The organism is Kitasatospora sp. NPDC059827 (genome assembly GCF_042731675.1).
Lineage (GTDB): Bacteria > Actinomycetota > Actinomycetes > Streptomycetales > Streptomycetaceae > Kitasatospora.
Map to the genome: position 1 here is coordinate 1 of NZ_JBHWIV010000078.1, position 41,210 is coordinate 41,210.

Sequence of the window (41,210 nt, forward strand, 5' to 3'; positions counted from 1 at the left end):
TGGCACGCTGTTGAGTTCTCAAGGAACGGACGCTTCCTTCGGACCGCCTTCCAGCGGGCCCTCCGGGCGCTTCGTTCTTTCGTGTTTCAAGCTTATCAGATGTTTTCCGCTCCGCTTTCCGGGGCTTCGTCATCCAACTCGCTGGTGTCTTCTGCGGCTTGACGCCCCGTCCGACGTTTCAAACTCTAGCCGACCCCCGCTCCGAAAAGCGAATCCAGCCGCAATCCGATAAAACGCACATGCCACATAAGCACCGAGCCGAGACGCAAAGAAGCGAAACGGCAGGCGCGGACCTGACGCGGTGTTTCAAGGGATTGGCCGCCCCGGGACCGTCCGCGCCGATGCGTGTCCGGTGCTCCCTGCCGAGCGACTGGGAGACAGTACCCCCGTCCGGCCCCCGGGACAAACTCGGCTCGTCAGGCCCGGCCACCCGCCCGGCCGACCACCCGGGCCGGGCTGGGCCGGGCTGGGCCGACCAGGGGAATCCGGGGACCGCCGCCGCTTCGTGGCCCGTCGCCCAGGGCCTCGGCCGCTAGCTTTGTCGACGCTTGGTCAACTCCCCTCAGACACCCCAGGGACCAGCCATGTCCAAAGCCCTTCGGCGCACCTTCGTCGCCACCACCTCCCTGCTGGCGCTGCTCTGCAGCGCTTCGCCCGCCCTCCCCGCCCAGGGCGCCTTCCTGGCCCCGATCGCCGAGCACCACCACGACAGCTCACTCATGTACGGCACCAGCAGTAACTGGTCCGGCTACGCGGCCACCGGCGGCAAGTTCACCAGCGTCAGCGCCGAGTGGGTCCAGCCGACCGTCACCTGTACCGACACCACCAGCTATTCCGCCTTCTGGATCGGTCTCGACGGCGACGGCAGCAAGACGGTCGAACAGATCGGCACCGAGGCGGACTGCTCGCGTGGCACACCGGTCTACGGGTCCTGGTACGAGATGTACCCGGCCTACCCGGCCTATTTCAACAATGCCGTGCGCCCCGGCGACCACTTCACCGCGAGCGTCACCACGACCGGCAACGGTGTCTTCAACCTCACCCTCCGCAATGTGACGAGGAACTGGAGCCGCAGCATCGCCAAGTCGTTGAAGACCGCGACCCTGGCCTCCGCCGAGGTGATCGCCGAGGCCCCGTCGAGCGCGTCCGGTGTCCTTCCGCTGGCCGACTTCGGCACCGTCGGATTCACCAACGCCAAGGTGAACGGGAAGAACCTCGGCGCCTCGAACCCGTCGGTCATCGACATGGCCACGAAGGGCGGCGTCACCAAGGCGACCACCTCGGAGATCACCGACGGCACCAACTTCTCGGTGACCTGGCACCACAGCTGACCGCCTCCCGTCGGGGCCTGGCGGCAACGGCCGTCAGGCCCCGACGGTCAGTCGGCGCCCCTCGTCCAGGAAGTCCAGCAGCCCGCCGGCGCCACCGAGCCCGTGGACCGTCCGGGCGGCGCCGAACGGCGCGTTCCAGAACTCCCCCTGCCGCCGCTCGTGCGGGCCGACGTAGGCGTACGGCTCCGCGAGGAACGCGTCCCCGGGCGAGAGGCCGTAGTTCACCGCGTCGACGGTGATCCCCAGGTCGAAGTGCTCGGGCCAGATGACCGGCTCCTCCGTGGGGAACAGCTCCCGCAGCGCCGCCTCGCCGAGCGCGAAGCAGTGCGCGAGCCACCGGGCCGCGGCCGGGTCCACCTCGATCGGCCGGTCGGCTGCGACTCCCGGACCGTCCCGGTACACGCCCTCGGGGGCGCCGACGCCGAGCCCGAGGGCCGCGCCGAGCGCGACGCAGCTGGTCCGTTCGAGCGACACCGCCCGCCCGCGCCCCACCAGCTCCGCACCCACCACGCGCAGCCCCGGCTCGGCCACCGTCCCGAACCCGCCCGGGCAGGCCCGCAGCCGGATCGTCCCGCTCGCCCGGTACTGCGGCCCGGCCAGCACCAGCTCGGCCACCGCGTGCAGGGAGCGGCGGGTCCGTACGAGCGTCTCGGCGTCCATGGAGGCATGGTCTCCCGGGAAGCGGGTCCGCGCACGCTCCTCAGTGTCCCGACCACCACCCCCGACCACCACGCGACCCCCACCCCCGACCGCCGCCCCGGGCGCGGACGGCGAGGTCCACCGGGAGGTCCGCCACACGGTGCGGAGTTCTCATCGAACTACCTCTTGAAAGTGGGGGGTTGGTGAGGGAATCATGACAGCCCTCACACAACCGGGGAGTTGAGACCTCATGGGCGCCGTGGCGGCCGGCACCGGAACGGCACGGCGGACGGCGGCGGCGAGTCGCCGTCAGCTGGCGGTCCTCCTGACCGCCAAGACGATCTCGGACGTCGGCTACGCGCTCGACTTCATCTGCCTGTCCGTCTTCGTCTGGGAGCTCGACCACTCGGCCCTGGACACCGGGCTGGTCAGCGTGGCGCTGTACGCGGGCGCGATCGCGGGCGGGCGGCTCGGGCACCGCTACGGGGACCGCTGGGACCGCCGCCGGGTGATGATCGGCGCCGACCTCGCCCGGTCGCTCATGCTGGCGCTGCTGGCGGTGCTGCCGGCGGGCGCGCAGAACTGGTGGCTGTACCCGGCGGTCATGGTGATCGGCAGCGGGCGGTCGGTCTTCGAGGCCACGCTGTCCGCCGCCACGCCCGTGCTGGCCGGGCCGCGCACCCCGTCGGTGAACAGCGCGCTGGCCGGGCTCAAAGGGGTGGCCTTCATGGTCGGCATGGGCCTCGCCACCGTCCTGGTCCCCCTGGCCGGGTACCGCTGGGTGTTCGGGCTGGACGCGGCCAGCTACGCGCTCTCGGCCGCGGTGCTGCTCGCGCTGCGCCTGCGGATGAGGGAGCCGGACGGCCCTGCCGCCGGAGCCCGGGAGCGCGCCGGCGCCTGGCCGTTGCTGGTCGCCGCGGGCCTGGCCGGCCTGGTCGCGCTGCGCGGACTGGACGCCTTCGGCAGCGCCTCCCAGCACGTCGGACTGCCGCTGCTGGGCAGCGAACTGCGCCCGGACGAGCCCGCCGTGGTCTCCGGCGCGGTGTGGGGCAGTTGGGCGGCCGGGCTGCTGCTGGCCAGCTTCGTGCTGCGGCCCCTGGCCAAGCGCATCGTCGACCGCGCACCGGCCCCGGTGTACTGCGTGGCCACGATGGTGATGTCGCTGGGCTTCATCGGTGTGTTCTGGCTCGACGGCTGGTGGCCGCGGCTGCTGGCGGCGGCCGGGGCCGGTCTGGGCGACGCGCTGAGCGAGATCACCTACAAGCAGTCCCTCCAGCAGCTGCCCGACGGGCGCAGGGGGCGGGCGTTCGGGCTGTCCCAGATCACGGTCAACGCGGGCTTCATGTCCGGTCTGCTCGTCACGAGCCTGGTGCTGCAGCCGGCCTGGGTGGCGCAGTGGGTGCTGCTGCTGCACGGCGTGCCGCTGCTGGTGGCCGGCTGGATGGCGGTCACCGCGACGCGGGCCGTCCGCTCGGCCGGGGCGCTCTCGTGAGCGGGCCCCGCAGACCGGTCGGCACCGCCAACGGTGAGATCTACCTGGACTACGCCGGGCTCGGCCGGCTCCGGCCCGCCGCCGTCGCCGCGATGCGCACCGCCGTGGACGAGGTGCTCCCGTACGGCAGCGCCAGGGTCGGGCCCCTGTTCGGCGCGCGGAACGCCGCCCGGCGGTCCGTCGCCCGGCTGCTCGGCTGCACGCCCGACGAGGTCGCCTTCGTCCCCAACACCTCGACCGGCATCCACCTGGTGGCCGACGGCCTGGACTGGCGCCCGGGCGACCAGGTCGTGCTGTTCGACCGGGACTTCCCGGCCAACGTCCGGCCCTGGCTGCGGCTGCGCCGCTTCGGGGTCGAGCCGGTCTGGGTGCCGATGCGGGACGGCGGTCACCGGATCGAGGACGTGGCGGCGGCCGTCGGGCCGGCCACCCGTCTCGTGGCGGTGAGCCACGTCAACTTCGCGACCGGCTTCCGCTGCGACCTCGACCGGATCTGCGCGCTGGCCGCCGAGGTCGGGGCGCTGGTCTGCGTGGACGCCGTGCAGAGCTTCGGCGCGCTGCCGCTGTCGGTGGCCGACACCCCGGTGGACTTCCTGGCCGCGGGCGCGCACAAGTGGCTGTGCGGGCCGCCGGGCACCGGGGTGTTCTACTGCCGGGCCGACCGGCTGGAGCTGCTGCGCACCACGCCCACCGGCTGGTTCGGCCACCAGGGCGCCGCGGAGGTGTCCAAGGGGCCGGGGCACCTGCGCTACGACCTGCCCGAACGGGCCGGGGCGGCCAGGGTCGAGGGCGGGATGTACGACCTGGTCGGCATGGCCGGGCTCGCCGCCGCGCTGGCCGAGCTGGAGGAGACCGGCATCACTGCGGTCACCGGGCGGGTGCGCACCCTGGCCGACCGGCTGCGCGCCGGGATCGGCGAGCTCGGCTACGACCTGGCGCTCCCCCCGGACGGCACCGGGCACTCGGGCGTCGTGAGTTTCACCGGCCACCGGACGGAAGGGGTGGAGATCGTCCGGAAATTGGCGTCGGCCGGAATACACGTTTCCGTTCCGGACGGCTGGGTCCGGGTTTCCCCGCATTTCTGGACGACCGACGGAGAAGTGGCGGAGATCCTCTCCGAGCTTGCCGCGCAGAAGCCTTGACGACGCCGTTCCGGTTCCCGAAGAATATCGCTCAACCGCTTCGCCGGACCGGATATCCGGTCCGGCCCGTGAAAAGAGAGGGGTGGCGAAATGGCTTACGAGACCTGGGAGTCCCTGGAGGACGAGGTCGAGATCAGCACTGGTGCGGCGGACTGCTGGACCTGTCTGATCGACGACGCCGGCGTCTGATCCCGGCGCTCCACGCATGCCCCGCGAGGGAATTCCGGTCCGTCCGGATATTCCGTCGCGGGGCATGTCGCCGATCGCCCGGTGGCCGACTCCAGAAAAGCAGAGGAATGACCGCGTGAACCGTTGGGAATTCAGTCACGGAATCGTCGGGGTCAACGCGCCGAGTTGGCTCACCTTCGAGGTGCACCGCCCGTACTTCGACGGTGCCGAATCACCGGCCACCGCCGTCCAGGCACGGTCGGCGGTGCTGGCCGCCCGGCGTTTCGAGAATCCCGCTCCGGGCGCGCTGCGGTTCGGCATGACGATGCCCGCGAGCTACCGCCGGCTGCTGGTGCAGGAGTCCCGGCTGACCGCCTACCGGGCGGTGCTCCCGACCGACCTGCCCGACGAGCTGGCCTCCCCCGCCTGGCGGCGGATGACCGAGGCGTACCGGCGGCACGCCGAGCTGGACCAGGTGGACCGGTCCGGGCTCGCGCACTGGCTGGTCGCGGTCTGCCTCCCCGCCGCGGTCCTGGAGGTCGTCCCGGAGGACCTCGACCCGGCGGCCTGCCGCCACCAGGTGACGGCGGGCGTCCAGGCCGCCCGCGCGGCCGCCCTGTTCGGCTCCGAGGGCCTCTCCGAGCGGACCACCGCGGCCTACCGGGTGCTGGCCGAGAACCCCGCGCCCACGGTCGCCCACGTCCAGGCGGTGGCCGCCTGGGGCTACCTGCTCGCCCGGCACGCCGGGGACGACTCCGCCGCGCCGCTCCTCCTCGACCGTGCCCGGGAGCTGCTCAAGGAGGTCGCGGGCGAGCTCACCCCCTTCACCCACACCGTCCTGACCGCCCGGCTGGCGCTGCGCGAGGTGATGTACGCCGAGCGGCAGCGGGACTTCGGCGGCGCCCGGGCGCTGCTGGCCGACGTCCGGGCGGGCGTCGCCGAGCTGACCGCACCCGACCGGGACGACGCACTGGTCCTGCTGGAGACCCGCCGGCGACTGCTCGACCGGCACCTGGAGATCGCGGTGCGGATGGGCGACACCGAGGCCGAGCGCACCGCCGTCGAGGAGGGCCTGGCCCTCGATCCGTGGGACGTCAAGATCCGGATGCAGGCGGCGCAGGCCCACGAGCGCGCCGGCGCGCACGAGCAGGCGCTGGCCGGCTACCTGCACGCCGCCCGGCTCGGCCCGTTCGGCACCGGCTTCGCGCTACTGCGGGCCGCCCACTGCGCCCGCGAACTCGGGGACACCGAGTTCGCACGGGTGCTCAACGAACGGGCCTTCCGCGCCGCACCGCGCGCCGCCGCCACCCGGGACGCGCTGCTGGAGGCCTGCCGCGAGGACGGCGACCGGCCGCTGGAGGAGCTGACCGGACGCGCCGCCACCCGGGACCGGGAGCGGCCGTACACCAACAACTGGCACTACCGGATGTACGCCTCGTACTTCAACCTGGGCGAGTCCGAATCCCCCGGCCTGTACGCCCGACTGCCCAGCCTCGCCTACGAGTTCGCCGAGCGCGGCGGCGAACGGGCCGAGGTCAACTGGCAGCGCCTCATGCCGCCGGCCTTCCGGGGCAACCTGATCCGTGAGTCCGGGCTGACCGAGTTCGCGGTCGACCACCCGGCCGATCTGCCCGAGCACCTGCGCACACCGCGCTGGAACCGGCTGTGCGAATGGCTGGAGGACTTCGACCGCTGCGACCCCGAGCGGCGCCGGCAGGTCGCCATGGTGCTGTACCGGCTCGGGTTCACCAAGCTCGTCCTGGAGCTGATCCCGCCCGTACCGGTCGACCGGCTCCGGACCCCCGCCGAGCTGCGCCTGCACCACTGGCGCGACCTGGTGCGGTACGTCGCCTCGGTCGGCACCGAGGTGGCCACGCCGGAGACCTCCTTCGCCATCGCCGGACACCCGGCCTGCCCGACCCACCTGCGGTTCGTCATCGCCGTGGTGGCGGTGGTGTTCCACGCCCGCGAGACGCGTTCGCAGGAGGAGGCGGCGCGCTGGCGGGAGATCGGCGCCCGCGCCCTGGAGGAGCTGCTGGCGGACCCGGACCGCTCGGCGTTCGAGAAGACGATGATGGAGAGCCGGTTCTACCGCAGCGTCAGCTTCGTCCCGTTCATGGCCGGGGACCGCGCCTGGCTGGCCCGCGACATGGACCGCGCCGAGGAGCTGGCCCGGGCGGTGCCCGCCGAGGGGCCGTACCAGGAGTTCCTCAAGCGGGAGAACCTGCGGGCCTGCGTGGAGAGCCGCTCCAAGGAGTGCTACGCGTTCGGCGAGGACGACCGCGGTGACCTCCTGGTCGCGGAGGCGGTGGCCCTGGACCCGTACGAGCCCAAGACCCACATCGAGGTGGCGGAGGGCCTGCTGCGGCGCGACCGCCCCCGGGAGGCGGCCGACAGCTTCCTGCGGACCGCCCGGCTCGGCCCGGTCTCCACCGCGTTCGGCTACGCGGCCGCGGCCGAGTGCTTCCGGCGGGCCGGCCGGCCGGTCCTGGCCGAGGACTGCTACCTCCAGGCCCTCCGGGTGGACCCGTACGCGATCTCCGCGGCGCGCGGCTGGGCGGCCGTCGGCGCGGCCGACGGCATGGCCGAACTGGCCCGCGCCTACCTCGCCGACCTGGAGGCCTGGGGCGCGGCCCGGCGCGCCGCCCGACGGGAGCGGGCGTGAGCGTCACCTGGGAGCTGCGCCCCGAGCCCGGCCCGGGGGCGGAGGCCGTCGTGCGGCCGGTGCGGGTCGGCGAACTGCCCGCCGACCTGCCCGCCGCGTTCCTCACCGGCACCGGGTTCAGCGGCGAGGTGGGCGAGGTGCTGCAACTGCCCGGCACCCCCGTGACCGTGCTGCTCGGGATCGGGCCGCGGGCCCGGACCGACCGGGACGCGATCCGGGCCGCGGCGGCCGGACTGGCCCGAGCCGTCGGCGCCTACCGACGACTGGCCGTCCACCCGCCGGGCCCGGACCTCCGGCCGCTGGTCGAGGGGTACCTGCTCGGCGGGTACCGGTTCACCCGGTACCGGAGCGGCGCGGCCGCGCCGACCGACCAGCTCGTCGAGGTGCTCACCCCCGGGACACCGGACGCCGCCCGCGGCCTGTTCGAGGGCCGCAGGCTGGCCGAAGCCGTGCTCCTGGCCCGGGACCTGGTCAACGAACCGGGCGAGGCCCTCACCCCGACCGTGTTCGCCGACCGCGCGGCCGAGCTCGCCGCGGCGACCGGTCTGGAGTGCGAGGTCTGGGACGGCCGCCGGATCGCCGACGAGCGGCTGGGCGGACTGCTCGGGGTCAGCCGGGGCTCCCTGGAGCCGCCCAGGCTGGTCAAGCTGGGCTACCGGCCGGACGGCCGGGCCGAGGGTACGGCAGGGACCGCACGGATCGCGCTGGTCGGCAAGGGCGTCACCTTCGACGCCGGCGGCCTGTCCCTCAAGCCCAACGCGCAACTGGCCGGGATGAAGGCCGACATGGCCGGGGCGGCCGCCGTCCTCGGGGCGATGTCCGTCCTCGACGCGCTGGACTGCCCCGTCGCCGTGGACGCCTGGCTGCCGCTCACCGAGAACATGCCCAACGCCGACCCGATCCGGGTCGGCGACGTCCTGGTGATGCGCAACGGCACCACCGTCGAGATCTGCCACGCGGACGCCGAGGGACGGCTGATCATGGCCGACGCCCTGGTCCTGGCCGGCGAGACCGGGCCGCAGGCGATCATCGACATCGCCACCCTCACCGACGCCGCCGCGATCGCCCTGGGCCGCCGGGTCGCCGCGCTGATGGGCACCGACGACACCCTGGTGGAGCGCCTGCGCGCGGCCGGCACCCGGGCCGGGGAGCCGCTCTGGCCGCTGCCGCTGCCCGACGCGTACCGGCCCCAACTCCGCTCCCGGATCGCCGACCTGGTCAACTACACCCTCGGCACCCGGCACGGCACCGCACTGCTCGCCGGCCACTTCCTGCGCGAGTTCGTCCCGCCCGGCATCCCCTGGGCCCACCTCGACATCCAGGGCACCGCCCTCGCCGACGGGACCGACGCGGAATGGGTCGCCGGCGCCACCGGCTTCGGCGTCCGCACCCTGGCCGAGTTCCTCACCGGCCACCCCCACCCGCCCGTCTGACCGTCCGCCCTCGCGAAGCGGCCCGGGAGGGGGGCGGGAACGGCGCGCGGCGGCGTGGGGTCGCACGGAGTGGCGTGGATCACGCCGGGATCCGGCCGGAGGGCGAAATGCGGGGGCCGCCGCGGTGGTTGGCACCGGCGATCACCGCTGACCCGGCGCACCCCACCGCTACCCGCGAGGAAACCCCATGACCGTCACCGAGCCCTCCTCCTCCCGCGCGGCCGAGATCCTCTCCCGGCCCGTCACGATCAACGGGCTGACCGTGCCCAACCGCATCGCCATGGCACCGATGACGCGCCAGTTCTCCCCGGGCGGCGTCCCCGGCGAGAACGTGAGCTCCTACTACGCCCGCCGCGCCGCCGCGGGCGTCGGCCTGATCGTCACCGAGGGCACGTACGTCAACCACGAGTCCGCCGGGCAGAGCGACAGCATCCCGCGCTTCCACGGCGAGGAGCAGCTCGCCGGGTGGGCCCGCGTCGCCGCCGAGGTGCACGCGGCGGGCGGCACCATCGTGCCGCAGCTCTGGCACATCGGCATGGTGCGCAAGCAGGGCGAGCCGCCGGTCGCCGACGCCCCGGCCGTCGGCCCCTCCGGCATCCGGCTCGACGGCACCGAGGGCACCGGCCGGGCGATGACCCGGACCGACCTGGACGCCGTCATAGCCGCCTTCGCCGAGGCCGCCGCGGCCGCCGAGCGGATCGGCTTCGACGGCGTCGAGCTGCACGGCGCACACGGCTACCTGCTCGACCAGTTCCTGTGGGCCGGCACCAACCGCCGCACCGACGGCTACGGCGGCGACCCGGTCGCCCGGACGAAGTTCACCGCCGAACTCGTCGCGGCCGTACGCGCCGCCGTCTCCCCCGAGTTCCCGGTGATCTTCCGCTACTCGCAGTGGAAGTCGGAGAACTACGACGCCCGGCTCGCCGAGACCCCGCAGGAGCTGGAGTCGGTCCTCGCCCCGCTCGCCGAGGCCGGCGTGGACGCCTTCCACGCCTCGACCCGCCGCTACTGGGTCCCCGAGTTCGACGGCTCCGACCTCAACCTGGCCGGCTGGACCAAGAAGCTCACCGGCCGCCCCACCATCACCGTGGGCTCCGTCGGCCTGGCCGGCGACGTCATCGCCGCCTTCGCCGGCGAGGGCTCCGACACCCAGGGCATCGACAACCTCCTCGACCGCCTGGAGCGCGACGAGTTCGACCTCGTCGCGATCGGCCGCGCCCTGCTCCAGGACCCGCAGTGGGCCGCCAAGGTCCTCGGCGGACGCTTCTCCGAGCTCCGCCCCTACGACGCCGCCGCCGTCCGCACCCTGAGCTGACCGGCAGCGGCGACACCGGTAGCAGCGACACCGGCGGGGGGATCGGCCCGATCCCCCCGCCGGTGCCCGGCCGGGGTTCACGGCTGGAAGCGGATCCCGCCGTCGAAGCGGATCGTCTCGCCGTTCACGTAGTCGTTCTCGATCAGGAAGCGCACCAGGTGCGCGAACTCCGCCGCCCGGCCGGCCCGCTTGGGGAAGGGGACGGGCGCGACCAGCTTGGCCTTGAACGCCTCGGCGGCCTCGCCCTCGCCGTAGATCGGCGTGTCGATGATGCCCGGGCAGATCGTGTTGACCCGGACGCCGACCGCCGCCAGGTCGCGGGCCGCGGGCAGGGTCAGGCCGACGATGCCCGCCTTGGAGGCGGCGTAGGCGACCTGGCCCGTCTGGCCCTCCAGCGCCGCGACGGAGGCCGTGTTGACCACCACGCCGCGCAGGCCGTCGGCGTCGACGGGCGCCGTCCGGGCGATCCGCGCGGCGCCGATCCGCAGCAGGTTGAAGGTGCCGACCAGGTTGACCCGGACGACGTTCTCGAACTGGCCGAGGTCGTGCGGGGCGCCGTCCCGCCCGACCGTCCGGGAGGCCCAGGCGATACCGGCGCTGTTGACGATGACGCGCAGCGGGAGGCCGGTGTCGACGGCGGCCTGGACAGCGGCCTCCACCTGCGCCTCGTCGGTCACGTCCGTCCTGACGAAGAGGCCGCCGACCTCGTCGGCCAGCGCCTTGCCCGGCTGCTCGCCGAGGTCGGCGATCACCACCTTGACGCCGTGGGCGGCCAACTCCCGGACGGTGGCCGCGCCGAGTCCGCTCGCGCCGCCGGATACCACCGCGGAGATCCCGTTCGTGTCCATGGCTCGCAGTACCTTCTTCCAGGATCGGTTGGTCAGGGCAGGGCCGGTCGGTGCCGGTCAGGGCCGGTCGGTGCCGGTCAGGGCCGGTCGGTGCCGGGCGCGTCGCGCCGGGCGGCGACGAGCCGGATGAACGTGTCGGCGGTCGAGTTGCGGTAGAAGTCGCGGGGCGCGATCCTCGGCAGCCCCCGCTCCTGCAAGGACCTGAGCACCCGCAGCACGAGCAGCGAATTGCCGCCCAGCAGGAAGAAGTTGTCGGCCATGGACACCTCGGCCCTCAGGTGCTCGCTCCAGATGCCCAGCACCTCGGCGGCGAGGTCATCAGTCCCGGCCGGGCCCGGCGGGGTGCTGTCGGGGCTGCCGTCGGCCCGGCCGGCGGCGGCCGGTGGCGGGAGCCGGTCGAGGTCCGGTTTGCCGTTGGTGGTGAGCGGGACGGCGGGGATCCGGGTGAGCGTGGCGGGGACCATGTAGTCGGGCAGGATGCGGCGGGCGTTGTCGAGGATCCGCGCGGTGTCGGCCTCCCCGGCCTCCCCGGCCTCCCCGGCCTCATGCGCTTCTCCGGCCAGGACGACGTACGCGTCGATCCGGCTGCTCGCCGGATCGCCGGGAGCCGCCGCGGTGGCGACGACGACGGCCTCGCTCACCGCCGGGTCGGCCGCCAGTACGGCCCGGATCTCGCCCGGTTCGATCCGGTGCCCGCGGATCTTGACCTGCTGGTCCAGCCGTCCGAGGTGGTCGAGGCTGCCGTCGGGGCGCAGCCGCCCCTGGTCCCCGCTGCGGTAGAGGCGTTCGCCCGTCGCCTCGTCGGTGACGAACCGCTGGGCCGTGAGCTCCGGCCGGCCCAGGTAGCCCGCCGCGAGTCCGGCACCGCCCACGTGGATCTCGCCCGCCGCCCCCGGTGGCAGGACGCGTCCCCGCGCGTCCCGGACGGAGACCGACCAGCCGGGCAGGGCGCGTCCCACCGAGCGGGAACCGGCCACCAGCTCGGCCGGGGTGATCGTCTGGGCGGTCACGTGCACGGTGGTCTCGGTGATGCCGTACATGTTCACCACCCGGCACCGGGTCGGGGAGTGCCCGGCGAACCAGGGGGCGAGCAGCGCCACGTCGAGCGGTTCGCCGCCGAGCACCAGCAGGCGCACCGACAGTTCGGCCTTCGCGGCCCGGTCCGCGCGGACGAGTTGGGCGAAGGCCGACGGGGTCTGGTTGAGGACGGTGACCCGCTGCTCGACCAGGAGCCGGTGGAACTCCTCGGGGTCGCGCGCCGTCCAGTGCGGGACGACGACGAGGCGTCCGCCGCTGAGCAGGCAGCCCCAGGTCTCCCAGACCGAGAAGTCGAAGGCGGTGGAGTGGAACAGCGTCCAGACGTCGTCGTGGCGCAGCGCGAAGTCCGGACCGGTCGCCGCCAGCAGGGCGGTCACGTTGCGGTGCGGGACGACCACGCCCTTGGGGCGGCCGGTGGACCCGGACGTGTAGATCACGTAGGCGTCGTCGGCGGGGGTTCCCTGCCGTCGGTCGCCACCGCCGCCGGGCAGGCCACGGGCGCTCAGCTCGTCGAGGCCCACGACCCGGACGTCCGCGACGGCGGGGAAGGACTCCGCGTCGGCGACGACGAGGGGCAGTCGCGCGTCCTCGACGACGTACCGCAGCCGGTCCGCCGGGTAGCGGACGTCCATCGGGACGTAGGCGCACCCGGCTTTCAGGATGCCGAGCATCGCGACGACCACCGAGGCGTCGCGGTCCAGGCAGACACCGACCTTGCTCCCCGGGGCGACTCCGAAGGCGTGCAGGCCTGCCGCGACCCGGTCGGCGCGCTCGTCGAGCTGTCCGTACGTCAGCTCTCCGTGCTCGTCGGTCAGCGCCACCGCGTCGGGGCGTCGGCGTGCCGCCTCCTCGAAGCAGTCGTCGATCCGCCGGTCGGCGCCGGGGCCGGGGGCCCGGCCGGCGCCGCCCCGGCGCAGGACCCGGGCCGTCTCCTCCGGGGTCAGGGGCGGCAGCGTGGCCGGCACGGTCGCGCCGGAGTCGGCCGCGAACCGTGCGGCCAGCCGCTCGACCGAGGCGCAGAAGGTGTCGGCCACCTCCGGGGCGAGGACGCCCTCGTCGAACCAGCAGGACGCCTCGACCGCGCCGTCGGGGCGTTCCAGGAGGTGCACGGTGATCGGGAAGAGGGGCGTCAGGCAGGGCAGGTAGGTGCAGCCGTCCCAGGCCTCGGCGTGGACGACGCCGACCGCCGGGAGCTCCGGCCGGGGGCCCGAACCGGGTGCGGAGTCTGGTTCGGCTTCGGCTTCGGCATCGGCTTCGGCGAGTCGGTCGGCGACGCACTGCTCCTCGTCGATCTGCCGGACGCTCAGGCGCGCGGTCTCCGCCCGTCCGCGCGTCACGTCGAGGTTTCCGATCGCCACGGTCTCCGCTCCGGAGTACCGGGCGACGGTGAGGGCGAGGGCCTCCACGAGCAGCCGCGCGGTCCCCGGTCCCCGGCCGGCTCCGGGGCCGGGCACGGCGAGCGGGCGGGCGCTGACGGTACCGCCGCGGTGCCGGTCCCCCAGGCCCCAGTCGGCCGGGGCGGTCGGGGCAGCCGGGGCGGTAGCGGCCCACGGGGTGGACGGCGCGGACGGCGCGTCGGCGGACGGCGGCTCCACCGCCGCCCCGGTGAGCAGGGCCCCGGCCACCTGCTCCAGCAGGGCGCGCGGGACGAGGCGGCGCAGGGCGACGAGGACCAGGTCCGCGGTTCCGTCCGCGTACGTCAGCCGGACCGCACGGAGCGGGGAGCGTTCGTCGTGGACCGGGCGCAGCAGCTCCCGCCGGGCCCGCGCGGCGGCCCGCGGGTCGTCCCGGGTCGTCGGGACCCTGGTCTCCCAGAGCCGGGGCGAGCCGAGTTCCGGCAGGCGGCGGGCGGCCTGCTCCAGCCGTCGGCGGGTGTCGTCCGGGCCGGGTGTGCCGTCCGAGCCGGGGGTGCCGGGGGTGCCGGGCAGCCGGGCGATCACCCCGTGGCAGGCCCGCCCCTGCGCGGGCAGCCGCAGGCCGGACGGCAGCCCGGGGTGCGCCCGGTCGTGGCCGGCGCCGGTGGGTGGTCCGGCCACGGGTGGGGGCGGAGTCACTTCGGTCTGTGCAACCACGGTCGGCCTCCTGCCGAGCTCTGGGCGGTCCGGTGCCGTCACCGGGTGACGAAGCCGCCGTCGACGGTGAGGACCGTTCCGGTCACCCGGCGGGAGTCGTCCCCGGCCAGCCAGAGCGCCGCCCCGGCCACGTCGGCGGGTTCGACGAGCGCGTTCATGGGCTGGTCGCGGAGGAAGGCCTCCTCGTGGCCGTCGGCCGGCAGGTCGAGCGAGCGGGCGATCTCGGTGAGCATCCGGCCCTCGACCAGCGGGTCGTCGCGCACCGAGCCGGGGCAGAGCGCGTTGACCCGGATCCGGTGGGGCGCGTAGTCCAGGGCCGCGGCCTTGGTCAGGCCGATGAGTCCGTGCTTGGCGGCGACGTACCCCGCGAAGTAGCGGTAGCCGACCAGTCCGGCGGTCGAGGAGACGTTGATGATGCTCCCGGACCCCTGCTCGACCATGCCCGGCGCGACCGCCCTGATCATCCGCCAGGCGCCGGAGAGGTTGACGTCCAGCATGAGCGCCCAGTCGCGTTCGCTGGTCTCGTGCACCGGGCGGCCGGACGGCGCCGCGATGCCGGCGTTGTTGACCAGCACGTCGATCCGGTGGAAGCGCTCCAGCGCCCGGCCGACCGCCTCCTGCACGCCCGCCGGGTCGCGCAGGTCGACCGCGGCGGTGACGACCGCGCTGCCGTGCTCCTCGCACAGCTCTGCCGTGTGGTCCAGCTGGCTGCGGCTGCCCAGCGGATAGTCCACGCCGTCCAGGTCGCCGGCGAGGTCGAGGAGCACCAGGTCGGCGCCCTCGCGGGCGAAGCGGAGGGCGCACGCGCGGCCGAGCCCGCGGGCCGCTCCCGTGATCACGGCGGTCCGGTCCGTCAGCTGCATGTCCGCGCTTCCTCCGTCCCGTGCTCCGTCCCGCCCCGGGCGACGGCCCGCAGCAGGGCCTCGGGCGAGTCGACCAGGTACATGTGGCCGCCGGGCAGTTCGAGGTAGCGGAACTCCCCCTCGGTGACGTCCTGCCACTGCCGGGCCTGCGCGGCGGTGACCAGGTCGTCCTCGGCGCCTCGCAGCGAGGTGACCGGGACGCGCAGGGGCTCGGTCGTGCTCGGCGCGTAGTCCTCGTGCATGGCGACGTCGGCGCGGAGCACCGGCAGCAGGACCTCCCGCAGGTCCGGGTCGTCGAAGGCCTCGTGCCGGTAGCCGGCGAACTCCTGGACGCGGGCCAGGAATTCGGTGTCGTCCAGCCCGGTGGCGCGGGCCTCGCGCCCGTTCGACGGGCCGGGTGAGCCGCTGACGTACAGGTGCTCCGGGCCGCGGTCGCCCTGCCGGTCGAGGGCGAGCGCGATCTCGTAGCTGAGCACGGCGCCGAGGCTGTGGCCGAGGAGCGCGAACCGCCGACCGTCGGTGAGTTCGGCGATCCGGGGGGCGAGCAGGGCGACGGCCTGGGCCACCTCGGTGAGCGGATCGTCCAGGAACAGCTCCTCCCGCCCGGGCAGTTGGACCGGCAGCACCGTCAGGCCGGGCACCGCGAGGTCGGCCCAGGCGCGGTAGAAGCCGGCCCCGCTCCCGGCGAAGGGCAGGCACACCAGGGTGAGTCGCTCGGTCGGCATGGTCTCCTCGTTCTCTCCGGTGGTCAGCACGTGAGGAAGGTCCGGACGCCCCGGGACCGCTCGGGTGCCGGAAGGCCCCGCTTCTCCACGAACCTCTTGAGGTAGTTCGCGCCTTCGGTGCCGCCGGAGCCGGTGAGCTCGGGGGTCAGGTACCGGACGGCGAAGCCGTAGTGGCGCCCGCGCCAACGGCGGAGCACCCGTAGCAGTGCGTCGAGGTGGCGGTCCATCTCGCCGTCCCCGGCGGCCCGCACCCGGGCGCCCTGGGCCTGCCACTCCTCGGCGAGGATCCCGCGCAGCTCGGCCAGGTGCCCGTACTCCTCCAGGACCTTCTCCTTCTCCGGGTCCAGGCCGTAGAGCACGATCTCCATGGCGTGGTAGTTCATGGACTGCACGGCGCTGGCGTCACCGGTCTCCGCCCGGAACTCCATGAAGCGCTCGGGCGACATCGTCCACAGCGCGCTGAACACGCCGTTCAGCAGCTCGGCCGTCAGCACGGCCTGGCGGAGCCTGGTCCGGGCCTCCCGCCGGTCGCCCGCGCAGGTCTCGGCGGCCCGCAGCACGAGGGCGCGGACCAGGAAGAAGACCATCTCGCAGGCGTGCACGGAGCGCAGGAAGAGGTGCTCGTCGTGCTTGTCGGACTGCGGGAAGCCGGTGCACTCGGCCAGCACGAAGCGGTTCCAGCGCGCCCGCGGGTCGCTCTCCCGGGCGCGCAGCGCCTCCCCCAGCGGGACCGCCCCGGCCGGGTCGAAGGTCAGTTCCGCCACCCGGTCGAGCGGGGCCCGCAGCCGCTGCTGCCGCTCCGCCGAGGTCGCGGGGTCGATCGCCCCGGCCGGGGCGGCCCGCTCCACCGCGAGCAGGGCGGTCAGTGAGACCGTCAACGCCTCGGCGGCGCCGGTCAGTTGATCGTCCGGCCGCCGGCCCAGGAACCAGTCGAAGACGTGCAGGTTGGTGTAGCGGTAGTACCTCGGTATGTCCGTCGTCCGGCTGAACGGCCGGGTCAGCAGTCCGAGCAGTTCCGCCTCGCCGTCCGCCTCCCCGTCGGCGGGCGCCGGGGGCCGGTCGTGGTACCCGGCCAGCTCGTCGAGCCGTTCGGGCGTGAGCGCCGCGCGGCCGCGCTCCCGCTGGATCCTGACGATGTGTGCGCAGCGTTCCGGTAAGCGCGGTTCCACGGGGTCACCTCCGGTGGTTCGACTGGTTCGACTGGTTCGACGAGGGGTTGGGACAACGGGACAGATGAGCTAGGGCCCTAGGCCCGGCGGGCCGTCACGAGGTGCTTGTCGCCGTCGGAGCGGCGCACCTCGCAGGCGGTGAACCCGGCGGCCTCCAGCAGTTCGGCGTACTCCCGGGCCGAGCGATGCCGCCCCTGGGTCTCCACGTGCATCGACAGGTTCATCACGGCGGCGCCGAGCGGGCCGTCGCGGTCCTCGTCGAACAGCCGGTCCATCACCAGCACCCGGCCGCCGGGCGCGCAGGCCCGGTGGGCCGAGCGCAGCAGGTCGAGGCAGGTGGCGTCGGACCAGTCCGACAGGACGTAGCCGAAGGCGAAGCAGTCGCCGGGGGGCAGCTCGTCGCGGAAGAAGTCCCCGGCCCGGAAGTCCAGCCGGTCGTCGAGTCCGTGCTCGCTCCGCTTGGCCTTGAGGAACGGCTCGACCTCGGGCAGGTCGAACACGGTGGCCCGCAGGGCCGGGTGGCGGCGCAGCGCGGCGACGGCGAAGGGGCCGTTGGCCCCGCCGACGTCGACCAGCCTGGTCACCGTGCCCAGGTCGGCGAGTTCGGCCAGGCGGCCGGAGGCGTGGTGGCTCAGCTGCCACATGGCCGCCAGGAACCGCTCGGTCGACGCGCCGTCCCGGTGGATCCGGGCGAACGCGTCCGGGAGGTCCGCGTCCACGGCGTCCTTGCCGCGGGTCAGGTACGCGTCCAGCAGCTCCAGTTGGCGGGCGGCGTCGGTGACCAGGTGCTCGACGAAGCCGCCCAGGTAGCGGGCGCCGTCGGGGGCGAGGAAGTCGGCCGTCCCGGTGGGGAGTTCGTACCGGCCGCCACCGGCGTCGGCGAGCAGTCCGGAGACCTTGAGCAGCAGCATCAGCCGTTCCAGGGTCTCGGCGTCGAGCCCCAGTTCGGCGGCCGCGGCCGGTGCGGTGGCCGGGCCGTGGCGCAGCAGGTGGGTGAAGACGCCGTGCCGGTCGGCCAGCCGCAGGGCGTGGGTGGCGTGGATGCCGTAGAGCGCGTTCTCCAGGGGAGGCGGGATCATGTCGTCACTCCGATCGTCACGGCGAAGAAGTCGTCGACCTCGGCGGCGATCCGGTCCAGGGCCGGCTTGCGGAGCAGGCTGCCGTGGTTGCCCTCGACCCGCCGCAGGGTCAGTGCGGCGGGCAGGCCCCGCCAGCCGTTGTGCTCGTCGTCGAACAGCGCCGGGGCGACTTCGTCCCGGTCGGTGGGTTTGAACAGCAGGACGGGGAAGCCGGCCGCCGTCGCGCAGCTCGCCCGCAGCAGCCGGTCGCTCTCCCGGGCGTCCTTCTCCATGAAGCGGTCGACGTGCTGGCCGTTGCGGCGCTGGTGTTCCAGCACCTCGTCGATGTCCAGGGCGGCGAGCGCGGCGGCGCGCGGCCCCCAGTTGTGGGCGTCGAGGATCACGACTCCGGCGACCCGCTCCCCCGCTCGCTCCAGGACCCGGCCGATCTCGTAGGCGAGCGTTCCGCCGAAGGACCAGCCCAGCAGCCGGTACGGGCCGGCGGGTTGCCGGGCCCGCAGCAGCCGGGCGTACTCCTCGGCCATCTCGCGCAGCGTTCCGTAGCGGTGCTCCAGGTCGTCGAGGTGGGGGTGGTTGACGCCCACGCAGCGCGCGGAGCGGAGCAGTTCCGCCAGCGGCTGGTAGCAGTACGCGGTGCCGCCGGCCGGATGGATCGCGAAGACGGGCGGTTCGCCGTCGGCCGGTGCCGTGGCGGCGCCGCTGCCGAGGTCGGGCAGGTCGAGCAGGACGGGCAGCGGCGGCGGGGTGCCGCCGGCCCGGCCGACCAGTTCGGCGAGCCGCTCGACGGTGCGGCCGTGGAAGACGTCGGCCACCCGGACCTCCGTGCCGAACTCCCGCTGGATCTCCCGGGCCAGCCGGACGGCGAGCACCGACGTCCCGCCGGAGGCGAAGAAGTCGTCCCGCAGGCCCGGCGCGGCCCCGCCGAGGACGGTGCGCCAGAGCCGCCGCAGCGCGTACTGCACCGGGGTCATCATCACCGGGTCGTCCGGTCGGGCGGCGGTCGTCCGCTCGGCCGCCAGGGCGCGCAGCGCGGCGGTGTCCACCTTGCGGTTCGGGGTGAGCGGCAGCTCGGCGAGGACGAGGTACTGGGACGGCCGCAGGTACTCGGGCAGCTGCTCCTGCGCCCGGCGGCGGGCGGCCTCGGCCAGGCCGTCGGCGTCCAGTCCGTCCGCGTCCGGGCCGTCGGCGTCCGGGCCGGTCTGCTGGAGGAAGGCGACCAGCCGGGCGTGCGCCCCCGTGCCGACGGCGGTCACCACCGCCCGTTCCACACCGGCCAGTCGGGACAGCGTCGCCTCGACGTCGCCCGGTTCGATCCGGAAGCCCCGGATCTTCACCTGGGCGTCCTGGCGGCCGAGGAACTCCAGGGTGCCGTCGGCGCGCATCCTGGCCAGGTCGCCGGTCCGGTAGAGCCGCTCGCCGGTCTCCGGGTCGGTGCCGAAGGCCGCCGCGTCCAGGTCGGGGCGCCCGAGGTAGCCGACCGCGAGCCCGGCCCCGGCCAGGTGCAGCATCCCGACGACGCCCCGGGGCACCGGCCGGCCGGAGGCGTCCAGGACAAACGCCCGGGTGTTGGGCAGGGGGCGGCCCAGGTGCACGCGTTCGTGGCGGACCAGCCGGGCCGCCGTGCTCCAGATGGTGGCCTCGGTGGGGCCGTAGACGTTCCACGCGGTGCCCGTCCGCTCGGTGAGCCGGTCGGCGAGCGGCTGGGGCAGGGCTTCGCCGCCGACGACCGCGGTGAAGTCGCGGGGCGCGGCCCATCCGGTGTCGAGCAGGCCCTGCCAGGTGGCCGGGGTGGCCTGGAGGACGTCGGCGCGGTGGTCCTCCAGCCACGTCCGCAGGGTGTCCGGGTCCCGCTGGGCCTGCTCGTCCGCCACGATCACGGTGCCCCCGGCGGTGAGCGGGAGGAGCAGTTCCAGGACGGAGATGTCGAAGGCCGTGGTGGTGATCGCCAGCAGCCGGTGGCCCGGGCCGGTGCCGAGCACCTCGGCCATCGCCCGCAGGGAGTTGGCCAGGCTCCGGTGGGAGACCACCACGCCCTTGGGGCGACCGGTGGAGCCCGAGGTGTAGATCGTGTACGCGACCGCGTCGGGCCCCGGCCCGGTGGGCCCGATCGGCCCGGGCGCCCCGCCGGCCTCGATGAGGTCCGCCCCGCCGGGGCGGGTGAGGTCCGCCCAGCCGACGCAGGGCAGCCCGGCGGCGCCCGGGTCGCCCAGCGCCAGGCGGGCGCCGCAGTCCTCGACGACGCGCGCCGTGCGGGCGGCCGGGTGGGCCGGGTCGACGGGGACGAAGGAGGCGCCGGCCCGCAGGATCCCGAGCAGCGCGGCGGGCAGCCGGCGGTCCCGGGGCAGGGCGACGACCACCGGGTCCCCGGGGCGCACACCGTGCCGGTGCAGGCCGGCGGCGACCCGGTCGGCCAGGTCGGACAGTTCGCGGTAGCCGAGCCGTCCGGTCGCGTCCTCGACGGCGGTGCGCCCGGGGTCGCGGCGGACCCACCCGGCGACCAGGTCCGTGACCGGCTCCGGCCCGTAGGCGCGGACCGGGCCGGTGCCGAGGCGGCGCAGTGCGGCGCGGCTCGCCGGGGGCAGCAGGTCGAGGTCGCGGACCGGGCCGTCGGGCCGGGCGAGGACCGACCGCAGGAAGGTCTCGAAGCCCTCCAGCCACTGCGCCACGGTGTCCGGCGCGAGGATCGCGGTCGCGTGGTCGGCCCGCAGGTAGGGGCCGTCGACGCCGCCGGTCTGGACGTGCAGGGAGAGGTCGAACTTGGCCGTGTCGGCGTCCAGGGTGAGCAGTTCGGCGGTGGCCCCGGCCAGGTCGAACGGCTCGGGGAGCCGGTCGGCGAGGGTGAACATGGTCTGGAAGACCGGGGTGCGGCCGAGGTCGCGGGCCACGTCCAGGTGGTCGACCAGCAGCTCGAACGGCAGGTCCTGGTTCTCCTGGGCGGTGACGACGGTGTCCCGCGCCCTGGCGACCAGGTCGGTGAAGCGTTCGGTGCCCTCGTGGCGCAGCCGCAGGGCGAGCGAGTTGGCCATCAGCCCGACCAGCCGGTCGCTGCCCACGTAGTGCCGGCCGGCCACCGCCGTGCCCACCACGACGTCCTCGCTGCCCGCCATCCGGCCCAGCCACACCTGGAACGCCGTCAGGTACAGCACGAACTCGGTGACCCCGCAGTCGGCGGCGAGCTTCCGCAGCCCGGCGCTGAGCTCCTCCGCCAGCGGGCGGGTCACGGTGGCGCCGCGGTAGTCCTGCTCGGGCGGCCGGGGGTGGTCGGTCGGCAGCTCCAACCGCTCCGGGGCGCCGTCGAGTCGGGACTTCCAGTGGGCCAGCTGCTGGTCGAGCCGGTCGGAGCCGATCTCCCGCTGCCAGCTGGCGTAGTCGACGTAGCGCAGCGGCACCGGCGGCAGGTCCTCGCCGCGGGAGAGCACGGCCAGCTCCGCCAGCAGCTGCTCCACCGACCAGCCGTCGACGGCGATGTGGTGCAGGCAGAGCAGCAGGACGGAGTGCTCCTCGTCCAGGGCCACCAGCCGGGCCCGCAGGTTCTCCCCGGCCGTGAGGGCGAACGGCCGCGCCAGGTCGGCGGCGGCCAGGCGGCGCCACTCCCGCTCGCCCTCGGCGCGGTCGAGGCCCCGCAGGTCGCTGACATCGACCCGGACCGGCGCGGCCGCCAGGACCCGCTGGACGGGCCGGCGGTCGGTCTCGACGTACGCCGTGCGCAGCACCTCGTGCCGGCGCACCAGCGCGGTCAGCAGCCGCCCGACCTCCTCGGCCGACACCCGCCCGGTCAGCCGTAGGGCCAGCGGCACGTGGTAGGCGGGGTTGCCGTCGGTGAGCCGGTCCAGGAACCACATCCGGGCCTGGGCGAAGGACAGCGGCCACTCCGGCCGGTCGGTGGCCCGCGGGAGGGGCTCGGCCGGTGCCCGGCGCGCCGCCGGGTCCACGGCGTCCCGGGCGGCCAGTGCCTCGTCCACGGTCTCGGCGAGGTCGCGCAGCGTGCTGCGCTCGAAGAGCCGGCGGACCGGCAGGTCGACGCCGAAGCGGGCGCGGATCGCGTGGCCGACCTTGACCACCAGCAGCGAGTTGCCGCGCAGCAGGAAGAACGAGTCGTCCGGGCCGACCGTCTCCACGCCCAGCAGCCCGCTCCAGATCCCGGCCAGTTCCCGCTGGGTGGCGGTGCGCAGCGCGGCGGCGTCCGGGCCGAGCAGGCTGTCGGCCCCTGGGCGGGGCAGGGCCCGCGGCCGGAGGGTCAGACTGCGCGGGTTCAGCGGCAGTTCGTCGAGCAGGACGTACGCCTCGGGCACCAGGTGGGGTCCGAGGCGCTCGGCCAGGTGGTCGCGCAGCTCCAGCCGCAGCCTGGCGCGGGCCTCCTCGCCGACGGGGGCCTTGCCCGCGGGCACCACGTAGGCGGTGAGCCGGGGGCCGTCGGTGCCGACCGGGGCGGCGGTCACCGCGGCGTCCCGCACCGTGCGGTGGGTGCGCAGGGCCCAGGCGATCCGGTCCGGGTCGACCCGGTGGCCGCGCAGTTCGGTCCGGTCGCCGCGGCGGCCCTCGAACACCAGGTTGCCGTCGGGCAGGAACCGGCCCAGGTCGCCGGTGCGGTGGATCCGTACCGGAGCTCCGTCCGGGCCGTCCGGGTGGCCGGGCGTCAGGCCCTCGCCGGGTGCCAGGCCCTCACCGGGCGCCAAGCCCTCGCCGGAGACGCAGATCTCGCCGACCAGGCCGGGCGGGAGCGGGCGGCCGGCCTCGTCCAGGACGTGGATCCCGACGCCGGGCAGGGCCGTGCCCACCGTCCGGGCGGGGAACCCGGGCCGGTGGACGAAGCTGGTGCTCGTCACCGTGGCCTCGCCGACGCCGTAGGTGTCGGCCACCACGGGCACCCGCGCCGCCCACCTGGTCAGCAGCTCGGGCGGGGACGGCTCGCCCCGCAGCAGCAGCACCCGGACGGCGGGCAGGGCGTCGTCGGGCAGCGCCGCGGCGAGGGAGGGCGGCAGGGCGACCACGGTGGCGCCGGGCTCGCGCAGCGCCGCGACGACCTCGGCCGGGCGGTCGTGGACGTCCCGGGTCGGCGGGAGCCGCAGCGCGGCGCCGTTGGCGAGCGCGCCCGCCCACTCCCCGGCCGAGGCGTCGCAGCCGGCGGCGGCGAGCTGGAGGACGACTTCGCCCGGCCCGACCCCGAAGGCCTCCCGGTGGTGGGCGGCGAGGTTGACCAGGCCGCGGTGCGTCAGCCGGACCGCCTTGGGCGGCCCGGTGGTTCCGGAGGTGAACACGAGGCAGGCCGGGTCGTCGGGGTCGACGTCCAGCCCGAGGTCGGTGCCGTCCAGCGCGGCCAGTTCCGGTTCTATCCGCTCCCAGAGCAGCAGCGGGACGCCCGGGCCGGGGTCGGCCGCCAGGGACTCGTGCGCCAGCAGCAGCGCGGCCCCGGCGACGGCCTCCCCGACCTCCCCGACCTCCCCGACCTCGCTGTCGCCCGGGTCGACGGACAGGTAGCTGGCGCCGGTCTTGGCCGTCGCCAGCCAGGCGACGACCCGTTCGACCGAGCGCTCCATCCGCAGCGCGACGACGTCCCCGGGCCCGATCCCGGCGGCGCGCAGCCTGCGGGCGAGCCGGTTGGCGGTGGCGTTGAGCCACCCGTAGTCCCAGGTGCGCTCGCCCCGGTGCAGCGCGACCACCCGCGGGCCGGTGGCGGCCCGGTGTTCGACCGCCTGGTGGACGGTGCGCGACCGCGGCGGCCCGGGCCGGGGCCGCGACCACGCGGCCATCCGGCGGCGCTGCCGCTCGGAGACCAGCGAGGCCGACCCGACCGGCTGGTCGCAGTCCTCGGCCATCGCCGTCAGGCAGGCGACGTAGCTCTCGGCGAACTCGGCGACGGAGTCCTCGTCGTAGAGCTCGGCCGGGTACTCCAGGCGGAGCTCGATGCGGCCGTCCCGCTCCCCGGCGAACAGCATCTGGTCGAACCTGACGGCGATCTCGGGGGCCGGCCGCAGCTCCGTCTCCAGGCCGTCCAGGACGAGCGGCGGCCCGCTCTCCCCCCAGGTGAACAGCGTCTGGCAGAGCGTGGGCACGTGGGGTTCGCGCTCGGTGGCGACGGCGTCGACGATCTGCTGGTACGGCACGTCGGCGTTGGCCATGGCGTTCAGCAGCCGGTCGCGCACCTGGGTCAGGGCGTCGGCGAAGCTGGCGCCGGGGGCGAGGGTCAGCCGCACCGGCAGGGTGTTGGTGAGCAGGCCCACGGTGTCGCCCAGGCCCGGGCGCAGCCGGTTGACCACCGGCACCGTGCCGAGCACGTCGGTGGCGCCGCCGAAGCGGGCCAGCAGGGCGAGGTAGGCCGTCATCAGCGTCATCGCGGGGCTGGCGCGGCGTTCCTCGCCGAGCCCGCGCAGTCGGGCGCTGAGCTCCGGGGAGAGGCCGAAGTCGTACCGCCGGGCCTGCCCCGACCAGGAGTCGCGGCCGCGTTCGAAGGGCAGGGTGAGCCGCTGCGGAGCACCGGCCAGGGACTTCTTCCAGAACTCCGACTGCCGGGTCAGGTCGGCCGGTTCGCGCTCGACGTCCTGCGCGAACGGGGTTCCGGGGGGCGGCAGTTCGGGCTCCCGGCCGTGCACGGCGGCGCTGTAGGCGGCGGCCAGTTCGCGCAGCAGGATGCCGATCGACCAGCCGTCCACCAGGAGGTGGTGCACGCAGAGCGCGAACCAGTGGCGGTCCGGCCCGGTCCGGGCCAGCGCGGCCCGGACCAGCGGCCCCCGGTCGAGCGCGAAGGGCTCCCGGAAGAACGCGGCGAGCCGTGCCTCCCGGTCGGGTTCGGGCAGTTCCCGCCAGTCGAGCTCGGCGACCGGCACCTCCGGGTCGCCGCTGTCCTCGGCGTGGGGTTCGCCGTCCGCCTCGGGGAACTGCCAGCGCAGCACGGCGTGCCGCCGCAGCAGGGTGCGCAGCGCCTCGGCCAGGGCGGGGAGTTGCGGGGTCCCGCGCAGTTCCAGGAGCACCGGGAGGTTGTAGGTGCCCGGTGCGGGGGCGATCCGCTCGGCCAGCCAGAGCTGCCGCTGGAAGCGGGAGACCGGCTGACGCCGGGTCCGGGTGGGTGCGCCGGTCATCGGGCCTGCCCCTTGTCGTCGATCAGCTGCGCCAGTTCCGCCACCGTGGGGCGGTCGAACACGTCCCGGACCTCCAGCTCCGTCCCGAACTCCTCGTACACGGCGGTGACGAGTTGGACGGCCTTGAGCGAGTGGCCGCCGTGGCGGAAGAAGTCGTCCTCGGGCCCGAGCCGTCGGCCCTCCAGGACCGTCTCCATGAGCCCTTGGAGGCGCTGCACGGTCGAGCCGGCCCCCGGGGAGGCCTCCTCCGGTGCCGGGGCCGCCTCGGGTCGGGGCAGCCGCGCCGCGTCGACCTTGCCGCTCAGGGCCCGGGGCAGGGCGTCGACCTGGCAGAGCCAGGCGGGGACCATCGCGTCCGGCAGGGTGGCCCGCAGCCGGTCCCGCAGCGCGTCCGGGTCGAGCGGTCGCGCCGCGACCAGGTAGCCGAGCAGCCGGACCTCGCCCGACCCGGTGTCGGCGACCACCGCCGCCTGGTCGACGCCCGGCAGGTCGAGCAGCCGGGCGCGGACCTCGCCGGGCTCGACCCGGACGCCGCGGACCTTCACCTGCTCGTCGAGCCGGCCGAGGAACTCCAGCAGGCCGTCGGCCGACCAGCGGCCCCGGTCGCCGGTGCGGTACAGCCGGGTGGGGCGGCCGCCGATCACGGTCTCGACGAACGCGGCGGCGGTCTCGCCGTCCCGCCGGTGGTAGCCCTCGGCCAGTCCGACGCCGCCGATGCAGATCTCGCCGCTGCCGCCGGGGGGCACCGGGCGGAGCCGCTCGTCGAGCAGCCGGACCTCGGTGTTGCGCACGGGCAGCCCGATGGTGGCGGCGCCGCGCCGCCCGTCGACGGGGAAGGCCGTGGCGGTGACGGTGGCCTCGCTGGGCCCGTAGAAGTTGAACATCCGGGCCCGGCCGGACCACCGGTCGATCAGGCTCTGCGGGCAGCTCTCCCCCGCGACCACCAGCACCTGGAGGTCGGGCAGGGCGTGTGGGGGCAGGGTGGCCAGCACGGTCGGGGTGAGCGCGGCCAGGTGGACCGGCGGGTGCCGGTCCGGGTGGTGCAGCCGGTTGACCACCTCGGCGGCGGAGTCCGCCACGATGGTGAGCGTCGCCCCGTTGAGCAGCGCCGTGGTCCACTCCCAGACCGAGCCGTCGTGCCCGCAGGACGCCAGGGAGAGCACGTGGCGGCCCGGCCCCACCTCGTAGTGGTCGTGCTGGGAGAGCGCCAGGTTGACCACGCCGCGGTGCCGGATCCGTACGCCCTTGGGCTCGCCGGTGGAGCCCGAGGTGTGGACGATGTAGGCCAGGTCGTCGGGGCCGGCCGCAGTGGGCAGGGGGCCGTCGTCGAGGTCGGCGCCCGACCGTTCGTCCAGCACCAGGCAGGGGCCGTCGGTGGTCGGGGCGGCGTCGGCCCGGTCGGTGACGACCAGGTCGGGCGCCAGGTCCGCCAGTAGGGCGGCGATCCGGGCGGGCGGGTTGCCGCCGTCGATCGCCGCGTAGCAGCCGCCGGTCTTGAGCACGGCCAGGTAGGTGGCGAACAGGTCGGCCGTACGGCGCAGGCGGACGGCCACCACCCGCCCCGGTCCGGCCCCGTGGGCGAGCAGCAGCCGGGCGATCCGGTTCGCCCGGGCGTCCAGTTCGCGGTAGGTGAGCGTCTCCCGGCCGCCGTCGCCGGAGCGGATCGCGCACGCGTCGGGGTGCAGCCGCGCCATCTCCTCGAAGCGCTCGGCGACGGTGGTCTCCGGCAGCGGGCGGTGCGGGCCGCGGCGGCCTCCGGTGCGGTCCTGCTCGGCGGCGTCCAGCAGGGCGGTCAGCTCGTCGAGGCCCGCCCCCGGGTCGGTGGCGGCCGCGTCCAGCAGCAGCAGGAGTTCGTCGAGCCAGCGGTGCGCCGTCCCGGGCAGGAAGAGCCCGGTGGCGTACTCGACGGTGAGCTCCCACTCTCCGCCGCGCGGCCGCAGCAGCACGCTGACCTCGTAGCGGGCGACGGTCGACTCCAGCGGTACGGGGACGGCTCCGGGCAGGGTGGCGGCCCGGTCGGCGCTCTCGTGCACGAAGGTGGTCTGGAAGAGCGGGTGCCGGCCGGAGCGGCGGTCGAGGCCGAGCGCGTCGACCACGCTCTCGAACGGCACCTCCCGGTGCTCGTGGGCGGCCAGCAGGCGCTCCTGCACCGCCCGGGCGTGCTCGCCGAAGGTGCTCCGCGCCGCCCGGTCGACGCGCAGGGCCAGCATGTTGGCGAAGAAGCCGATCAGCCGTTCCAGGTCCGGGTGGTGGCGGGAGTCGACGGGGGTGCCCACCACCAGGTCGTCCTGGCCCGTGCTGTGGGACAGCCAGGCCGTGTAGGCCGCCAGGTGGAAGGCGAAGGGCGTGACGCCGAGGGTGCGGCAGTGCTCCTCGATCCGGGCGGCCAGTCCGGGCGGCAGCGGCCGGCTGACGCTGGAGCCGGTGAAGTCCTGCCGGGCGGGCCGGGGCAGGTCGGCCGGCGGCACCGAGGTGGCGGGCGCCCCGGACAGCGTCCGGTGCCAGAAGTCGACCCGCGCGGTGGCGGCTCGCTGGGTGGCGGGCTCCTGCTGCCAGGCCGCGTAGTCGGCGTACTGGAACGCCAACTCGGGCAGTTCGGGCGCCCGTTGGTCGTGTTCGGCGCGCTGGGCGAGGTCGAGCTCGGCGGCGAAGACGCCGACCGACCAGCCGTCGGAGACGATGTGGTGCAGCGCGCTGAACAGCAGGTGGCGGTCCTCGGCCAGCCGGAGCACGTGGAAGCGGAACAGCGGGCCGTGGGCCAGGTCGAAGCGGTGCCCGGCCAGTTCGCGCAGCCGCCGGTCGGCGTACGCCCGCCGGTCGGCCTCGTCCACGCCCGGGCAGTCCTCGACCTCCAGGTCGACGGGCATCCGCGCGTGGACGACCTGCTCGATCCGCCCGTCGGCGGTCCGGAAGGTGGTCCGCAGCACCTCGTGCCGGTCCACGATCCGCTGCACGGCCCGGCGCAGCAGAGGCCAGTCCGTCGCCCCCTCGATCAGGACGGCCGAGGGCATCGCGTAGACGGCGCCGCGCAGGCCGGGCGGGGCGAGCTGCTCGGCGAACCACAGGCGCTGCTGGCCGGAGGAGGCCGGTGCCCGGGTGGCCGAGCGCCGCCGCAGGGCCGGGGTCCGGTCCGCCGCCGCCGCCGCGGGGCCGTCGGCGCGGGCGGCCTCGATCAGCCCGGCCTGCCCGCCCACGTCGGGGTGCAGGAAGATGCCGCGCAGCTGGAGTTCGACCCCGAAGACCTCCCGGACGCGGTTGAGCAGGAGCGTCGCGGTCAGCGAGTGGCCGCCGAGGGCGAAGAAGTCGTCCTCCGGCCCGGGCGTGACCCCCAGCAGCTCGGCCCACAACCGGGCGACCGCCTGCTCGGTGGCGCCGTACGGCCGCCCGTCGCCCGCGGGCCGCGCGGGCCGCTGCGCCGTGGTCGCGGCCACCGGGGCGGGCAGCCGGCCGCGGTCGACCTTCCCGTTGCGCGACAACGGCAGCTCGCCGAGCACCAGGTAGTGCTCGGGGACCATGTACGGGGGCAGCCGGCGCTCCAGCGCCGTCCGGGCCAGCCGGGCGAGCACCCGGCGGAACGGGACGGCTTCACTCGGCCGCGGGTCGGCGCGCTGGGCGTCGGCCACCGGGCCGGCGAAGAAGGCGTGCAGGACCTCGCCGGCGCCGGCCACGGCCCGGACGATCCGGTCGCCGGTCGGGTCGAGTTCGCCGATCGAGCAGCCGCCGAGCCCGTGGCGGTGGCCGGTGTCCGCGAGCCGTTGCACCAGCCGGCCGGCCACCAACTCGGCCGCCCCGGGCTCCCGTTCGGCCCCGGGTGTGGGACCGCCGGGTGTGGGGCCGCCGGACGTGGGGCCCAGTAGGAACACGGCGGCCGTCGCGCCCTGGTAGATCGACCAGTTGTCCGGGTTGCTCAGGTCGGGCGCGGGCTCCGGCCCGGCGAAGCCGGCCCAGCGACCGCCCTCCCAGCGGTGCCAGCCCGCCGACAGTCCGCCGGCGGCCCCGGTCGGGACGGCGCCCGGCCTGACGTGCACCAGCACGGTGAGGCCGGCCGGGAGCACCTCGTCCACGGCGCCGCCGGCCGCCTCCTCCACCGGGCCGGGTTCCAGCACGCCCAGCAGCCGGCAGTCCGGGCTCTCCAGCACCAACGGGGCCAGCCCGCCCGCCTCGCGGTCCTGCCGCAGCCGCCAGGCCGCCCCGGTCGCGTCGCTCACCAGCTGGGCCATCGACCCGGCCTCGACGGCGGCGTAGCGCGGGCCCCGGTCGCCGTACTGCGGCTCGATCGCCGAGCCCTTGGCCACCAGCAGCAGGGCCGGGCCCCGGCCGCCGTGGGCGGCGCGCCAGGCGGCGGCCGCCTCGCCGGAGCCCACCCGGACCCACCCGTGCCGGACCGGGTCGAGGTAGAACACCCCGGCGGCCAGACCCTCGGCATCGCGGTCACCGACCAGGTAGGTCCGGACGGGGTACAGCGAGCCCGCCGACCCGTAGCGCCGCCGGGGCAGCGCGGAGCCCTCGACCGGACGGGCCAGCAGCGGGCGGACGGCGGCGGCGACCGAGCGGTCGTCGCCCGGCGCGGGGCGGGGCGCCAGGGCCCCGGTGAGCCAGGCGGCCAGTGCCCGCGGGTCGGCCTCGCCGCCCTCGAAGGCCCGGAAGCTCTTGCGCGCGCTCAGCGCCGCGTCGTCGGCTCCGGCAGCCGCGGCGCCGAGGGGGTGGAACTCCCCGTCGAGGACGCGCAGCCCGGGCTGTGCCAGCCGGAACTCGACCGCCGCGGCCGCGGCCTCCTCGTCCTCCTCCGGCAGGTCGACGTGCAGGTACGCGGCGAGCCGCGGGGTGCGCCCGTCCGGCCTGACGACGTGCGCCAGGCCGTGCCGCACGCCCGGGAGCTCGGCCAGGTGGTGCTCGATCTCGCCGAGCTCGATCCGGTGGCCGCCCACCTTGACCTGGAGGTCGTCGCGGCCCAGGAACTCGATGTCGCCGTTCGGCAGGTAGCGCCCGCGGTCGCCGGTGCGGTAGAGCCGCTCGCCGGTGTCGGGGTGGACGACGAAGGCCGCCGCCGTCCGCTCCTCGTCCCGCCAGTAGCCCCGGGCCAGCCCGGTGCCGCCGATGTGGAGGTCGCCGGGCACGTGGTCGGGGCGGGGCCGCAGGGCCCGGTCCAGGACGTGGAAGGTCTGGTTGCGCAGCGGCCGTCCGTAGGGGACGCTCGCCCACCCCGGGTCGACCCGGTCGATCTCGTGGGCGATCGACCAGATCGACGCCTCGGTGGCGCCGCCGAGGCCCACCGTCCGTACGTCGCGGAACACCTCCGACACCCGGCCGGGCAGCTCGGTGGGGATCCAGTCCCCGCTGAGCAGCACCAGCCGCAGACTGTGCGCCAGGCGCTCGCGGAACTCGTCCGGGCGGCCGCTCACGGCCGCCGTGAACATCTCCATCGACATCGGCACCGTGTTCCACACCGTGACCCGGTGGTCGAGGACCCAGTCGGCCCAGCGCGCCGGTTCGCGCACCTGGTCGTCCGGCGGGACGACCACCGCGCCGCCCGCGGCGAGCAGGCCGAAGACGTCGTAGACGCTCAGGTCGAAGCCCAGCGCGGAGAGCGCCAGGACCCGGTCCTGCGGGCCGATCCCGTAGCGGTCGTTGATGTCCAGGACGGTGTTCACCGCGCCCCGGTGGTCGATCATCACGCCCTTGGGCTCGCCGGTGGACCCGGAGGTGAAGATCAGGTAGGCGAGGTCGGCGGGCGTCCGGCACGCCGGCGGGGCGCTGACGTCCTCGCCCTCGGCGACCGGTGCGAGCAGGTCCTCGTCCACCGGCAGCACCGGGGCTCCGCCCGGGGCGCACCGCCCGGCCGGACCGGTGACCCGGGCGAGCCGGTCCGGGTCGGCCAGCACGCCGCCCACCTCGGCGCGGCGCAGCAGGTCCTCGATCCGCCGCTGCGGCGAACCGGCGTCGACCGGCAGGTAGGCGGCGCCCGCCTTGAGCACCGCCAGGCAGGCCACCACCTGGCGCCAGCCCTTGCCCGCCAGGACGGCCACCCGCCCGCCCGGCTCGACGCCTGCGGCCGTCAGGCGCCGGGCGGCCCGGTTGGCGGCGGTGTCGAGCTGCCGGTACGTCAGGGTGCGGTCCTCGGCGACCACCGCGACGGCGTCGGGGCCGCTCGCGGCCCGGTCCTCGAAGAGCTGGTGGAGCAGCCGGTCCGACTCCGGCCCGGCGGTGTCGTTGACCACGGCCCGGCGTTCGGCCTGCGCCTCGGGGAACGGGGTGAGCCGCGTACGGTCCCAGGCCCGCTCGTCCCGGGCGAGGGCGCGCAGCGCGGCGCAGTACGCCGCGTGCATGTCGCGCACCAGGCCGTCCGGGAAGAGCCCCGCCACGTGGTCCCAGCAGAGCACCAGCTCCCCGCGGGACTCGTAGACCTGGTGGTCCAGCCAGACCTGCGGGGTCTGGGTGATGTTGAAGACCTCGTCGGGGAAGAGGCTCTCCCAGCCGTCCGCCTGACCCTCGCCGCCCAGCAGGCAGGTGAACACCACCGGCATCAGCGGTCCCCCGTCGAGCCCCCGGGTGCGGGCCAGTTCGCGCAGCACGCGGACCCCGCCGAAGTGGCGGTGGTCGAGGTCCTCCCAGAGCCGCCCCTGGGTCCGGCCCGCGCGCTCGGCGAACGGGACGTCCGGCTCCGACCAGTCCAGCTCCAGGAGGTTCACCGAGGTGAAGTCCCCGGCGATCGCGTTGATCCGGGGGTGGACCGGCAGCCGGTTGAAGAGCGTCGTGGTGACGGTGAAGTGCGGTTCGGCGCTCCAGGTGGCGAGGGTGTCGGCGAAGGCCGCCGCCAGGACGGCCGACAGCGAGAGGCTCCGGCGCTCGGCGCGTTCGCGCAGGGCGCGCAGGTCGGCGGCGGGGAGCCGGCGCTGCACCCGGTCGAAGCGGCGCGGCCCGGTCGGGGCGGTCGCCGCCAGAGGCAGCGCCGGGGCGTCGGGCAGGGTGTCCAGCCGGCCCGTCCAGTAGTCCCTGGAGCGGCGGAAGGCCGCCGTGCCGGCGAACTCCCGCTCCGCCAGCACGTAGTCGCGCACGCTCAGGTCCAGCGCGGGCAGTTCGGCGTCCTCGTCGCGGTAGAGCCGGGCCCACTCGTTGAGGACGAGGTTCAGGCTCCACGCGTCGAGCCCCAGGGCGTCCAGGCTCAGGTGCAGCCGGTGACGGTCCGGCAGCCGGCTCGCGGCGATCTCGAACAGCGGCCAGCGCTCGCTGGGCAGCACCTGGTGCGCCATCCGGTCGCGGGCGGCCGCGAGCGCCCGCTGCGCCTCCTCCGGGCCGCGCCCGGCCAGGTCGGTGACCGCGATGCGGTACTCCGGGACGTGGGGCAGGATCCGCTGCCGGCCCTCCTCCACCACCAGCCGCAGCGCCTCGTGCCGGCGCACCAGCCGGTTGAACGCCCGCTCCAGGCGGGCGACGTCGAGGTCCGGCACGTCGTACTCCACGTAGCAGTGGACGGAGACCTCGCCGAAGTCCAGCGCACCCGTCCGCCCCACCCAGTACGCCTGCTGCACGTCGGTCAGCGGGAAGGGCTCGTAGCGCCGCTCCGGGTCGGCGACGATCCGCGGCAGCGCCGGGCCGTCGGGGCCGACGGGCCCGCCGGCCGCCGACCGGGCCTCGTCCAGCCACCGGGCCAGCGCGGCGGCCGTGCCGCACTCGAACAGCGCGCGGACGGGGCAGGGCCGGCCGGAGCGGTCGGCGATCCTGGCGGCGGCCTGGGTCGCGAGCAGCGAGTGCCCGCCGTGGTCGAAGAAGTCGGCGTCGGCGGGGACGGAGTCGACGCCGAGGGTCTCGGCGAACACCCCGGCGACCAGCTTCTCGGTCGGGGTGTTCGGCTCCACCCCGGCGGCACGGTCCGCCGGACGCGGCGCGGGCAGCCGGTCGTGGTCGACCTTCCCGTTGGCGGTCAGCGGGAACGCGTCCAGCAGCACCACGTGGGCGGGGACCAGGTGGAACGGCAGCCGGGCGCGCAGCGCGCCGATCAGGGCGGCCTCGGTGACGGCGGCCTCGGCTCCGGGCTCCACGGCCCCCGGCTCCGGCACCACATGGGCGACCAGCCGCCCCTCGACGGCGGTGACCAGCGCCTCCCGGACCCCGGGCAGGGCCAGCAGCGCGCGCTCCACCTCGCGCAGCTCGATCCGGTAGCCGCGGATCTTCACCTGGCGGTCCTTGCGGCCGACGAACTCGACCCGGCCGTCGGCGGTGCACCGGCCCAGGTCCCCGGTGCGGTAGAGCCGCTGCGCCCCGACCCCCGGCAGGACCGCCTCGAAGAACGCGGCCGCGTCCAGCTCCGGCCGCTTCCAGTAGCCCCGGGTGAGCCCCTCGCCCCCGAGGCAGATCTCGCCGACCGCCCCGGGGAGCACCGGCCGGCCGCCCTCGTCGAGCACCACGACCAGGCTCCCGCTGTGCGGCACACCGAGGTCGACCGGGTGCGAGCGCTTCGTCACCGGGTCGTGGACGAGCCGGTGCGCCGTCCACACCGCCGCCTCCGCCGGGCCGTACTCGTTGAACAGCGCCACCCCGCCGAGCAACACCCGGTGCCGCTCGGCGAGTTCCTCGCCCCAGGCCTCACCGCCCACGATCACGGTGTGCAGCCGGAGCCCGTCGGGGACGCCGTGCCGGGCGAAGTGGTCCAGCAGCTGCTCGTAGGCCGCCGGGGTCTGGTTGAGCACGCCGACCCGGTGCCGTACCAGGTGGTCCGCGAACTCCTCCGGGGCCCGGGCGACCGTCGGCGGGACGGGGCTCAGCACCGCGCCGTGGCTCAGCGCGCCCCAGATCTCCCAGACCGAGAGGTCGAACGCGCAGGAGTGGAACAGGGTCCAGCAGTCGCCCGGCCCGAAGGCGTACAGCGGATCGGGGTCGGGGAACAGCCGGGTGACGTTGCGGTGGGTGATCGGCACGCCCTTGGGCTCGCCGGTCGACCCGGAGGTGTACACCAGGTAGGCCATCGCGTCCGCGTCCACGGACACCCCGAGGTCGGCCGACCCGAGCTCCTCGATGCCCCGGCGCACGGCCGGGTCCGCGGGGACCAGCACCTCGGCGCCGCCCGCCACGGTCGCGCGCAGCCCGGGCGTGGTGACCACGACCGCCGCGCCCGCGTCGGCCAGCACCGAGCGGATCCGCTCGGCCGGGTGGTTCACCTCGACGGCGAGGTACGCCGCCCCGGTCTTCACCACCGCGACCATCGCGGTCACCAGCTCGGGCCCGGTCGGCAGCGCGATCCCGACGACCTCGCCGGGCCCCGCGCCGCGCGCCACCAGGGCCCGCGCCAAGCGGTTGGCCCGCTCGTTCAGTTCGCGGTAGCTCAGGTCGCCGTGCGTCAGGCTCCCGTGCGTCAGGTCCCCGTGCTCGCCCCGGAGCGCCGGGGCGTCCGGGGTGCTCCGCGCGAACCGCTCGACGTACTGGTGCAGCAGGACGTCCCGGTCGTGCGGCAGGTCCGCGCCGCTCAGGGACCGGACCCGCTCGGCCACCACCGCCGGGTCCTCCAGCGGGAGTTCGCCCACCGGCCGGGCCGGGTCGGCGACCGCCCCGGCCAGCAGCCGGGCGTAGTGCTCCGCCATCCGCCGGACGGTGGACTCGACGAACAGGTCGGTGGCGTACTCGAACTCCAGGGCGTAGCCCCGCCCGGTCTCCTCGGCCACCAGCGACAGGTCGAACTTGGCGTGCCCGGTCACCGGACGGCGGCCGGTGGCCGTCACCCCGTCCAGGTCCAGCCCGCTACGCCCGGCCCCGAGCGTGGAGCGGCCCTCCTCCAGCAGCACGAACAGTGTCTGGATCAGCGGGCTGCGGCTGAGGTCCCGCGCCACCCCCAGCTCGTCGACCAGCAGGTCGAGCGGGATGTCCTGGTGGTCGTGGGCGTCCAGGGTCGTCTGCTTGACCTGCTGGAGCAGTTCGCGGAAGCCCTGGCCCCGGTCGACCCGCAGGCGCAGCGGGACGGTGTTGGCGAAGTAGCCGATCACGCCCTCGGTCTCGGGCTGCGAGCGGCCGGCTGTGGGGACGCCCACCACGAGGTCCGGGGACTGGGCGTAGCGGTGCAGCAGGGCGGCGTACCCGGCCAGCAGCACCATGAAGGGCGTGACGCCCTCGCGCGCGCCGAGGCGGCGGACCTCCTCGGACAGCGCGCGGGGCAGCCGGGTCCCGAACAGCCGGCCCGCGTCGGAGGCCACCGCCGGGCGCGGCCGGTCCGTCGGCAGGGCGAGCAGGTCGGGGGCGCCGTCCAGCCGCTCCTTCCAGAACCGCAGCCCGCGCGCCAGGCGTTCGTCCGACAGCTGCTCGCGCTCCCAGAGCACGTAGTCGCCGAACTGGATCTCCGGCTCGGCGAGTTCGGTGGGCTCGGCGAGTTCGGCGAGGGCGCTGTCGCCGCCGCGCACCGCGCGGTTGTAGTGGTGCCCGAGCTCCCGGGTGAAGATCCCCAACGACCAGCCGTCGCCGACCAGGTGGTGGAACACCGCCGCGAGGACGTGCGCGCGCGGCCCGACCCGCAGCAGCCGCACCCGCCACAGCGGGCCGGCCGCCAGGTCGAAGGGGCGCCCGACCAGCCGCAGCAGCTGCGCGTCGACGTCGGCCTCCGCGGGGACCACCGCGAAGTCCACCACCGCGCGCTCGTGGACGAGTTGGCGCGGCTCGCCCGCCCGGTCGGGGAAGGTCGAGCGCAGCGCCTCGTGCCGGTCGGCGACCTCGCCGAGCGCCGTTCGCAGCGCGTCCTGGTCCACCGGGCCGTCCAGGGTGACGAACAGCGGCAGGTGGTAGGTCGCCCGCCCCGGGAAGAGCTGCTCCAGGAACCACAGGCGCGACTGGGCGAAGGACAGGGGAAGAACGTCAGGCTGCATCGGGCGTCTCCGGTCGTCGCGTGGTGTCGCTCGGTGGGGTCATCGGGCAGCACGCCGTCGGCGCTGGATCCGGGGGCGTTCGGCCGCCCGGTCACCGGCGGGCGGTTCACGCCGTTCGATCTCCGCGGCGAGCCCGGCCACGGTGGCGGTGGCGAACAGGTCGCGCAGCCGCAGGTCCCGGGCGAAGGCCCGGTTGACCCGGGTGATCAGCCGGGTGGCCAGCAGGGAGTGGCCGCCCAGCCGGACGAAGTCGTCGTGCACGCCGACGCGTTCCACCCCGAGCAGGTCGGCCCAGAGCTCGCACAGCCGCCGTTCGGCGTCGTTGCGTGGCGCCACGTACTCGTCACCGGCCGGTGCCGAGCGGGGGTCGGGCAGCCGCCTGCGGTCGACCTTGCCGTTGGGGGTGAGCGGCAGCGCCTCCAGCAGCACCAGCTGGGTCGGCACCGCGGCTTCGGGCAGCTCGGCGGCCAGGGCCGCTCGGAGTTCGGCGGCCAGGCCGCGCTCCAGCTCCGCCAGCAGCGGCGTGTTGGTCGGGCGGTCGCGGCGCGGCGCCACCGGGACGTCGGGCACGCCCGCCAGGGTGTGCGGGACGAAGGCCACGTCGAACGCGCCGAGCGGGTGCTCGGCGGCCCAACTGGCGTGGGCCCGGTAGCCGTACCGCTCCGCGAGGGCGCTGAGCACCTCGACGTCCGCCTCCGGCGCCTCGGTGCCGTCGGCCTCGCCACCGAGGAGGAGCCGTTCCCGGGCCAGCCGCGCGTTGGCGACCCGGCGCAGACCGAACGCCGCTCCGGTGCCGAACCGGCGCTCCAGCTCGGCGAGTTCGAGCGGCCCGGCGCCCCCGTCGGTCCCGTCGGTCAGGTCAATCCAGTCGACCTCGACGGTCGGGGCGGTCGCGCCGACGTGCAGCACCGCGTCGTAGCGGAAGCGGGTCAACTCGTTGTGGACGGCTCCCCGGCGCAGCAGCACCTCGGCCCGGGTGACGCCGAGCTCCGCCAGACCGGTGAAGTAGCCCGGGGCGAGCAGGAGTTCCTTCTCCTGCGACCGTCCGTGCGCCACCGCCTCGTCGACCGTCGAACCCGCCAGGGTGCCGCGGTGGTCGGCGACCGAGGCGTACATCGCGGCGGCCAGGTCGAGGTGCCGTACGTCGCCGACCAGCACCAGGCCCGCCCCGTCGAGCACCGCGACGGCCCCGGTGAGCACCTGGTCGAGGTAGGCGCGGCTGGGGAAGTACTGGACGACCGAGTTGAGCACCACCAGGTCGAAGCGCTCGTCGCCGAGCCGGCTCAGGTCGTCGGCCGGGGCCTGCACCAACCGCACGTCGCAGCCCGCGAGTTCGGGTGCGGACAGCACACCTTCGCGGACCCGGTCGAGGGCCGCGGCGGACACGTCGGTGCCCACGTAGCGGTCGCAGTGCGGGGCCAGGCGGCCCAGCAGGAGGCCGGTGCCGCAGCCGATCTCCAGGATCCGCCGGGCGCCCAGCGACCGGATCCGCTCGACCGTGGTGTCGATCCATTCCCGCATCTCGCCGTCCGGCATCGGCTCGCCGGTGTAACTGCTGTTCCACCCGGCCAGGTTGAGCAGTCCGGGGGCGGCTTCGGCAGCCTCGGCACCGTCGTCGGCATCGTCGGCGCCGGAGTAGACCGAGGACCAGACGTCCTCCCAGTGGGCCACCTGGGCGCGGTGCAGTGCGGCCGAGCGCCGGGCGAGCGCGCCGGCGGCGAGCGTGAAGTAGCCGACGAGCTCCCCGCCGCGCTCCGGGTGGCGGTGCAGCGCGGCGATCCCCTTGCCGACGTCCGGGTGCCGTTCGAGGAGGTTCTCGACCTCGCCGAGTTCGATCCGGTGCCCGCGGATCTTGACCTGGTGGTCGAGGCGTCCGAGGTACTCGACCCGGCCGTGCTCGTCGATCCGGGCGAGGTCGCCGGTCCGGTACATCGGGCCGCCGTCGGCGGGGTCGCGGACGAAGCGCTCGGCGGTCAGTCCGGGCCGGTCGCGGTAGCCGGCCGCCACGCCGCCGCCGGCGATGCACAACTCCCCGGCCACGCCGCGCGGTACGGGGGCCAGGTGGGCGTCCAGCACGTACATCCGGGTGTCGGCGGTGGGCGTGCCGAGCCGGACCGGCTCGCCCGGCTCGACCCGGGCGCAGGAGGACCAGACGGTCGTCTCGGTGGGGCCGTACATGTTCCACAGTTCGCGGCAGGCGGCCCGCAGCGGCGCCACCAGCGGGCCGGGCAGCGGTTCGCCACCGCACAGGGCCCTGAGGTCGGCCTTCCCGCGCCAGCCCGCGTCCAGCAGTTGCGCCCACTGGGACGGGGTCGCCTGCATGACCGTGATGTCGTGCGCATCCAGCCGGTCGGCCAGGGCCAGCGGGTCCCGCGTGACGGCGTCCGGGGCGACCACCACCCGGGCGCCCTGGCGCAGCGGCAGGAACAGCTCCAGGGCCGCGATGTCGAAGCCGACGGCGGTGGTGGCGAGCAGCCGGTCGGCGGCCCCGAGGCCGGGGCTCCCGGCCATCCCCGCCAGCAGGTTGTCCAGGTTGCGGTGCCGGACCAGGACGCCCTTCGGCCGCCCGGTGGAGCCGGAGGTGTGGATCAGGTAGGCGGCCGACTCCGGGTCGGGTGTCGGGGCGGCGCCGGTCCACGGGGTGCGCGCGGGCGTGATCCCGTCCAGGTCCAGCGTGCGGGTGCCCGCGGGCAGCGTGTCGCGGGTGTCCGCGTCGCAGAGCACCAGGGCGGCCCCGCCGTCGTCGAGCAGGAAGCGTTCGCGGTCGGCCGGGGCCCGGCCGTCGAGCGGGAGGTAGGCGGCTCCGGCCGCCATGACGCCCAGCAGGGCCGCGGGCAGCCGGGCGTCCCGGCGCACCTTCACCCCGACCACGTCGCCGGGGCCCGCGCCCGCCTCCCGCAGGGCGGCCGCGACGGCCGCGGTCAGCTCGGCCAGCTCGCGGTAGCCGAGGGTGCGCGTGGCGTCCGTGACCGCCGGGGCGTCCGGGGTGCGGGCCGCGTGCTCCCACACCCGGTCGAGGAGCGCGGCCCGGTCGGCCGGCGGCGGGCCGGCCAGGGCGAGGCCGTCCCGTTCGGCGGCGTCCAGCAGGGTTGCCTGGTACGGGGCGTCGCCGGACCGGGCCATGGCCGTCAGCGCCGCCAGGTAGTAGCGGCCGAAGTCGTCGATCTGCTCGGCGGTGAAGCAGTCCGGATCGTGGGCGAGGGTGAGTTCGCTGTCGTACGGCCAGCCGCGGTAGAAGGTGGCGCAGAGCGCGAAGTTCATCACGTCGCGGTGCTCCATCCCGCGGATCCGCACCGCCCGCAGCTGCTCGGCGGCCCGGGTGTAGACGTGGAAGTCCACGTAGTTGAACGCGACGTCGAACAGGCCGCCCGAGACGCAGTGCCGCTTGATCTCCGAGACGGGGTACCGGCGGTGCGGCACGACGGCGAGTTCGGTGTCCGCGACCGCGCGCACCAGGTCCCGCCACCGGCCGCCGCGCAGGTCGAGCCGCAGCGGGACGGCGTTGAGGAACAGGCCGACCACCCGGTCCGCGTCCAGGGTCTCCGGACGGCCGTTCATGACGACCCCCGAGACCACGTCCGTCTGCCCGCAGATCATCGACAGCACCCGGAAGTGGGCCGCCAGGAAGAGCTGCCGGACCGGCACGTCCAGCTCCGCGGCGAGCGCGTCCAGCGCGCCCACCAGCTCCCGGGGAAGCGCGTACCTGCGCAGCTCGCGGGTGCCGAGGCGGTCGGCGTCCCGCAGCGGGCGGCGGGTGGGCAGCCGTACGGTCTCGGCGTCGCCCAGGTAGGAGGACCAGAACGCCCGCTGCTCCGGGTCGGCCACCGCGGCGCGTTCCAGCGCGACGAACTCGGCGTAGTCGGCCCGGGGCGCCGCGATCGGCTCGCCCTCCCCGGTGAGCCGCCGCTGGTAGTCGAGCAGCAGCTCGGTGACCATCGACGCCAGGCTCCAGCCGTCGGCGATCGCGTGGTGGAGCCGCAGCCCGACGGCGAACCGGTCCTCGTCCAGGAGCATGACGTCCACGGTGAACAGCGGCGCCCGCTGGGCGTCGAAGGGCGCCGAGAGGTCGTCCCGCCAGTCCGTCAGGCGCCGGCGCCGCACGGCGGCCGGCACCGCCCGCCAGTCCGCCACCGTCAGCGCGGGCTCGACGGCCCGCTCGACCAGTTGCAGCGGCTCCCGGAAGGCGGCCAACTCGAAGCGGGCCCGGAGGAGGGGGTGGCGCTCGACCAGCCCGGCGAGCGCGGCACGGAACGCCTCCGTGGCGAAGCGGCCCTCGATCTCGTAGACGAAGGCGTCCCAGTACATCGCGCCGGTCCGGTCGAGCTGGGTGTGGTAGACCATGCCGGACTGCAGGGTGGTCAGCGGGAACGCGCTCTCGATCCCCGCCGGGAGGGCGCGCCGATCGGCCTCCGTCAGCAGCTCGGAGCCGGGGCGGCCGCCGGACCCGGCGGGGCTCGACGCACCGGAGGGGGCAGCGGAGGCGGAACCGTCGACGGTGGCCGTCCGGCCGGCGGTGGCCGCGAAGTCGCGCAGCCTGGGCGTGCGGAGCAGGTCGCGCAGCTCCACCGTCCAGCCGGCCTCGCGGGCCAGCGCCAGCACCCGGAGGCTGAGGATCGAGTCGCCGCCGAGGGCGAAGAAGCTGTCGTCGCGTCCGACGGCCTCCGCCCGGAGGACTTCGCGCCAGACCTGGGCCATCGCGTGCTCGGCCTCGGTCCGGGGGCGGGCGTCGGGCGGGGTGTCGGGCGCGGGATCGGTAGCGGGATCGGTAGCGGGATCGGTAGCGGATGCGGTAGCGGTTGCGGCTGCCTCGGGTTCCTGCTCGGAGGGCACCCGGGCGTCCAGCACGCCGAGGTGCTCGACCGTCCCGTCGGGGCGCAGCCGGGCCCGTTGCCCGGTGCGCATCAGCCACTGCCCCTCGGCCCACGGGGCCTGCACGAGCTGGCCCGCCGGCTCCCGCCCGGACGACTCCTGGCCCGCCGGCACGATCCCGGCCAGGCACAGCTCCCCCGGAGCGCCGTGCGGCACCGGGGCCAACGTCCGGTCCAGCACGTACAACCGCGCGTTCCCGGGGGGCTGTTCCACGTCGCGGGCCGGTGCGCCGGGCAGCTCCGGGAGGAGGTCGGAGGCGCCGTCCGCCCACAGCCCGATCAGGCGCTCGAAGAGTCCGCTCACCCCCTCCGCCCGGAAGGCGCTGACGGCGCCGCGCGCGAAGGCGAAGAGCACCTCGCAGCCGCCGTCCCGGCCCTCCAGCACGTTGACGGTGACCGGGTACTCGGTCGTCTCCAGCGTCTCGCCGGCGACCACCGACAGC

General features: G+C 75.4%; 16 protein-coding genes. 6 read left to right on the top strand and 10 right to left on the bottom strand.

The features are described 5' to 3' along the window. Positions 1–584 precede the first annotated feature (584 nt). On the top strand, positions 585–1,331 hold the full coding sequence (locus ACFV8H_RS33070; RefSeq protein ID WP_380407318.1) for a G1 family glutamic endopeptidase: 747 nt from the start codon (positions 585–587) through the stop codon (positions 1,329–1,331). Positions 1,332–1,364: 33 nt separating this feature from the next. On the opposite strand, the gene ACFV8H_RS33075 is transcribed toward ACFV8H_RS33070, so the two are convergent. Continuing rightward, positions 1,365–1,991: a hypothetical protein gene (locus ACFV8H_RS33075; protein WP_380407320.1), complete on the bottom strand. Its 627-nt coding sequence runs from the start codon at positions 1,989–1,991 to the stop codon at positions 1,365–1,367. Between the two features lie 229 nt (positions 1,992–2,220). On the opposite strand from ACFV8H_RS33075, the gene ACFV8H_RS33080 reads away from it, so the two are divergent. From ACFV8H_RS33080 to ACFV8H_RS33100, 5 genes are all read left to right on the top strand, one after another. Beyond that, a complete protein-coding gene (locus ACFV8H_RS33080) occupies positions 2,221–3,462 on the top strand; it encodes an MFS transporter (protein WP_380407322.1) in 1,242 nt (413 codons plus the stop codon). After that, positions 3,459–4,604 carry an aminotransferase class V-fold PLP-dependent enzyme gene (locus tag ACFV8H_RS33085; RefSeq protein ID WP_380407324.1) on the top strand — a complete coding sequence of 382 codons (1,146 nt, stop codon included), beginning with the start codon at positions 3,459–3,461 and terminating at the stop codon, positions 4,602–4,604. Before ACFV8H_RS33080 ends, ACFV8H_RS33085 begins: the two co-directional genes overlap by 4 nt. Before the next feature lie 304 nt (positions 4,605–4,908). Continuing rightward, entirely contained in the window at positions 4,909–7,437 is a 2,529-nt protein-coding gene (locus tag ACFV8H_RS33090; RefSeq protein WP_380407326.1) for a hypothetical protein, read from the top strand. Further along, the gene (locus ACFV8H_RS33095) at positions 7,434–8,870 is read left to right on the top strand and encodes a leucyl aminopeptidase (protein ID WP_380407328.1); all 1,437 of its coding nucleotides are present in this window, start codon (positions 7,434–7,436) and stop codon (positions 8,868–8,870) included. The genes ACFV8H_RS33090 and ACFV8H_RS33095 overlap by 4 nt, the downstream gene beginning before the upstream one ends. A gap of 187 nt (positions 8,871–9,057) precedes the next feature. Beyond that, positions 9,058–10,185: an NADH:flavin oxidoreductase gene (locus ACFV8H_RS33100; protein ID WP_380407330.1), complete on the top strand. Its 1,128-nt coding sequence runs from the start codon at positions 9,058–9,060 to the stop codon at positions 10,183–10,185. 77 nt (positions 10,186–10,262) lie between these two features. Here ACFV8H_RS33100 and ACFV8H_RS33105 read toward each other — a convergent pair whose 3' ends face one another. From ACFV8H_RS33105 to ACFV8H_RS33145, 9 genes are all read right to left on the bottom strand, one after another. Further along, entirely contained in the window at positions 10,263–11,033 is a 771-nt protein-coding gene (locus ACFV8H_RS33105; RefSeq protein WP_380407332.1) for an SDR family oxidoreductase, read from the bottom strand. Positions 11,034–11,110: 77 nt separating this feature from the next. After that, positions 11,111–14,107 (bottom strand): amino acid adenylation domain-containing protein, encoded by a 2,997-nt coding sequence (locus ACFV8H_RS33110; protein WP_380407334.1) that lies wholly within the window; start codon positions 14,105–14,107, stop codon positions 11,111–11,113. A 74-nt stretch (positions 14,108–14,181) separates the two neighbouring features. Beyond that, on the bottom strand, positions 14,182–15,006 hold the full coding sequence (locus ACFV8H_RS33115; protein ID WP_380407335.1) for a mycofactocin-coupled SDR family oxidoreductase: 825 nt from the start codon (positions 15,004–15,006) through the stop codon (positions 14,182–14,184). Further along, positions 14,997–15,761 (bottom strand): thioesterase II family protein, encoded by a 765-nt coding sequence (locus ACFV8H_RS33120; RefSeq protein WP_380407337.1) that lies wholly within the window; start codon positions 15,759–15,761, stop codon positions 14,997–14,999. The genes ACFV8H_RS33115 and ACFV8H_RS33120 overlap by 10 nt, the downstream gene beginning before the upstream one ends. Then, a complete protein-coding gene (locus ACFV8H_RS33125; protein ID WP_380407338.1) occupies positions 15,755–16,900 on the bottom strand; it encodes a tryptophan 2,3-dioxygenase family protein in 1,146 nt (381 codons plus the stop codon). The genes ACFV8H_RS33120 and ACFV8H_RS33125 overlap by 7 nt, the downstream gene beginning before the upstream one ends. Before the next feature lie 77 nt (positions 16,901–16,977). Next, positions 16,978–17,979, bottom strand: a complete 1,002-nt coding sequence (locus ACFV8H_RS33130; RefSeq protein ID WP_380407340.1) for a methyltransferase — start codon at positions 17,977–17,979, stop codon at positions 16,978–16,980. After that, on the bottom strand, positions 17,976–25,055 hold the full coding sequence (locus ACFV8H_RS33135; RefSeq protein WP_380407341.1) for an amino acid adenylation domain-containing protein: 7,080 nt from the start codon (positions 25,053–25,055) through the stop codon (positions 17,976–17,978). Before ACFV8H_RS33135 ends, ACFV8H_RS33130 begins: the two co-directional genes overlap by 4 nt. Next, positions 25,052–35,899 (bottom strand): amino acid adenylation domain-containing protein, encoded by a 10,848-nt coding sequence (locus ACFV8H_RS33140; protein WP_380407343.1) that lies wholly within the window; start codon positions 35,897–35,899, stop codon positions 25,052–25,054. The genes ACFV8H_RS33135 and ACFV8H_RS33140 overlap by 4 nt, the downstream gene beginning before the upstream one ends. Before the next feature lie 39 nt (positions 35,900–35,938). Beyond that, on the bottom strand, positions 35,939–41,210 hold a 5,272-nt coding region (locus ACFV8H_RS33145), incomplete at its 5' end, for an amino acid adenylation domain-containing protein (protein ID WP_380407345.1).

Excerpts from the sequence above, each read along its gene's own strand:
- ACFV8H_RS33070 (WP_380407318.1), top strand. The coding sequence starts at position 585 with ATGTCCAAAGCCCTTCGGCGCACCTTCGTCGCCACCACCTCCCTGCTG.
- ACFV8H_RS33075 (WP_380407320.1), bottom strand. The coding sequence starts at position 1,991 with ATGGACGCCGAGACGCTCGTACGGACCCGCCGCTCCCTGCACGCGGTG.
- ACFV8H_RS33080 (WP_380407322.1), top strand. The coding sequence starts at position 2,221 with ATGGGCGCCGTGGCGGCCGGCACCGGAACGGCACGGCGGACGGCGGCG.
- ACFV8H_RS33100 (WP_380407330.1), top strand. The coding sequence starts at position 9,058 with ATGACCGTCACCGAGCCCTCCTCCTCCCGCGCGGCCGAGATCCTCTCC.
- ACFV8H_RS33105 (WP_380407332.1), bottom strand. The coding sequence starts at position 11,033 with ATGGACACGAACGGGATCTCCGCGGTGGTATCCGGCGGCGCGAGCGGA.
- ACFV8H_RS33115 (WP_380407335.1), bottom strand. The coding sequence starts at position 15,006 with ATGCAGCTGACGGACCGGACCGCCGTGATCACGGGAGCGGCCCGCGGG.
- ACFV8H_RS33130 (WP_380407340.1), bottom strand. The coding sequence starts at position 17,979 with ATGATCCCGCCTCCCCTGGAGAACGCGCTCTACGGCATCCACGCCACC.
- ACFV8H_RS33135 (WP_380407341.1), bottom strand. The coding sequence starts at position 25,055 with ATGACCGGCGCACCCACCCGGACCCGGCGTCAGCCGGTCTCCCGCTTC.
- ACFV8H_RS33140 (WP_380407343.1), bottom strand. The coding sequence starts at position 35,899 with ATGCAGCCTGACGTTCTTCCCCTGTCCTTCGCCCAGTCGCGCCTGTGG.